Here is a 57,671-nt window from a genome sequence, read left to right on the forward strand (position 1 = left end):
GCTGGACCACTTCGACAACACCGGTTCCGGCGGCACCATGGACACCACTGCGGTGCTTGCCGAAGTGCTGCGCCAGGAACTGGACAACGTGGTGTTCTACGCCATCTGCGACCCGGAAGCCGCATTGCAAGCCGCGGCTGCGAGCGTGGGCAAGACCATTACCTTGAAGCTGGGCGGCAAGCTGCCCATGCCCGCCATCAAGCAACCCAGCGAACCGCTGGAAGTGACCGGCCGCGTCAAGCTGGTGTTTGACGGCGTGTATCTCAACCGCGGCCCGATGTACCGGGGCGTGCGTAACGACACGGGGCTTACCGTTGTCATCGACACGGGCCGCGTGGAAATCGTGGTGGTGTCGCGCCACCAGGAACCGTTCGATATCAATTGCCTGCTGTCGGCCGGCATCGACCCGCTGCAAAAGCGCTACGTGGTGTTGAAGAGCCGGGTGCATTGGCGCGCGGGCTTCTCGGCGATGGCCACCGAAGTCATCGAATGCACGGGCGTGGGCGTCACCACCTCCGACTACAGCCAGCTGGATTTCAAGCACGTGCGCCGGCCCATCTACCCGCTGGACCCGCTCTGATCTTCGGCTGAAAAGCCGGATTGTCGACAAAAAGGCCGGCGTCCTACGCCGGCCTTTCATTTTGAAATCTTCGGTAACTGCGCGCACGCTTCCCGGTAGGCGTGCCTCGGTATACTCCGGCGCGGGCCCTTACAGCCCGATGAATAACGTGTATACCGGCAGCCGCCCCTGGCGATCAGGACGCGACGGCGCAATGCGCCAGTCTGCCGGATATGACTCGATAATCAACGAAAAAAGCACAACGATGAAAAAGAGCGTAGCGATCACCCTCGGCGTGGTCATTGTGGGAGCGGGAAGCTGGATAGGCGCCACGTGGTACACCGGCAAACGGATCGAGGAAAGCTCGCAGCGCCATCTGGCCGAAGCGAACGAAAAACTGGCGAAGCTGACGCCCTTGTTCGGTTTGCGCATTGACCAGTTGAAGTACGAGCGCAGCCTCTTCTCGACCCAGGCTCGCTACGGCCTGTCGCTGATAAAGAACGACAAGAGCCTGGACGCCATGCCGGCCGGCATGATTGAGTTCGACGCCGTCATTGAACACGGCCCGTTCCCCAAGACCGCGTTGTCGCGCGGCGCCGTTGCGCCCAAGCTGGCGTACGTGCACGCCGAAATCGCCAAGACCGACAACCTGAAGGAAGTGTTCGCACTGACCAAAGACATCTCGCCGCTGATCAGCGACGCGATGGTCAGCTACAGCGGCACTACCTCGTCCACCTCCAAGATTGCGCCGGTGTCGACGACGGTGCAAAACAACACGATCGACTTCAGCGGCATGGTGATCACGGGCACGTTTGACCGCTCGCTGGAAGCCGTCACCGCGCACGGCGTGATGGACAAGCTGGCCATCGACGGCACGAAGAGCAACGACCCGGTCGTCATGGCCATCACCGGCATGACGATGGACGTCAACAGCCGCATGGGCAAGTTCGGCGTGTCGATGGGCGATTCCGACATCAAGATCAAGCGCATCGACGTCACGAAGAAGTCGGATGACATGAAGGTGTCGCTGGATAACTTCGGCTACGGCGTGAAGCTGTCCGAAGACGACAAGTCGATCAACGTGCAAGCCGCCTACCAAACGGGCGACATCACGGTAAACGACGTGCCGCTGGGTAACGGCCAGGCCGTGATCAAGCTGGCCAAGCTGGACGGCCAGGCCGTCAAGACCCTGTCCGACACGTACAACCAGCTGATGCGCCAGTACATGGCGCACACCGAAGACGAAGGTCTGAAGGACGAGCAGGTTGAAGCGATGCTGGACAGCGCCGGCAAGCTGCTGGCGGGCAACCCGTCGTTCAGCATCGACCCCTTGAGCTGGAAGACCGCCAAGGGCGAAAGCAAGCTGAACTTCACGCTGGACCTGGCCAACCCGCCTGACGTCAAGAACCTGACGCCGCAGGAAATTGCGGTCAAGGCCATCAAGCGCATCGACGCCACGCTGATCATTTCCAAGCCGATGGTGCAGGACCTGGTCACGCAGTACGCCATCAAGAAGGAAGGCATTGCCGCCGATCAGGCCGCCAAGGACGCCGACGAAACCGTGCGCCAGATGTCGGGCATGGCCGAAATGTTCAACGTGGGCAAGAACGACGGCGACAACATCGTCGGCAAGTTCACGTTCGCGGACGGCATGGGCAACCTGAACGGCAAGGAAATTCCGGCGGACGAGTTGTTCAGCGGCCTGCTGGGCGCAGCCGGCATGGGCTCGATGGACCACGACGACGAAGACGAATCCATGCCCGGCATGGGCCAGGACGAGCCGGCCGACGGCGCCACGCCTGCCCTGCCCGGCGTGATGCAGGACTTCAACCTGGACACCGTCAGCAGCCTGCTGGACGACATGGGCTACACGGTCAACAAGACCGACGGTGACCAAGGCCCCGTGCTGGTGCTGGACGCTGGCACCACCGGCGCCAGCGATCTGCGCCTGGAATTCCTGTGCAACGACTTCACCGAGAAGTGCCTGGACCTGGTGATGACCGCCACGTACAAGACCAAGAAGCCGGTGACGCTGAAGGCCATCAACAGCTGGAATCAGGAATACCGCTGGACGCGCGCCTACCTGGACGACAAGAACCAGGCCGTGCTGCAGATGGACATGAACGCAGAAGGCGGGATCGGCAAGGACAACCTGCAAATCCTGTTGAACACCTTCATCAGCATCGCTGAAGACTTCAACGACGTCGCCAAGGGCGCATCGGCCAAGTAAGCCTGCCGCGCCAGGGCCACCACCTGGCGCATCGCTCGGCCCCAAAGAAAAACCCCCATCAATTGCTGATGGGGGTTTTTTATTGCCTGAAAGCTAAAGCTAAAGCTGAAGCGCGTGCGCTTATGCGTAGGCTTCGATCGGCAGGCAGGCGCAGACCAGGTTGCGGTCGCCGTAGGCGTTGTCCACACGGCCCACCGGCGGCCAGTACTTGGCCTCGCGCAGCGACGCCACCGGGTAGGCGGCCTGCTGGCGCGGGTAGTCGTGCAGCCATTCTTCGGCCAGCAGCATCTGGGCGGTGTGCGGCGCGTTCTTCAGGACGTTGTCTTCGCGATCGCGTTCGCCACGTTCGACCTGGGCGATTTCCTCGCGGATCGAAATCATCGCGTCGATGAAGCGGTCCAGTTCGGCGACGCCTTCGGATTCCGTCGGCTCGACCATCAAGGTGCCCGCCACCGGGAAGCTCATCGTCGGCGCGTGGAAACCGTAGTCCATCAGGCGCTTGGCGATGTCTTCGGCGCTGATGCCGCTGGTTTCCTTCAACGGACGCACGTCCAGGATGCACTCGTGCGCCACACGGCCGTTACGGCCCGCGTACAGCACCGGGTAGTGGTCACGCAGGCGGGTCGCGATGTAGTTGGCGTTCAGGATGGCGACTTCGGTGGCGCGGCGCAGGCCGTCGGCGCCCATCAGCGCGATGTACACGTACGGAATCGGCAGGATGCCGGCCGAACCGAACGGCGCGGCCGAGACCGGGCCAACCTTCGCGTCGCCGGGCAGCTTGCCCTGCTCGTTCACCACGCCCGGCAGGTACGGCGCCAGGTGGGCGCGCACTGCCACGGGACCCACGCCGGGGCCGCCGCCGCCGTGCGGGATGCAGAAGGTCTTGTGCAGGTTCAGGTGCGACACGTCCGAGCCGAACTTGCCGGGCTGGGCCACGCCGACCATCGCGTTCATGTTGGCGCCGTCCAGGTAGACCTGGCCGCCCGCCTGGTGAACCAGATCGCAGATCTCGGTGACGGCTTCTTCGAACACGCCGTGCGTGGACGGGTACGTGATCATCAGCGCGGCCAGCTTGTCGCCAACCTGTTCGATCTTGGCGCGCAGGTCAGCCAGATCCACGTTGCCGTTGGAATCCGACGCCACCACCACGACGTCCATGCCGGCCAGTTGCGCCGACGCGGGGTTGGTGCCGTGCGCCGACGACGGGATCAGGCAGACGTTGCGCTGATGCTGGCCGTTGGCTTGGTGATAGCCGCGAATCGCCAGCAGGCCGGCGTATTCGCCTTGCGCGCCCGAGTTGGGTTGCAGGCTGATGTTGTCGTAGCCGGTGATTTCGCACAGCGCGGCGGACAGGCGGTCGATCAGCTCGTTGTAGCCCTGGCTTTGCGACGCGGGCGCAAACGGGTGGATCAACGCGAACTCGGGCCACGTGATCGGGATCATCTCGGCCGTGGCGTTCAGCTTCATCGTGCACGAACCCAGCGGGATCATCGTGCGGTCCAGCGCCAGGTCCTTGTCGGCCAGCTTGCGCAGGTAGCGCAGCATGTCGGTTTCGGATTGCACGCTGGAGAACACCGGGTGCTTCAGGATGGCGCTTTCGCGGGCAACCGATGCGGGGATACCGCTGGCGGCGGCGGCGTCCAGGGCGTCGATGTCGAGTTCGACATCATCACGCTCCAGGCCGGCGGCGAACACGTTGACCAGCGCTTGCAGGTCGGCGACGGTCACGGTTTCGTCCAGCGACACGGCCAGGCGCGCGCCGTCAACACGGCGCAGGTTGATGTGTTCGCACTCGGCGGCCGTCAGGATGGCCGGGGTGGCGGGGCCGGTTTCCAGCAGCAGCGTGTCGAAGAACGTGTTGTTCACAACCTTCACGCCCAGCTTCACCAGTTCGGCGCGCAGGATGGCGGTGCTGCGCTGCACGCGCTCGGCAATGCGGCGGATGCCGGCCGGGCCGTGCCACACGGCGTACATGCCCGCCATCACGGCCAGCAGCACTTGCGCCGTGCAGATGTTGGACGTGGCCTTCTCGCGGCGGATGTGCTGTTCGCGCGTTTGCAGCGCCAGACGCATCGCCGGGTTGCCTTGCGCGTCTTTCGACACGCCGACCAGACGGCCGGCCATGTTGCGCTTGAAGGCGTCCTTGCAGGCCATGAAGCCCGCGTGCGGGCCGCCAAAACCGAACGGCACGCCAAAGCGCTGGGCCGAACCGATGGCGATGTCGGCGCCCCACTCGCCCGGGGCGGCCAACAGGGCCAGCGCCAGCAGGTCGGTGGCGCACGCGACGACCGCGCCTTGCGCGTGGGCGGCTTCCGCCAGCTTGCGGTAGTCGGACACGGAACCGGTGCTGTGCGGGTATTGCAGCAGCACGCCAAAGCACTCGGGCAGGCCTTCGGCTTCGTCGCCGACGGTGATCTCGATGTCCAGGCCTTCGGCGCGCGTACGCACGACTTCGATGGTCTGCGGATGCACATGGCGCGAGATGAAGAACACCGGGCTTTGCGACTTGGCGCCACGGCGGGCCAGCGTCATGGCTTCGGCGGCGGCGGTGCTTTCGTCCAGCAGCGAGGCGTTGGAGATGTCCAGCCCGGTCAGGTCGGCGACCATGGTCTGGTAGTTCAGCAGGGCTTCAAGACGGCCCTGCGAGATTTCCGGCTGATACGGCGTGTAGGCCGTGTACCAGGCGGGATTCTCAAGAATGTTGCGCAGCACGACGTTGGGCGTCTGCGTGCCGTAGTAACCCTGGCCGATGTAATTGCGGAAGACCTTGTTGCGGCCCGCGATCTGCTTCAGCTCGGCCAGCACGTCGGTTTCGCTGCGCGAGGGCGGCAGCGCCAGCGGGGCCTGGCTGCGGATCTTCGGGGGCACGACTTCTTCGATCAGGGCGTCCAGGCTGGAGCTGCCAATGACCTTGAGCATGGCGGCCTGGTCGGCGTCAGAAGGGCCGATGTGGCGGGGAATGAAGTCGGTATGGGTGTCTAGGGCGCGCGACATGGGGGAATCTCGGGGTGGTGATGCAGGTTGCGAGGCTGGCGCGCCATACGGGCGGCGGGCCAGCCTCGAAACGGCTTAGCCGTTGGCGACAGCTTCGTAGCCGGCAGCGTCCAGCAGCTTGTCGGCATCCGCGGCGTTGACCGGCTTGATCTTGAAGATCCAGGCGGTGAAGGCCGATTCGTTGATCAGGTTGGGGTTGTTTTCCAGCTCTTCGTTGAAGGCGACGATTTCGCCAGCGACGGGTGCGTAGATGTCGGATGCGGCCTTGACCGATTCAACGACGCCGGCGGTTTCGCCCGCGTTCAACTTGGCGCCAACCTTCACGTCGCCAACGAAGACCAGATCGCCCAATTGATCCTGGGCGGTGTCGGTGATGCCGACGACGAACACGTCGCCTTCAGCTTTGACCCATTCGTGGGACGAGGTGTACTTGCGATCGGTGGGCAGACTCATGGGAACTCCTGAGGGAATGCGGGTAGATGAATGGTGTTGCGCGCCTCGCGCGGGCGGCGCGTGCCCGGACCGGGCAGGCGGCTCGCGCGAAGCTTCGAGTTTACGAGTGTTCGACGGCTTTGCCGTTACGGACGAAAGGCAGCTTGCAGACCAGGGCGGGCACCCATTTGCCGCGGATGTCGACCTCGACGGTATCGCCCGGACGCACGCCTTGCGGCAGGCGGGCAAAGCCGATCGACACGCCCAGCGTGGGCGACATGGTGCCGCTGGTGAGTTCGCCCGTGCCGGCCGGCGTGCGCACGGCCATGTGGGCGCGCATCACGCCGCGCTCTTGCAGCTTCAGGCCGATGAAGGTGGCGGGGGTGGCGAATTGTTCAAGGGCGTCGCGGCCGATGAAACGGCGCTCGGCGTTCTTCAGCGACACGGTCCAGGTCAGGCCGGCTTGATCGGGCTGGGTCAGCTCGTCCATGTCTTGGCCGTACAGGTTCATGCCGGCTTCCAGGCGCAGCGTATCGCGCGCGCCCAGGCCCGCCGGTCGCACGCCTTGCGCAACCAGGTCGCGCCACAGCTGCACGACTTCGGTCGCGGGCAAAACGATTTCAAAGCCGTCTTCGCCGGTGTAGCCGGTGCGGGCCACGAGCGTGTCGCCGTCAACGCGGGCTGCGACAAACGGGGTCAGCGCTTCGGTGGCGGCTTGCCATGCCGGGCGCGCGGCCCAGACCTTGGCGCGAGCGTTGGGGCCTTGCACGGCCACCATGGCCAGATCGCGGCGCGCGGCGATGGTGACGTCGAACTGGCCAGCCTGCTTCACGCGCTGCATCCAGGCGATGTCTTTGTCGGCCGTGCCGGCGTTGACCACCACGCGCCATTCGTCGGCGGCGAAGAAATAGATGATCAGGTCGTCGATGACGCCGCCTTGCGGGTTCAGCATGCAGCTGTACAAGGCCTTGCCAGGCACAGTCAGCTTGGACACGTCATTGGCGACCAGGCGTTGCAGGAAGGCGAAGGCGTCGGGGCCGGTGACGTCAACGTTCAGCATGTGCGACACATCGAACATGCCGGCGTCCTGGCGCACCGCGTGGTGCTCCTCGAGCTGCGAGCCGTAGGCCAAGGGCATATCCCAGCCGCCGAAATCGACCATTCGGGCGCCGGAGGCGATATGTTCTTCGGCCAGCGGGGTGCGTTTGAGGGTTGCGGACATGCGCGGAAACTCCGGGACGGCAATCTTTGCCAGGGTTACGGAATGCCGGTCGTGACAAGCGGACTGCGCCCGCACGGCTACGGCTGAATCTTCCGCCCCTCTGTCCTTTTGCCTGAGAGTTGCCCCGCGTGGCGGGTTTGCACCTTCGGCGCCTGGGCTGCGCGATATGTCCCTTGTTCGAGGGTCGGCGCCAGGTCTCTCCAGAGTACTGTTTTGCCGCATCCACACGGTGAAAAACCGGGACGGGGCAAGCATGTGCGGTATCGGTTACCTGAGCGATTCTGGGCGAATTGCGCCTTCGGCGGCGGCTGATTCGTGGAAACAGCCGCTCTCTCCCGCAAACATGCATGACAGCGGCGAAAGCATACAACGAAAGCCTTGCGCCGAAAACCGAAAAATCAAGCGCGCTACCCCAGCGCGGTATCCAGCAGCATCATCAAAACAAAGCCCAACATCAGCCCGCAGGTGGCGTAGACCTCGTGCCCCTTGCGATGGGATTCGGGAATGATTTCATGGCTGATGACAAACAACATGGCCCCCGCGGCAAAGCCCAGGCCCCATGGCAGCATGGTCGCCGAAAACCCCACGATGGCCGCCCCCAGCACGGCGCCCAGCGGTTCAACCAGCCCCGACAACATGCCCAGCGCCACGGCGAACGCGCGTTTGTAGCCGGCCGCCAGCAGCGCCACCGCCACCACCAGCCCTTCGGGAATGTCCTGAATGGCGATACCCGTGGCCAATGCGGTGCCGCGCACGGGGTCGCTACCCGCATACCCCACGCCAATCGCCAGGCCTTCGGGCAGGTTATGCAACGTGATCGCAAACACGAACAGCCAGGTGCGGCGCAGCCGGTGCGCCTCGATGCCTTCCCGGCCCTTGATGAAGTGTTCGTGCGGCAGGGTGCGGTCCATGATCAGCAGCACGCCCGCGCCCAGCAAGATGGCGGCGCCCACCGTCAGCCCCGCGCCCCACGGCCCCATGCCTTGCGTTTCGGCGGCGGCAATACCGGGGGCCACCAGCGAAAACGCGCTGGCCGCCAGCATCACGCCCGCGCCGAAGCCGAACATGCTGTCCTGGACTTTCTGCGGAATGGTGCGGGCGAAGAGAATGGGCAAGGTGCCCAGCGCGGTCGCGCCAGCGGCGACCAGCCCCCCTAACAGCGCGTCAGCCACGTGCGGCGCATGCTCGTCCAGATACACCCAGAGCTGATGCAGCGCCAGGCAGGACACCATGACGGCAAGCGTCCACACGCTGATGCTCGTGGCCGCAGGCCGCACGCGATGACGGCTGAAAGTGTTCATAGGGCCGCTACCCTCCTTCAGAGAGATAGGCTTAGCCCTTCGCGGCCGCGTAGCGGCGAGCCACTTCGGGCCAGTTCACGACATTGTAGAAAGCGCCGATGTATTCAGGACGGCGGTTCTGGTATTTCAGATAGTAGGCGTGTTCCCAGACATCCAGGCCCAAAATCGGCGTATTGCCGTGCATCAGCGGGCTGTCCTGGTTGGCGCTGCTTTCCACCACCAGCTTGCCGGCGGGCGTTACCGAGAGCCAGGCCCAGCCGCTGCCAAAGCGGGTCAGCGCCGCCTTGGTGAAGGCGTCGCGAAAGGCAGCCAGGCCGCCCAGTTCCGATTCAATCGCCGCGGCCAGCGCGCCGTCGGGCTCGCCGCCGCCTTCGGGCGACATCACCGACCAGAACAGGCTGTGGTTGGCATGGCCGCCGCCGTGGTTGCGGACCGCGCCGCGTATGGCTTCGGGCAATTGGTCCAGGCGGGCCACCAGGGCTTCGACGGGTTCGTCAGTGCTGAGGCCGGCGCCATCCAGCGCGGCGTTCAGGCTGGTCACATAGGTTTGATGATGCTTGCTGTAGTGGATCTCCATCGTCATCGCGTCAATGTGAGGCTCCAGGGCGTCATAAGCGTACGGCAGGGTCGGAAGGGTATAGGCCATGCATGTCTCCGTGGGACTCGCCCTCCCGATGGAGAGGCAATAGTCGATATCGAAAACATAAATGATATGTATTTTTATTTGATATCACAATGGGATTGTTTCAATTCGAGCCAACGGAATGCGCGATGCGCCCGGGCGCCGGGTCCATCCCGCCCGCCCCTCGCCCCCTGCTTACACCGCTTTCCCGCAGGCCACGCCCGAGGCCCAGGCCCACTGGAAGTTGTAGCCGCCCAGCCAGCCGGTCACGTCGACCGCTTCGCCGATGAAATACAGGCCGGGGGTGGTCTTGGCCTGCATGGATTTCTGGTCCAGCCCGCGCGTATCCACACCGCCGCGCATCACTTCGGCCTTCTTGTAGCCAGCGGTGCCGCTGGGCACGAGCGACCATTGATGGATGTCTTGCGCCAGTGCGCGCAGCGTTTTGTCGGGCGCATCCGCCAGACGTAATGCCGCCAGGCCGGGCTTGCCGCCCTGCTCTGCCAGATGCAGCCAGCGGTCGGCCAGCCGTTTGGGCCACAGGCCCGCCAGCACGGTATGCACCTGCTGGCGGTTACCGGATTTTGACGCCAGCAGCTCTTCGGCCAGATCGCGGCCGGGCGCCAGGTCGATCACGATGGGTTCGCCGGGCTTCCAGTAGCTGGAAATCTGCAAGATCGCCGGGCCTGACAAGCCCCGATGCGTGAACAGCAGGTCTTCCAGGAATTCTCCGCGCGTCTTGCCCTGCCCCGTGTGCAGGCCCACTTCCAGCGCCACGCCCGATAGTTCGGACATGGGCTGCCATTGCACGGGGTCAAACGTCAGGGGCACCAGCGCCGGCCGGGGTTCGACCACCTTCAGGCCGAACTGGCGCGCAATCTTCAGGCCGAAGTCGGTGGCGCCCAACTGCGGAATCGCCATGCCGCCGGTAGCCACCACCAGCTTGGCCGCGCGGATCACGCCCTGGCCGGTGCGCAGTTCAAAGCCCTGCTCGCCGTGGCCGATCTCGGCCACTGAGCAGCCCATGCGCCATTGCACATTGCCCGCGTCGCACTCGGCGCGCAGCATGTCGATGATGGATTCGCTGGAATCGTTGCAGAACAGCTGGCCGCGATGCTTCTCGTGCCAGGCGATATGGTGGCGCTTCATCAGCGCCAGAAAGTCCTGCGGCGTGTAGGCCGACAGGGCCGAGCGGCAGAAATGCGGATTGTCGGACAGGAAGTTGGCGGGTCCGGCCCCGATGTTGGTGAAGTTGCAGCGGCCACCACCGGAAATGCGGATCTTCTCCGCCAGGCGCTCGGCGTGGTCGACCAGCACCACGCGCAAGCCGCGCTGACCGGCGACCGCTGCACACATCATGCCAGCGGCGCCGGCGCCGAGTACGGCTACATCAAACATCGAAACTCCAGACCCGCCGGGCCTTATTCTTCAATCAGGCAATCAACGTAGTAGCGCTTCTCGCCATCGGGACCCGGTTCGTCGGCCAGGCCGTGAATGTAGGTTTCGAAGCCCGGGAAGCGCTCGTTGAATTCGCGCGCGAATTGCAGGTACTGCACGATGGTGCGGTTAAAGCGTTCGCCCGGAATCAGCAGCGGAATGCCCGGGGGATACGGCGTCAACAGCACGCCCGTCACGCGGCCTTCCAGCTTGTCGATGTCCACGCGTTCGACTTCGCGGTGCGCCATGCGGGCAAAGGCGTCCGACGGCTTCAGCGCCGGCACCATGTCGCTCAGGTACATCTCGGTGGTCAGGCGGGCGACGTCGCGCGCACGGTAGGCTTCGTGGATTTCCTGGCACAGATCGCGCAGGCCCATGCGCTCGTAGCGGCGATGCACGCGGCAGAAGTCCGGCAGGATGCGCCACAGCGGCTGGTTGCGGTCGTAGTCGTCCTTGAACTGCTGCAAGGCGGTCAACAGCGTGTTCCAGCGGCCCTTGGTGATGCCGATGGTGAACAGGATGAAGAACGAATACAGGCCGGTCTTTTCCACCACCACGCCGTGCTCGGTCAGGTACTTGGACACCAGCGCAGCCGGAATGCCGGTTTCGCCGAAGCTGCCCGACATGTCCAGCCCCGGGGTGATGACCGTGGCCTTGATCGGGTCCAGCATGTTGAAGCCTTCGGCCATTTCGCCGAAGCCGTGCCAGTGGTCGTTGGCTTCCAGAATCCACTCGTCGCGGTTGCCGATGCCTTCGGACACCAGACGGTTCGGGCCCCAGACCTTGAACCACCAGTCGTTCTTGCCGAATTCCGATTCCACCTTGCGCATGGCGCGGCGGAAGTCCAGCGCTTCGCGGATGCTTTCCTCGACCAGCGCGGTGCCTCCGGGCGGCTCCATCATGGCGGCGGCCACGTCGCACGACGCGATGATCGCGTACTGCGGCGAGGTCGACGTGTGCATCAGGTACGCCTCGTTGAAAACGTTGCGGTCCAGTTTGCGGGTCTCGGATTCCTGCACGATGATCTGCGAGGCCTGCGAAATACCGGCCAGCAGCTTGTGCGTGGAGTGCGTGGCAAACACCATCGCGTCCTGGCTGCGCGGGCGGTCCTGGCCAATCGCGTGCATGTCCGTGTAGAACTCGTGGAACGACGCGTGCGGCAGCCACGCTTCGTCAAAGTGCAGCGTGTCGATGTAGCTGCCGAGCTGTTCCTTGATCATTTCCACGTTGTAGATGACGCCGTCATACGTGCTTTGCGTCAGCGTCAGGATGCGCGGATTCTTGTTCACCGCTTCGCGTGCGAAGGGGTTGGCTTCGATCTTCTTGCGGATGTTGTCCGGGTGGAATTCTTCCAGCGGGATCGGGCCGATGATGCCCAGGTGGTTACGCGTGGGGCGCAGGAACACCGGGATCGCGCCCGTCATCGTAATGGCGTGCAGGATCGACTTGTGGCAGTTGCGGTCCACCACCACGACGTCGCCAGCCGCAACGTTGGCGTGCCACACCACCTTGTTCGACGTCGACGTGCCGTTGGTCACGAAGAAGCAGTGATCGGCATGGAAGATGCGCGCGGCGTTCAGTTCGGACTCGGCGATGGGGCCGGTGTGGTCCAGCAACTGGCCCAGTTCGTCCACGGCGTTGCAGACGTCGGCGCGCAGCATGTTCTCGCCGAAGAATTGGTGGAACATGCGGCCCACCGGGCTCTTCAGGAACGCCACGCCGCCCGAGTGCCCGGGGCAGTGCCAGGAATACGAACCGTCTTGCGCGTACTTGACCAGCTCGCGGAAGAACGGCGGCGGCAGCGAATCCACGTAGCTGCGGGCTTCGCGGATGATGTGGCGCGCCACGAATTCGGGGGTGTCCTCGAACATGTGGATGAAGCCGTGCAGTTCGCGCAGGATGTCGTTCGGAATGTGTTCCGACGTGCGCGTCTCACCGTACAGATAGATGGGGATATCGGCGTTGCGAAAGCGCAGCTCGCCGATGAACATGCGCAGGTTCTTGATTGCGCTGGCCACGTCCTCGGGCGAATCCACGTCGAACTCTTCATCGTCGATCGACAGGATGAAGGCGCTGGCGCGGCTTTGCTGTTGCGCGAACGAACTCAGGTCGCCATAGCTGGTCACCCCGATCACCTCGACGCCCTCGGCCTCGATTGCAGCTGACAAGGCACGAATACCCAAACCGGACGCGTTCTCCGAACGGTAGTCCTCGTCGATGATGAAAATGGGGAAGCGGAATTTCATGCAGGCGCTCCTGGGGGCAAGGCGGGATCGGACGCGGTTCGCAGCCCGAATGTACTTCTAGTAAAAATCCGCCTGATGACAGACGGCGCGAGCACCCGCCGGGAAGCGGGAATGGCGGAATTGTAGGGCTGTTTTTCTTACAGTCCTACGGGAAATCCCCAGAAGGCATGCACAGCCGTTGTCATCGCGCCAAAAGCGGGCGCTTTCAGCACAGAGACAACGGCGCCGGGGGGAGCAAACCTAGCGGATGGTGCGGGCTTCGCCGGTCTGCAAGGCGGTGGTGAACTGCTCGAAGTAGGCGGGGATGGACTCGGTGGCCCCGTCCCGGATGCGCCGCTCGATCTTGGCGATGGCGCCAAAACAGACTTCGGAGCCGGGGTCGCCACATACCAGCACAACCGGGTCTTCGTCGTCGCACACCTCGTACAAGCCGCCATGCGCGCGGCGTCCGACCTCGTACAGGTAGGCGGCGGCGCCAACGGTTTGCATGGGGGTCAGAGGCAAGGTCCCAAGGTGGGCGGCCTCTAGCGCGTCGTCCAGCGCATGGACACTGGACAGGGAGTAGTCCAGCACGGCGCCGGTTGTCCCGGCGGCATCGACAAAGTCTTGCGCAGCGTCTGCCACTCTGGCGACGAAGGCTTCCTGCACTTCGTCGAGATTGGCGTCCTGGTTTATCTTGAGGAAACCGAACATCGTTGGCTCCTTTGTGAAAACCGCAAGCGGCAATAGCCCCATTATAGGCAAGCGCCCCCCGCCTATACTGCCCAAACCGCCCAACCGTTCCGTATTCCCAACACTCTCAGACCATGCCCATACCGCTTGTCAGACGTCTGACCGCCCCGGATGCCGCGCCCCTGCGTCAATTGCGCCTGGACGCGCTGGTGGAAACACCCGAATCGTTCGGATCAAGTTACGAAGAGGAACACACGCTGACACTGGAGGACATCCGGGGGTGGATCACGCCGCTGGATGATGGCGCGATGTTTGGCGTGTTCGTCGATGACGCCCTGGCTGGCATGGTCGGCGTGGGCCGTCAGCGCAAGCTGAAGATGCGCCACAAGGCGCACGTCTGGAGCATGTATGTGGCGCCCACCCATCGCGGACGCGGGCTGGGCCGGCTGCTGATGCATGCGGCCATCGCCCATGCCCAAACCATGCGCGGCATCCGCCAGGTGCAGCTAAGCGTCACCGCCAACAACACCGCGGCCACGGCGCTGTACGCCAGCCTGGGCTTTGTCGAATATGGCCGCGAACGCGAAGCGCTGTGCGTGAACGACGCGCTCTACGACGAAACACTGATGGCGCTGGCGCTGGCCGGCAAGTAGGCGGCGGCGCGTTGATGGCGGCTGGCGCTGGCCGGCAAGTAGGCGGCGGCGCGTTGATGGCGGGTGGGGAAACTCAGACCGCTGACGACCAGCGGCGAAAACTCAGGCCGTTGCCGCCCGGCTGCGAAGACTCACGCCGCTGCCGCCCGGCTGCGGCGCGCGCCATACGCGCACACCTGGTTGCGGCCGCCGTCCTTGGCTTTGTAAAGCGCCTGGTCGGCCGCCTTGATTACCGCGTCCGGCGCGCGCAAGGCGTCGCCGCGTTCCGCCACGCCAATGCTGACCGTGACCCGCAACGGCCGTGAATTGCGTCCGCCGCGTCCGCCCCGGCGGCGCAGGCCGACCTGGTCCGCCTTGGGCCGCGCGGGTTTGTCGCGCAAGCGCATCTGATAGGCCTCGATGGCGCGCCGCACCGTTTCCAGATGCGGCATGCTTTCGGCGGCGGTCTTGCCCGGGAACACCAGCGTGAACTCTTCGCCGCCATATCGGTACGCCTGCCCGCCGCCCGGCACACGGCGCAGTTGCGACGCCACCATGCGCAGCACCTGATCGCCCACGTCGTGTCCGTGCGTGTCGTTGAACGCCTTGAAGTGATCCACGTCGGCCATCGCCAACGTGTAGACGCGGCCCATGCGTTGCAGGCGTTCGTTCAGCGCGCGCCGGCCCGGCAGGCCGGTCAGCTCGTCGCGAAACGCCATGTGGAAACCTTCGTGCGCCAGCGAGATGCACAGCGCCGTCAGCGCAGCGGCCGACATCAACGCCAGTTCAATGGGATGTTCCGCGCCACGCGGCAAGGCCCAGGCCATGCAGACAAAGCCCAGCCATTGGCCCGCCTGCTGCGGGCGCCCATAGCGCAACAGCAACAAGGTCAATGTGAGGCCCGTCACCAGCAGCGCCGCAAGCGCTTCGACGGGCACGCCCAGGCGCGCAAGCTTGCCCTGCAACGCCATGGTGCCAAACACATCGGTCAGGCCATCCTTGCCAATAAGCGCAATCGCCGCCACGCCCACCGCCATCAGCGCGATGCGCAGCACCATGTCGAGCCACATGCTGGACCGCTCGGACCAGAGCGCATTGATTGTGTACGCCAACGACCACCACGCCAGCGCGGGCCCCAAGGCCCACGGCGCTTCCCGTGCGAGCGTTGGCCAGATGGCGGTGGCGGCCAGCACGCATAGCATCAGCGCCATCGTCTGCKAGCGTTGGTACATCAGGCAGATCGCCGCGCCGATCAGCGCCATCACCCACGGCACGAACGGCACGATCAGCGTCAACGCGGGCGGCCATTCACGCCACAGCATGAGGCCGACCGCGGCGGCCACTGGCAGCGCGGGATAAAACAACAGGGGCAGCCAGGGAATATGGGGGTAACGCACGGGTCGGGGCCTTGCTCAGCTTGCAGAGATGACGTCGCCAAATCGGCAAACACATATATTCTTTTTACGGTTGCGCGTAGCGGTTTCTTTAGCCGCCTTGTTTATCCGCTTTGTTTAGCCGCTTTGTTTAGCCCACTTCTTTGGCCGCAAGCCGCACACCCCCTGGCGTGGCGCCCGTGATATGTTTTTGTCCCGTCCATAGGAATGATTCCGAAGGAAAGACCCCATGCAGCTCCTGGTCAATATCGATGTGCCCGATCTTGAACACGCCGTCGACTTTTACGCCCGCGCATTCGGCTTGACGCTGCATCGGCGGCTGGGTCCGAAGGCTGCGGAAATGCTTGGGGCAAGCGCTCCCATCTACCTGCTGGAAAAAGCCGCAGGCACGCCCGCCGCCAGCGCAACGGGCCAGACGCGCGACTACGCGCGCCACTGGACGCCCGTGCATCTGGACGTGGTGGTGGAAGACGTGGACCTTGCGGTCAGCCAGGCCGTGGCGGCGGGCGCCCGCTTGGAAGACCCGGCGTCCACACACGCCTGGGGCCGCATCGCGCACCTGAGCGACCCCTACGGCCACGGCATCTGCATCCTGCAATTCCTGGGCCGGGGCTATGACGAGCTGGCGGATAACGGCTTGCGGTTCCAAGCGGTATCCGATGCCGATTTCGATGCGCTGGCGGACTTGCGCATCGAGGCCATGCGCGACAGCCTGCAACGGCTGGGCCGCTTTGATCCTGAACGCGCCCGCTCGCGGCTACGCAGCACCTTCCGGCCCGAACACACCTGGTGGATCGAACACAGCGGAAAACGGGTGGGGTTTTATGCCCTGCGGCCAGACGGCGAGGGCTTGCGGCTGGACCATCTGTACATCACGCCCGCGGCGCAAAGCGCAGGCCTGGGCAGCCAGGTCATGCAAAGGATTCTGCAAGACGCCGACAGCCAGGGGCTGCCGGTGTCCGTCGGCGCGTTGCGGGACAGCGATTCGAACCGCTTCTACCGCCGGCACGGATTCATCCAGACCGGCGAAAGCGAATGGGACATCGACTACCTGCGCCCCGCCCCCGCGCCACAACGCTAAGGAATCAGGTACGCGGCAGCGTGACGCCGCGCTGGCCCTGATACTTGCCGCCACGATCGGCGTAAGACGTCTCGCACACTTCATCGCTTTCCAGGAACAGCATCTGCGCGCAGCCTTCGCCAGCGTAAATCTTGGCGGGCAGCGGCGTGGTGTTCGAGAATTCCAGCGTGACGTGGCCTTCCCATTCGGGTTCCAGCGGCGTCACGTTGACGATGATGCCGCAGCGCGCGTAGGTGCTTTTGCCCAGGCAGATCGTCAGGACGCTGCGCGGAATGCGGAAGTATTCAACCGTGCGGGCCAGCGCAAACGAGTTCGGCGGGATGATGCAAACATCACCCTTGAAGTCCACGAACGAGCCTTCGTCGAAATTCTTGGGGTCGACGATGGTGGAATTGATGTTCGTGAAAATCTTGAATTCGTCGGCGCAGCGCACGTCATAGCCGTAGCTGCTGGTGCCGTAGCTGACGATCCGCCCGCCATTGGCCGTGCGGACCTGCCCTGGTTCAAAGGGTTCGATCATGCCGGCTTCGGACTGGCGGCGGATCCAGCGGTCGCTTTTGATGCTCATGGTGGGAATGGTGCTAAAGGGGATGGAATGGGCCCATTTTACTCAGTTCCCCCAGAAGGTCCGGTAGACCAGCGCAATCCCGTTGACCGAACCGCCCTTCAGGTCGATCGACAGCCCGCGCGCCAGCCGGTAACTGGCGCGGCCCACGGTGTCGCTGCCCGCCAGCGCCTGCTCGACGCTTAGCGTGATGCCGTTGGCGAACGACTTGCTGGCCACCAGGAATTGCGTCGCCAACTGGCTGTCACTGTCCCGGTTTACGTCGCCCGCCACGGTGCGGTCAGGCAGGATGCTGCCCGAACTGCCCAAGGCGCCCGTGCGCACGCTGACGTCGTCCAGCCCGAACTGCTTGTAGAACGGCTGGCCGCCGCCCAGCAGCGCGGTGCCCACGGACACCAGCAGGGCGGCATCGCTGCCGCTTTCATCCGGCCCCCGTCCCAGCAGCAGCCACGACAGTTTTTCCACGTCGCTGACATCCGGATAGGACACCAGATCAATGCGCGGGCGCTGCGCCGTTCCAACCACCTTGACGCCGGCTTCAACCTGCTCACCGGTGCGCAGGGCCTCGATATCCAGAATCGGATTGTCCAGCCGGCCCTGGAAAGTCAGCGTGCCGCGACTTAAGCGCAGCTTCTGGCCATAGGCCTCGATGCCGCCGCCCCGAGTCCGCAACTGGCCCACGCCCGTCAGGCGGCCATCATTCAGCAAGATCTGGATGGAGCCAAGCAAACCCGCATCCAGGCCCATGCCGGTGATGTAGAAGCGCGGCCCCATGTCGAACTTCAGGTTCATACTGGTTTGCAGGGGCGTGGAGACGGCGGTGGGGTCCTGGCCGGCATGCACGACCTTCACGTCGTCGTCCAGCGACGGCACGCCTTGCAGGATTTCCAGGCTGAACCAGCCTGCGTCGGCCTTCAGGTCCCCCACGATTTCGATGCGCGGCATGGCGGCCTTCAGGTCGATCGTGCCGGACACCATGGCGTAGCGGTCCGAGCGCTGCAACGCCGGGAAGCGGTACAGCGTCAGCTTGATATCGCCGCCGCCATCGATGAAGTTCCACTGGCCCTTGGCTTCGGCGTACCCGCCCTTGGCCTCGGGGTTGGTGGTGATCCATTCCTTGGTGCGCCATTCGGCCGGCATCACCCGCAACGACGCCGGAAAGCGCAGGCTGTCCAGCACCAGGCGGTCGCCATCCAGACGCGCGGACAAGGTGCCGTCAATCAGGCGCACGCCGTCGTCAATGCGCACCACGCGCAGCTTGTCGCCGCGGATGGTGCCGGTGGCCGACCACTTGCCGGCCAGCGTGCCTTGGGCTTGCAGGTTGGCCTTGACGGCGCCGCCCACTTCCATCGAATCGCCTACGAACAAGCTGACCCAGGCCAGGTCGGCGATATCGGCATCCAGATTCGCGCGCAGCGGCTGGCGTTCGTCCAGCGCCATGGCGCCGTTGGCGTCCACCCGCAGCACGGCGGTGCCCGTGCCGTTGATGGTGCCCATCTTGTCGGTCGCCACGTTGAGCTTGGCGTCCAGACGGCTGGCGTTGGCGGACGTGGGCGTGGCGGTCACGTCCAGCACCAGCGCCTTTAAGCCCAGCGGAATCGGCGGGTCGCCAGGAATCCGCAGATCGCCTTCCCGGCGCGAGATGCGGGCCTTGCCGCCCAGCCGGCCGTCGAACTTCAGGTCCCACAGCAGATCCAGCGCGATCCGGCGCTGGCCGTCAGGGATGACGGCGTTCACGCGGCTCGGGCCCTTGCCCAACTTGGCGGCGGCCTCGGGGTCGACCGCGCCGATCACTTGCCGCGCCATGGCGGCGGTGATGACGAGGTTGTCGGCCTGCCCAGCGGTTTCCCAGCGCTTGCCGCCGCCACGCGACCCCTGATGCGCGAGCGTCAGGCGTTCCTTGCCGGGCAGTGTCAGGCTCAATGTGGTCTGGCCGACCTGCCATTGCCATTGGGGCGCGACGGCCGATGGCAGAAAGGCCAACGTCACCGGCCGGTCAACCGACACGGCGAACCCGGCGGTATCTGCCGTCAGCTTGGAAAAGGTGCCGCGCCAGCCCAGCAAGGCGGCATCGGGCTGGCCCGCCGGGCCTTTGCCCCACGCGCCGGTGAACGCGATATTGGCCTTGGCGGGCGCTTGCCCCAGCACGCCAGCGCGCGGGTTGGCAGGGGTGTAACCGGCGGCCAGTTCGCCCCGATGCGCGGCCACGGTACCGGTGAATTTGCCCTTCAATTCGGCGCCGCCGGGAATACCGGGCCAGAAGGCATCCAACTGCGGCGCCTGGGCGTCCACGCTCAACGCGCCATCGCGGGCGTCAATTTCGCCCTGCACCTGAACCCGGTTGCGGCCTAGCTTCAGGTCCACATCCAGACCATGAATGCGCAATCCGGCGAGCGGGTCGATGGCGGCGTCGGTGGTGGGTGCGGTTGCTGTGCCGGTTGCGGTGCTGGTTGCTGTGCCGGTTGCTGTGCCGGTTGCGGCGCTGGTTGCTGTGCCGGTTGCGGCGCTGGTTGCTGTGCCGGTTGCGGGGCTGGGTGCGGTGCCAGTTGCGGTGCTGGTTGTGGTGCTGGTCCCGGTCGAAGTCCCGGTTGCGGCCGCCACAGCCGCGGCGATATCCACCTGGGCTTTGAGTCCGCMCGTCAGCGGTTGCTTGTTCCAGCGCGTGCCTTCCTCGAACCGCAGGTCGATAGCGGCGTGCCGCAGCTGGCTCAGGTTTTCGATATCGGCCTGCACATCACCACGCACGGTCAGGACCGCGGGCGGGATGGCATCACCGAGCCAGGGCGCCAGATCCAGACGCTGGGCGCTGATGGTGCCGGCGATGCGATCACGTCCAGCGCCTTGCGCGGCGTCGGATTGCAGATCGAATTGCGCGGTCAGGGTCGACTTGTCGGGCAGTTGCGCGTTCGCCCTGGCGCTGCGCAGGACCAGCGCCGTGCGGGGCGCCAGATCCGCCACCACGTCGAGCAGCAGGCCGGAGCCCGCGCCATCCAGCTTGGCCTGAATGCCATCCATCGACCCCGCCGCGTCGGCACGCAACACAACCTGGCAAGCGGGCGCGGGGGGACCCGCCAGCTCGGACGGCGAGGCGGGCTTGGCTTGAGAAGACGGCTTGGCCTTGGGGTCGGCCTTGGGGTCGGCCTTCGGGTCGGATTTGGCGTCGGCCTTCGGGTCGGATTTGGCGTCGGCCTTGGGATCGGCTTTGTTCTTGGGATCGCTTTTGCCCTTCGCGGCGGCCCTGGGATCGGCTTTGGCTTTGGGATCGGCCTTGGCCTTGGGATCAGCCTTGGCGTCAGCGCTCTTGCCCGCCGTCGGACGCGCATCGAACACGCCGCTGAGCTTGTCAGCCTGGCACAGCGGGGAATCCGGACCCGACCCGCGCGCCGTCACATCCAGGCGCGCCGCAAACGGCCAGGGGTCGGCCAGCCCTTGCAGCTCGGCCTGGCCCGACACGTCCGCCTGCCCCACTTCGTGTCCCACGCGCAGGTTGGCGATGCGCAATTGCGCGCCTTGCTTGCCCGCCGCGAACGTGGCGCTCAGGGCGCCTAGGGTGACGGGCAAAGGCTGCCCGTCCTGATCCAGCTGGAAGTCTCCCAGCGCAATGCGGTCAACTGCGATGTCCACCGGCAGCGACGGCAGCGAGAACGGCTCGCCATCATCCTGGGCGGGAGCGGTTTCGGGCGATGAGGTCAACGCCACATGGACCGACCCTGCCGACACGTCGCGCACGTGCAGCAGGCGGTCGCCCAAGGCGCGCCAATGCACGTCCAGATGCAGGTCGGTGATGTCGATATACGTGCCGCTGACATCCAGGTTCAGCTTGCCGACGGTCACGCCGCGCAGCAACGACCCCTTCACGTCCAGCGCCTGCCCGTTCAGTTGCTGGGCGGCGGTGGTCAACAGCAGCCGCGTGCCGTTCTGCGAGCCCACCAGCCAGAAGACGAATCCGCTGGCCAGCAGCGCCAGCATCGCCAAACCGGGCAACCACCACACCAGTATCTGGCGCAGGATTTTGCGCAACACGGTCAAAACGCGATCCCCAACGAAAAGTGCAGGCGCAGGTCACGTTCGCGCTGGCCATAGGCCAGGTCCAGGAACAGCGGGCCGGCCGGCGTGCGCACGCGCGCGCCCACGCCGTAGCCCACGGCCATCGACATATCGCCGAACGATTCGGCGGCATCGCCCGCGTCCACGAAGACGCCCATGCCCCAGCGCTCATTGAAATAGTGGTCGTACTCAATACTGCCGACGACAAGCGTGGGCGCACCCACCACCGCGTTGTCGCGTTGCACGCCGATGCTTTGATACTTGTAGCCGCGAATCGACCGCGCGCCCCCGGTGCGGAAGCCGAAATCGTCAGGCACCTGCACCTTGCTGTTTGACCACACGCGGCCGACTTCGCCGCGCACGGTCAGGACATCGAGCTTGCCAATCGGCCACCACTTCTGCGCGCGCACCCGGGCGCGGGTGTAGGGTTCGCCGGTGTCCAGCGTCACGCCTACGCCGCCGCCCACCGCGATCAGGTTGCCTTCGCGCGGGTCGTACTTGTTATCCACATCGCGGCGCAGCCATTCGGCCGTTGCCGTCAACGTGGGCAGTGTGTATTCGTCGCCGCCATCAATCTTCACGTGATCCTGCGCCAGCAGCAGGCCCCAGCGGGTTTCGTATTCGACCCGGCTGTCGCCCGCGCCCTTGCGCTCTTGCAGGCGCGTCGCCCCCAAGGCGTAACGCGTGACTTCCAGCCCCTGGATATCGGAATGGTCGGCCAAGACGCCGAAGGAATCCTTGTAGCCGCGCTCGGTGGGCGGCAGCAGGAAGTCGGCATAGGCGCGCTGGCGCAGCCGGTCGACGCTGAAGCCGGTTTCCATGGTGACGGGCTGGCCGAACACGACGTTCTGGCGGTATAGCGATTCCACGCGCACGCCCGCTTCGTCGTCCACGCCCAGCGACGCCGTAAAGCGCTTGGGCGGCGCTTCGACCACTCGCACCTGCACGGGCAAGGTCACTTCGCCATCGGAATCATAGGCGGCGGGCGGCGGCGGTACCGCACCGGATACCGACGGGTCGCCGGCCGGTGTAGCCGCTGCAAGGTCTTTCGAACCCGGCGCGCGGGCGCGGTCGGAGTTCGGTTCAGCGGGCTTCTGAGGCGTCGCGCCAGGTTGCTCCAGCGACACAAAGGCGCCACGGAAAAAGGCCGTGGATTGCAGATCCTGCTGCCAGGTGTCGAGCCGGTTCTGATCGTAGGCCGCGCCCACCGAGTAGCGCACATAGCGCTGCACCAGTTTGTCGGGCACGCGCTTCAAGCCTTCCGTATTCAGCTCGCCCATGCGGACCTGCGGGCCGCTGTCGATGGTGACGCGCAAGGCGGCTGTCGCCGTGTCGGCCATCACCTCGGCTTGCGAGGACGTCATGCGCGCCAGCATGAAATCCCGCGTGGACACCTCGTCCAGCAGGTTCGCCTTGGCCTTGTTCCAATCACTATTGATGAACGGCTGGCCCGCCTTGAGCTGCCAGTCGTCGCGCAGTTTCTGTACGCGCTGCGCGTATTCGGGCCGCGTGATGCGTCCCGTGAAAGTCAGGTCGACGGACGAGACGGTCGTGCGCTTGCCGGCCACGATGCCGATATCCCAGGTTTCCCCGCCGATATCGGTGCCGGCTTCCAGCGTTACCTTGGGCGCGAAATAGCCCTGCGTGGCCAGCGCAGCCAGCGTCGCATCGCGCGCGCGCCGGCGCAGCCGGCTGATTTCACCGCCGTCTTGGTCTTCGGCAAGGCGCGCAATGGCATTCACCGCCTCGGTGATCGCCTGCAACGCGGCCGGCKGCACGCCACCGGGGTCCACGATGATTTCCGGGCGCTTGGCCAACGCCTCGCCCGACACTACGCAAAGTCCTGCCAAAAAGGCGCGGGCTGCCCACCGCATGCGTCAGGTCGGCTGCTGCACGACGATGGACGGGAATTTCCCGGCCATATCGCGCGGTAGCGCCGCGACGCCCGCTGCCAGCTTTCTTGCGATGCCGCGGTAAAGCGCGGCGGCTTCGCTGCCCGCATCCGACACCACCGTCGGCGTGCCGGCGTCCGTCTGCTCGCGAATCGCCAGCGTCAGAGGCAGGCTGCCCAGCCACGGCGTCTGATATTGCTCGGCCATGCGCTGGCCGCCGCCCTCGCCAAAGATGTGTTCGGCGTGCCCGCACTGCGAGCAGATATGGATGGCCATGTTTTCGACCACACCCAGGATCGGCACTTCCACCTTCTGGAACATGCGCAAGCCCTTGCGGGCGTCCAGCAGCGCCACGTCTTGCGGCGTGGTGACGATGACCGCGCCCACCACCGGCACTTTCTGCGCCAGCGTCAGGGCCACGTCGCCCGTGCCAGGCGGCATGTCGACGATCAGGTAATCCAGATCGCGCCAATTGGTCTGGCGCAGCAATTGTTCCAGCGCCTGCGTGACCATCGGGCCACGCCAGATTGCGGGAGAGTCGGCATCGATCAGGAAGCCGATGGAATTCGCCTGCAGGCCATGGCCCGTCAGCGGCTCCATGCTTTTGTTGTCCAGGCTTTCCGGACGACCGGAAATGCCCAGCATCGTCGGCACGCTAGGGCCATAGATATCGGCGTCCAGCACCCCTACCTTGGCGCCTTCGGCCGCCAGGGCCAGCGCCAGGTTGACGGCGGTGGTGCTCTTGCCCACGCCGCCCTTGCCGGATGCCACCGCAATAATGTTGCGCACGTTGGGCAGCGGCTTCAGCCCCTTCTGCACGGCGTGCGAGGCCACTTTCCAGGTAACGGTGACTTGCGCATCGGCCACGCCGGCTTGGGCCAGCGCGGCGGCGGCAATGCCTTGAATCTGCTCGCGGACGCTGTCCGCGGGATAACCGAGTTCCAGCGTCAGGGCCACGCGAGCGCCCGCCAGCTGAATGTCACGATCTTTTACAGAAACGCCCAGGTCCAATCCCGTGTTCGGGTCTTGCGCGGCGCGCAGCGCAGCGCGGATGTGTTCTATCGTTATACTCATGTCACTATGGTTCCGTAGGCAGCGCGGCTTCTGCGGGCCGCCATCCCCTAAAGGATAGCGGATACGCGGGAACCTTTCGCTGCGTTTTGCATCCGACCTTCATGACCAACACACTTATCCGCTTCTTCCGTGCCGTCCTATTCGCCGCCCTGGCCTTGATCGGTATGGCGATGGCGCTGGTCTTTATGCTGTCCACGGCTCTCGCCGTGGCGATCCTGTACGTGGTCGCCAAGGTGCGCGGCAAACCTTTCGGCGTTCGCGCCTATTGGAGCCAGCGCCAAGGCGCCCGCCCGGGTCCGTTCCAGACCGCCACCGCCCCCTTCGCCACGCAACCGCGTGGCGATGTGATCGACGTCGAAGCCCGCGAAATCCGCTAAGCGCGGCATTTCCGTAGCGCTTGCGCCGCCTGCGGCGCAAGCCGGCCATTGCCTGGTAAGCAGCCAGGGCTCATTGCCCCAGCCGCCCGCCGTCTTCGCCTTGGCCGTGTCCCCTTCAACCCGCCTGATTCGCAGCCCTGCGATCGGCGGGTTGTGTCGTTAGCGCAAAGCCTTCCCGGACACCCGCCCGGGCACGTCTTCGCCGTTGTCCTAAAATGGCCGGCTAATCCCTTTTCCCCTCAACCTCTGTCGACAACCATGTCTCGCACCCTTTTTGTCACCACAGCGCTGCCCTACGCCAACGGATCTTTCCACATCGGCCACATCATGGAGTACATCCAGGCTGATATCTGGGTTCGTTCGATGCGAATGGCGGGCCACACGGTGCACTTTGTGGGCGCGGACGACGCGCACGGCGCGCCGATCATGTTGAAGGCCGAAAAGGAAGGCATCACGCCGCAGGCGCTGGTCGCCCGCTACGCGGCCGAACGGCCGCAGTACCTGAACGGCTTCCATATCCGTTTTGATCACTGGCATTCCACGGATTCCGCCGAGAACGTAGCCCTGTCGCACGACATCTACCGCGCGCTGAAGGCCCAAAACCTGATCGAAACCCGCTCCATCGAGCAGTTCTACGATCCGGTCAAGGGCATGTTCCTGGCCGACCGCTACATCAAGGGCGAATGCCCGAAGTGCCACGCGAAAGATCAATACGGCGATTCCTGCGAAGTCTGCGGCGCGGTCTACGCGCCCACCGAGCTCATCAACCCGTACTCGGCGCTGACCGGCGCCACCCCGGTGCTGAAGTCGTCTGACCACTTTTTCTTCAAGCTGTCCGACCCGCGCTGCGTGGAATTCCTGCAGCAATGGACGACGGGTTCCAACGCCAACGGCGGCAAGCACTTGCAGCCCGAAATGCTGGCCAAGACCCGCGAATGGCTGGGCGCCGAAGACGGCGAAGCCAAACTCGGCGACTGGGACATCTCGCGCGACGCGCCCTACTTCGGCATCGAAATTCCCGATGCGCCGGGCAAGTACTTCTACGTGTGGCTGGACGCGCCCGTGGGCTACCTGGCGTCGCTGAAGTCGTACTGCGAGGTCAAGGGCCTGGATTTCGACGCCCTGCTTGACCCCAACGGCACCACCGAACAAGTGCACTTCATTGGCAAGGACATCGTGTACTTCCACGCGCTGTTCTGGCCCGCCATGCTGAAGTTCGCAGGCCGCAAGACGCCGGACGCCGTAAACGTGCACGGTTTCATCACCGTCAGCGGTGAAAAGATGTCCAAGAGCCGCGGCACCGGCATTTCGCCGCTGCGCTACCTGGAAATCGGCATGAACGCCGAATGGATGCGCTATTACATCGCCGCCAAGCTGAACGCCCGGGTCGAAGACATGGACTTCAACCCCGAAGACTTCATCGCCCGCGTCAACAGCGACCTGGTCGGCAAGTACGTCAACATCGCCAGCCGCGCCGCCAGCTTCATCACGAAGCACTTCGACGGCGTGCTGGGCTATTCCGGCGACACCGCCGCGCTGTCGGCGGAATATGCCGAGCAGGCCGAATCCATCCGCGCCGCCTTCGAGGCCCGCGAATACAACCGCGCCATCCGCGAAATCATGGCCTACGCCGACCGCATCAACCAGGCGTTCGACACGGCCCAACCGTGGGTGCTGGCCAAGGGCCTCGCTACCGCAGACGACGCGCAAAAGGCCGCGCTGCAAGACATCTGCTCGCGTTCGCTGGCGGGCTTCAAGGCGCTGTCCGTGATGCTGGCCCCCGTGCTGCCGTCGCTGGCCGAGCGCGTCGCGCTGGAACTCTTCGGCGCGCAAGCCCCGTTCACCTGGGCCGACGCCGCCGTGCTGCCGCAGCGCGTGGCGCCGTTCAAGCACCTGATGCAACGCGTCGAACCGCAAATGCTGGAAGACCTGTTCGAACCGCCCGCCGCCCCCGTGGTGGTGCCTGGCGGCGAACCGGTGGCCGAGACGATCTCTATCGACGACTTCGCCCGCGTCGACCTGCGCATTGCGCAGATCGTCAACTGCGAACACGTCGAAGGCTCGACCAAGCTGCTGCGCTTGACGCTGGATGTGGGCGAAGGCCGCCATCGCAACGTGTTCTCGGGCATCAAGTCGGCCTACCAGCCGGAAGACCTGATCGGCAAGCTGACCGTCATGGTCGCCAACCTGGCCCCGCGCAAGATGAAGTTCGGCGTGTCCGAAGGCATGGTGCTGGCCGCCAGCCACGCGGATGAAGCCGTCGACGCCGGCATCTACGTGCTGGAACCGTTCCCCGGCGCCAAGCCTGGCATGCGCGTGCGCTAATCGCGTACGCCAAGCAGAACGCAAAGAGCCCGCCAATTCACATTGGCGGGCTCTTTTTCTTGCATGGCTGGAATTACGTTTTGCTAGGCGCCAACCCCGGGTCCAGCGAGTGGCGTTCGTCGAAGACGAAGCACTTGCCTTCGTAGCCCGGGCCGCCCGTTTCCTCGAAGTACTTGAGGATGCCGCCATCCAGTTGGTACACGTTCGGGATGCCGGCTTCGTTCATGTAGATGGCGGCTTTCTCGCAGCGGATGCCGCCGGTGCAGAAGCTGACGATGGTCTTGCCTTCGAGTTCGGCGCGGTGCGCCTGCACGGCGGCGGGGAATTGCGTGAAGCGGTCAATACGCCAATCGATGGCGTTCTTGAAGGTGCCTTCGTCCACTTCGAACGCGTTGCGGGTGTCCAGCATGACGACGGGGCGTCCGGCGTCGTCCACGCCCTGCTCCAGCCAGCGCGCGACCGTTCGGGCGTCCACGCCCGGCGCGCGGCCCGCTTCGGGGCGGATGGTGGGGTGGTCCATGCGGATGATTTCGCGCTTGATCTTGACGAGCAATTTGCGAAACGGCACGCCTTCGCTTTGGCTGAATTTGACTTCCAGATCGGCGAAACGCGGATCGGCGCGCAGCGCCTGCAAGAAGGTGTCGATGCTCGCGGCCGAGCCGGCCAGGAACAGATTGATGCCTTCTTCGGCCAGCAGGATGGTGCCCTTGAGCGCGCCGTCGCCGGCAAGCGCCAGCAGGCGGGCGCGCAGCTCGGGCAGGGAGTCCAGCGAAACGAATTTGTAGGCGGCGATATTGACGACGGAAGTCATGGCAAAGCAAGAAAATGCGGACGGCGAAGCCCGTAATAGTAATCGCTGGGCGGGCCGCCCCGCCCAGCGCCCGCCTTGATCCTGCTCAACGCGAGACGATTTCCTGCTCGATCACGGCGTCCAGCACCCAGCGCACGGTCGAGGCGCCGGCGGGCGGGTACGGGTCGGCGGCTTCGACCACGCGCAGCCGGTAGCGGATGCCCGGCTGGAAATTGAAGCCGGTGATGTCGCCGTACCAGAGCTGCCACGGTTGCGAGGCGCTGTCGCGCACCTGGTAGCACATGGCGCGGCCGGCGCCAGCGTTGCACGGCACGCGCTCGGCGTTCACGTAGACCAGCTTCGTCGGACCGGCGCTGCCGCCTGCCACGGGGTCGGCGCGGCGGCCGAAGTCCAGCGTGTCGCCCGAGCTCAGCACCCACGTCATGCGCTGCGGGTTGTTGGTGTTGTCCACCGACGTGGCGGTGATGCGGGTCAGGCCGGCCAGGAAGTCCTGCTCCAGCTGCATGTTCTGTGGGGCGCAGGCCATCATCGTGGCTACCGGGTTCGCCCGCACGATCAGCTGGCCATTGGCGACCGTATAGGGCGCGTTGTACTGGTTGCAGCCGGCAAAGCCGGACATGCGGGGCGCGCCCTGGTCATGGACAAAGCTGGCCGTCAACGGCCGGGAATCTGTGGACGGATGCGGGATGGTGCGCAGGCCGCCGCCCGGCAGGGTCCAGCGGGCCAGATCCCAGCTGGTCTGCGCCAGGATGTCGGACGCCGAGGCCGGCTGGAAGCGGGGGTCCTGCCCATCCGCCGCACGCGGGGGTGACGAGGCGCAGGCGGCCAGGCCAACCGACAACACGCAAGGCGCCAGCCAGCGCAGCAAGGCGGAATGGGACGTCCTGGAATCTCCAGGGGCGTATAGGGAGTGTTTACGAGGCATACGGGGCGGGGCTGACAGGGCTTAGGGCTGATGGGCCTGGGCCTTATGGGGCTCACAGGCCTTAGCGCATTTGGGCTTATAGGGCTTACGGCGTTCGACCGGCTTTACGGGGTCGGAGGGTCCTGACGGCGCTCAAACTCCAGCACATCGCCACCGCGCAGATTAAAGGTCAGATGCCGCGGGGCGCCGCCACTATCCAACGTGAACGTGTCGATGGTGGTCAGGCCGCGCAGGTAGTCGGCTTCCAGCTTGGCGCGTTCCGGCGAGGGGCAGGCCATGCGGGTCGTGGCCGGGGCATCGATGAACAACTTGCCGCTTTGCAGCTTGTACGTGCCCATGTAACGGTTGCAGCCCGAAAAGCCGTTGGCGCGGTACTCCTTGCCTTGCGCCAGAAAGGTCAGGCGCACCGGTTCACCGTTGTCGCCATGCGGAATATCGCGCAGCGCACCGCCTTTTTGCGTCCAGCGCACCAGCTCCCAGCTGGTCTGCGCCAGGGAATCCTTGCTGCTTGCGGCATTGGCCGCCGCGGCGCCTTCCGGGCGCGCCCCCCCGGTGGACCCCGCGCAGCCCGCCAGCGCGACGGTCAGAAGGCTCAGGCAAAGCAGCCGGCAACGCGAAGACATATGGGTAAGCATGGTTGAGACTCCTTTGAATTTCACACCCCCGACTGTAACCGGGGCCGGGCCAGAACGTCCCGCGTTCTCCCCCCTACAGCCGTATCCAAAAGCAGCAATTCCCATTCCGGCGCTAACGCAGATGATGCAGGGTGCTGAATCGAATGCCGCATAGCGGCCCCCGGCACCCGCGCGCAGAATCAGTGCAGACCACGCATCCGGCCGGCCCTGGCAGCACAGGGATAGAAGCTGATCACAGCAACATTGCAGGCGCAGGTGTCCGGCCCAAGAGGCCAAAACGATAAGACTACCGGGAGACACGGCGATGGGCTTTTTGAGAACCTTACTTGCGCTATCAGTGGTGCTGGACCACCTGGGCGGCGGCTATGCCGACCACCTGGTCGGCGGCCGGCTGGCGGTACAGCTGTTTTATGTCATTTCCGGATTTTTGATTTCCTATGTGCTGACGGCAACAGACACGTATCAGGGCGCCACCGGCAAGTTCTACGCCAATCGCTTCCTGCGCCTGTTCCCCATCTATCTGGCGGTGGCCGCCATGACGCTCGTCGCACACGTCGTCTCCGGCGGCGCGTTCTTCCGCTTCTACGACGCCCTGCCCTTTTCCGCTGACCTGTTCCTGGTGCTGTCGAACTTGTTCATCTTCGGCCAGGACTGGCTGATGTTCTTCGGCATCGAGCATTCGGCCCTGTCCTTCACCGGCAGCTTCGCGCATAGCGAGGTGCCGCTGTATCAAGGGCTGCTGGTGCCACAGGCATGGACACTGGGCGTTGAGATGAGCTTCTATCTGGTCGCGCCCTTTGTGCTGGGCTCGCCGCGCCGCCTGCTAGCGTTGCTGGCCGCATCACTGGCGTTACGCGCCGTGCTGATTGTGACCGGCATCGGCCTCTCCGACCCCTGGACCTACCGCTTTTTCCCAACAGAACTGGCGCTGTTCCTGATTGGCTCGCTGTCCCACCAGGTGCTGCTACCCCGCTGCAAAGCGTGGATGCGCCGCTTCAACCGGCTGCCGGAAGTGGGCACCGCCGTGCTCGTTGCTTACTGCATGATTCATTTCTCGATTGGCCTGAACCCGACGGTGCGCGACGGCATCGCCGTCCTGCTGTTCGCGGCGCTGCTGCCGCTGGCGTTCCTGTTTCAGTCGCGCCATCGGCTGGACAAGGCGATCGGTGAATTGAGCTATCCGATTTATATCTGCCATTCGCTGGTGATCATGTTCTTCAGCTGGCTGCTCAACGACGTTGAAATGCACCAGCCCATGTTGTTCTCGGCGCTGGTGATTGCGGGCTGTATCGGATTCTCGGCATTGCTGAATGGCTTGATTGCGGACCCGGTGGAACGCTTGCGCAGCCGTTTGCGCAATCGCGGGAAACAGGCCGCCGACGTGCTTGCCCCGGTGCCGGACGCACAGCGGCGTCCGCCAAGCGCGGCCCAACCTATCGGGACTATTCGCCGCGCGCCCTGAGACTATTCGCCGCGCGCCTTGATGTAGGCCGCCAACACCAGCTCGATCTGCCGCTTTTCCTGCGAGCTCAAGCGCGCGTAGGTCGCGTACGACACGGACTCGAAAGGCCAGGCGGGCTGGGGCGCACATTCCCCGGCGTGAGCGGGCGGCGGCTCGGCATAACCGGAATTCAGCATCGGCCCCTCACCGGTGCTCAACCACATCGGGCTGACGCGCAGCGCGCGGGTCAGCTTGATGAGAGCATCGCTTGAGGGTTGCAGGCGTTGCCCGCTTTCGTAGTTGCCGATGGCGCTTTGCGACAGATTGCTTGCGACTGCCAAGTCCTTTTGAGTCCATCCCTGAAGCATTCTTGCGTTGCGCAGACGATGGCTAAACGTGTCCAATCGATCAACCTGAGACATTAATATGAATTTATTTATTTGATTAAAACATCTCAATACTGGCGGCAAATAAACGGATTACACCCCAATTTCCGGGCTAATCCATCCATCGCAATATTTGCCTGCTTGTCCGCCGGCTTGCGCGCCGCGAGCGCGTGCATCGCCATCGGCAGCATCCCGAAAAAATCCAAGCCTGACATTGACTTACCTCAGCACACCTGCAAAAGCCCCGGCACTGCGGGCATGCATATGCCTGCGCATCATCGGCGCAAAGCCGCAGGGAGTTTATGGGTATTTCGAGATAGAAAATAGAAAATAATGTATCGGTAATACATAATAATTTTCCGTCGCAAAGGCAAAAACAAACACTGTTTCATGCGCTTTCCCAGCGCGCTGACTGGATGCGAAGTTACCATCAGAAACTACAGAAACGTATCTTCACAAAAAAACACGCCCGTGTTTAAATGAAACACGGGCGTGACTTCCAGGCAGGATCGGGTCACCAGCGGCCAACGGCCCATGCATCGGAACGGCAATCGTCCGGACCTCTCGCCTCCATACCAACAACACCGCCAGACGGTCTCGTCATGGCGCGGCGCGATAAAGAGGGGCATGCCGGGACTGCTGACGCCGCGCGCTTCCCTCTCAGGCGCCGCCCTATGCCGCGCCACCTCATTGGAAGCATCAATGAATAACACGCTGGATGTCATTTTCCTCGGAGTCGACGACGCCAGGCATGCCCGGCTMGTGGACGCCCTGTCTCACCTGGGCTTCTGCGTCCGCCGCTGCCTGGATCTGGTAGACGTGTACGACCGTTACTCCCGCCGCCCCAGCCCGCTGGTCGTGCTGGAGGCTCCCCTTTCAGACATACACAACGCCGCCGTACGCCTGCGCGCCGTGGACCGCGGGCTGGGCATCGTCGCAATCGCTGCATTCGCCGACGCCGAAAGCCGAATCCGCACGCTGCTGTGCGGGGCGGATGCCTGCCTGCCGCCAGACGTCACGGGCCTGGAGTTGGCCGCGGTGCTTCAAGCGCTGGTGCGCCGCGCGGTGGGCATGGATGGGATGGACGCGGCCGCCGACGCGCACGCCGAAGAGCCCGCTCAGGAAACCTGGCGGTTGGCCAACAAGGGCTGGACGCTGATCAGCCCCACGGGCCGCACGCTGGGCCTGACGACGGGCGAACGCGATTTCATTTCCCGCTTGGTGACGGCGCCAGACCGCAAGGTCAGCCGCGACGCCTTCTATGCCGATGGCGCAGACGACGCCGACAGCGGCATCACGCGGCGCCGCTTCGTGGATGTGATGATCAGCCGCTTGCGCCGCAAGGCCGCCGCCAATCAGATGACGTTGCCGATCCGCGCGGTGCATGGCTGGGGCTATATGTTCGCCGCGGACATCACGCTGGATCTGGACTATCGGGAGATGGGGGAAGACAGCCGGCTGGACGCGCTGGAAGATTGGCGCCGCGAAACCGCGGATGCCGGCGCGGCGGACTGAAGCGGCCGCGCCACGATGCGGACATGCGCATCGTATAGGCGAAAAAAACGCGGCGCTGCCCCCGAGAGGTAAGACGCCGCGCTAAAACAACACGTGAACCCGGAGTCATCAGCCGGCACTGATGCCTTCTACCTGGATCACGCGATTCCAACATTCGTGCCTCATACTGCTCACGCACGGTCCAACCGTGAACTTGTGCAGGGTCTCTAGTCCCCATACAAGCTGCAACGTGATCAACGCCCGGGCGTCACACCATCCAATGAAGACTGGTTGGCTTACCGCCCGTATCAGCGGTTTTCCGTTTGGATAGCCGCGTGATGAAGGAAGTTTAGGACTTGCCGCGCGATTCCAGTAATTCTTTGTTGATAGCCTTCTATACCTATTTGGCATAGCAAAGCCCGTCGCGCAACGTCCTAAAATACGGACAAAAGGACACGCTCCCACACCGATGCCGACCACAACCCACACCCTCAAACAGCGCCTGCGCAAAGCGCTATCGCTGTTTCCGCCGAACTGGTGCCTGGCGATTCTTGTTGCGCTGGATGGCTATGCGTTCATGCACCCGGTGCTGCGCGAAGTGCGCGCGCGCGAATACTCATTTTGGCTGGCGCTGGATAACTGGCATGAAGTGATGCGCGTGGTGGGCCTGCTGGAAATTCCGCGCCTGGTGCTCGGCGTCGGCCTGCAAGTCATTGCCATCGGCCTGATCCTGAAGGCGCGCATCGCATGGGCGTTCTCGCTGGTGCTGCTGATCGGCATCGGCACGTTCGCGATTATGGGCGACGCCGGGCGCGCGGGGCTGGGCATCTACACGCTGGTGCTGGTGATTGCGCTGATCGCGTATTGGCGCCGCTTTGACCGCGCAAGCGTTACCGCAGGCTCGCTGTTCGCGCTGGTCAGTGTGTTGTCGCTGCTGATCTACGCCATCTTCGGCACGCTCTACCTGGGCAACGAATTCAATCCGCCCGTGCTGGACGCAGGCACTGCGCTCTACTTTTCCATCGTGTCGATGTCCACCGTGGGGTATGGCGACATCACGCCGCACAGCACCACCGCCAGGCTGTTCACCGCGTCGATTATCATCCTTGGCATTACGGTGTTCGCCACCTCCATCAGCGCCATCGCCGGGCCGGTGATCGGCGGCAATCTGAAACGGCTGGTCAAAGGCAGGCTCTCTACCGCCATGAGAAAAAACCACATCATCATCGCAGGCGCCACGCCGCTGGCGCTCAGCGTCTACAACGGGCTGCGCCAACGCAGCGAGGAAGTGACCGTCATCGTGCCTGTCGGCACGCCGCACGAATACCCCGCCGCCACCGACCTGATCGAAGGCGACCCCTCCAGCGTGGAAATCCTGCGCAATGCGGGAGTGACGCGCGCGCGCTATGTGCTGGCGCTGCGCGATGACGATGCCGAAAATGCGTTCATCGTGCTGGCGGCCAAAGAAGCCACGGGCGAAGGCGGCGCGAAGACGGTGGCGCTGGTCAACACCAGCAAGCATCTGGAGAAGATCCGGCGCGTGCATCCGGACATGGTGTTCTCGGTGCAATTGCTGGGCGCTGAACTGCTGACGCGCGCCATCAATGGCGAACCGATGGACAGCCAGGCCATCACGGATCTGTTCTTCGCCAAGTCGGCGACGCCGCCCGTGACGCCGTCTTGAGCCACGTCGGGGCGGCTCGTCACGCCGCGTTAGGGGCGCCCGTGACCGGGCGCTGCGCCGCGGCGGCGACAGCCCCTGGCGGCGAATGCCCGACATACCACCGCACGAAATCCGCGGACGGCATGGGCCGCGCAAACAGATACCCCTGAATGAACGCCACGCCGCGCGCCGTCAGGTAATCAAACTGCACTTGCGTTTCGACGCCTTCCGCCACCACCGCCAGATTCAACCGATGCGACAACGTGATGATCACGTCTAGCACCGGCGCGTCTTCGCCCGACGGCAAGATGGCCTGCACGAAGCCCTTGTCGATCTTCAGGTAATCCACCGGAAACTTCTGCAAATACGATAGCGAGCAATGGCCCGTGCCGAAATCGTCGATCGCCACGCGCACGCCGTCGGCGCGCAGCGCATCAATATTGCGGCGCGCCTGGCCGTTATCCGCAATCAGGCTGCGTTCGGTGATTTCCAGCACGACCAGCGGTTGGCGCGCAGCGATATTCGCGCGAAACGCCTGAATGTCGGACACGAGCGTCGTGCCCGACAGATGCTCGGGCGCGATGTTCACGCCAATGTGAAAGTCGGGTGGCGTAGCCCACGTTTGCATATCACGTTCGATCAGCCGCAACAGATGCTGGGTCAGCGGAATGATCATGCCCTCGGCCTCGGCCGCCGCGATGAAGATGTCGGGCCGCACGAAACCCACGCCGGGCCGATTCCAGCGCATCAGCGCTTCAGCCCCTTCGCACTGCCCGGTCAGTTGCCCATACACCGGCTGGTAGTAGACCTGGAACTCGTTGGCGCGCATGGCGCTGCGCAGCTGCTCTTTGAATGACAGGCGATTGACCTGCAAACGGTAAGCGGCAAACGCCAGCCCGGCGCCTATCAGCAGCGCAACGGGCAGATAGCTCAGCAAGAGCTGCTGCCACGCGGTCACCAAGCCTTCGGCCGGGGCGCGGACATTGATGGTCAACGCCACGCGCCCGTTGTTCCGCGTGACTTCGTCGTAGATGAGTTCGGCGCCCTTGCTTGACGCCTTCCAGGACTCACTGCGGATGGGCGCCCCCTTGCCTACGATCAGCTCCAGCCCGTAGTCGCCCAGCGAGGCAACGGCATTGAGCAGGTCCAGGATGTACCGGCCGTCCAGCGCCACGGCGCCGCTATAGCCCGGGGCACCCGGCTTGCCCAGCAGAATCGCGGGGCGCTCAGGCGCCAGGGGCGTTCCCGCCACTGAGAACAACCAGCGGTCGGGCGTGGCGTCGATGGGCCAATTGCGGAAATCACCCACGGAGAAATCCACGGTCCCGAGCACCGACGAACAATAGATGTGATCACTGTTGGCGAGAATCAGGGCGCGGAAATACGGGTTCAGCGCGCTCCAGCGTTGCAGCAAAGGCAGCACTTCCGCGCAAGGCTTCGGCGTCAGCTCGGCCACCCGGTCCAGCACAGACCACGCTTGCGAAAGAATGGTCTCAACCTGAACACGAACGATTTGCGCGGCCGCTTCGGCTTCGTTGCGCCGTTCGTTCTTGGCATGCACCCAAGACCAGGCCACGCACAACACAATCGGGAGCAGCAAGGCAAATGCCACTGGCAAATACCGCCAGGACGGCACACGAACCGTCATTCCTGATGTCGTCAAAGCCGCCTCGCTGGAAATTCAGTCTATGTGCAAAACCATCCTGAAAAGGATAGGACACCAAGCGCGGCGCAGCGTCAAGAAGCGATTACACAGCGCCCTGCCTGCCGTGTCGCGGGTTCACGTCGCGGGTTCATGCCGCAGATTCAAGCCGCGGATTCCAGCAAGCGCTGGATCAACGCAATATGCGCCCGTCTGCGGGCCGGCAGGTTGAACTGTTCTTCGGGACCCATCAGCGCCGACATGACCAGCGTATGCACGATGGGCGACAGCAGCAGCCAGGGATGTTCCACCGCCAGGCACCTGCCGCACAGGCCACGCTTGCGCGCCCGCGCCAGCACCTGCGCAATATCAGACTGATACGCATCAGCGGTTTCGCGCCGCCAACGAGAGGCCAGGTGCGGCACTCGCCCGCTTTCCGCCAGCAGCAGGCGCATCGTGCCGGCCATGGCGGGGTCGCTCAAAGACGCGTACAGGTGGTTCACGATGCGCTCGGCCAGATGGCGCGGGGACGACGCCCCATCCACCACCGCGTCCACGTCCAGCCGGGCCGGATTCAGATGGCGCGTGAGCAACGCCTCGAAGACGTCTTCCTTACTGGCGAAATGCGCGTACAGCCCCCCTTTGGACAGGCCGGCGCGCACGGCGATGTCTTCCATCCTGGCGCCGGCATAGCCCGCTCGTGAAAATTCCTGCAATGCCGCGTCAAGGATCTGCCCGACGCGCACGGCAGGAGGCAGACGACGGCGTTGCATGCTCATAGCGAATTCCCCTGCAAGTCCCGGACATTAAAAACCGACCGGTCAGTCGTTAACTTGACCCGCGTCAAGGAACGCTGCGCGCACCCTGGGCACAATGAATGCATGACCCTGGCATCGGGTCCGTCCGAAAGCCTGGCCACAAGCCGCGCCGCCCCGGACGCACCCGGCGCCCTCGCGCTGGAGACCCTTGCATGACTCGCCGTCCGTATCCGGCCAAGACCCTGAGCGCCCTGCGCGCCGCCCCCGCCGCCTTGTGCGTGCTGCTGGCAGGCTGCGTGTCCATGGCGCCAACCTACACCCGCCCTGCTCTGCCCGTGCCCGCCGCTTACACACCGGCCACGGCGTCCGATGCTGCACCGCAAGCCACGCAGGATGCGGCGTCCCAAGCCATCCCTAATGCGCCTTCCAACGCGGCACCAGATGCCAACGCCGAAGCCGCCGCCCACATCGCCTGGCAGACCTATTTTTCCGACCCCGTCCTGCACGGCCTGATCGACAGCGCACTGGCGAACAACCGCGACCTGCGCACCGCCTTGCTGCGTGTTGAAGAAGCCCGCGCGCTGTACGGCATTCAACGCGCAGATCAATTCCCCACCCTCGGCGTGCAGGCCGAGGGCACGCGCAGCCGCGTGCCGGGGGACCTGACCCTGACCGGCCAACCGCAGATCAGCAGCCAGTATCAAGCCGGCGTGGGCATGGCCACCTGGGAGCTGGATTTCTGGGGCCGCGTGCGGAGTCTGAAAGACGCCGCATTGCAAAACTACCTGGCGTCCGACGCCGCGGCGCAAGCCGCCACGCTCAGCCTCATCACGCAAGTGGCCGACAGCTACCTGACGCTGCGCGAACTGGATGAACGGCTCGCGCTCACGCGCGAAACCATCGCCTCGCGCGCGGAGTCGCTGCGCATCTTCCGCCGCCGTTTTGAAGTGGGCGCGATATCAAAACTTGACCTGACCCAAGTCGAGACCTTGTGGCAGCAAGCGCGCGCATTGGGCGCCGACCTGGAACAGACCCGCGCCGCGCAGGCCCACGCGCTGGAACTGCTGGTGGGCGCACCGTTGAATCTGCCCGCGCACATCACGCAGCTGGACGACAACGCCGTCATGCGCGACCTGCCCGCCGGGCTGCCGTCGGACCTGCTGGTCAGCCGCCCCGACATCGTCGCCGCCGAACATCAATTGCAAGCCGCCAACGCCAACATCGGCGCCGCGCGCGCCGCCTTCTTGCCCAGCATCACGCTGACCGGCGCATTCGGCACCGCCAGCGCCGAGCTGGATGGCTTGTTTTCGGGCGGCAGCCGCGCCTGGAACTTCGCGCCCAGCATCAGCCTGCCGATCTTCGACGCCGGCCGCCGCCAGTCCACACTGGATCTGACCGAGGTGCGGCGCGACCAAGCCATCGCCACCTACGAGAAGAGCATCCAGAGCGCGTTTCGCGACGTGTCCGACGCCTTGACGGCGCGCCACTGGCTGGCCGAACAAGTGGAGGTGCTGCGCGCCACCGTCGCCGCGCAAAGCGAACGCGCGCGGCTGGCGCAGCTGCGCTATGAGCACGGCGCGTCACCGTATCTGGAAGTGCTGGACGCGCAGCGCGACCTGCTCGCCGCGCAGCAGACGCTGGTGCAGCGGCGCCGCGCGCTGTTGTCCAGCCGGGTCGGCCTGTACGCCGCGCTGGGCGGCGGCACCCACGCCGCGGGATTCACCGCCGCCGCCCCTTCCACCGAATAATCCAGGAACCCGTCATGCCTCTGCCCACCCGAAAGCTGATTCCCGTGTTGATAGTTCTGGCGGTCGCGGCCGCGGGGTACGCCGGCTGGCGGCTGCTGGCCGACACCGGGCCGGGAGAAGGCTTCATCAGCGGTAACGGCCGCATCGAAGCCACCGAAATCGACGTCGCCACCAAATTGGCCGGCCGCGTGAGCGATGTGCTGGTGATCGAAGGCGACTTCGTCAAAGCCGGCCAACCGCTTGCGCGCATGCAGATCGACACGCTGAATGCGCAGCGCGAAGAAGCGCGCGCCCAGCATCAGCAAGCGATCAACAGCGCGGCCAGCGCCGCGGCGCAAGTCGCGCAGCGTGAAAGTGACAAGCTGGCCGCCGAAGCCGTCGTTGTGCAACGCGACAGCGAAGCTGACGCCGCGCGCCGCCGCCTGGCGCGCTCGGAAACGCTGTCCAAGGAAGGCGCGTCGTCTATCCAGGAGCTGGACGATGACCGCGCCCGCGTGCGCAGCGCGCAGGCCGCCGCCCAAGCCGCCCGCGCCCAAGTGCGGGCAGCTGCGGCCGCGATCGACGCCGCGCGCGCCGCGCAGGTGGGCGCGCAATCGGCCATCGCCGCTGCGCAAGCCACCATCGCCCGCATCGACGCCGACATCACCGACAGCGAGCTGCGCGCCCCGCGCGACGGCCGCGTGCAGTACCGCGTTGCACAACCCGGTGAAGTGCTGGGGGCTGGCGGCAAAGTGCTGAACATGGTCGACCTGTCCGATGTCTACATGACGTTCTTCCTGCCCGAGCAAGCCGCCGGCCGCGTGGCGCTGGGCCAAGACGTGCGCATCATTCTGGACGCCGCGCCGCAATATGTGATTCCGGCCAAGGTGTCGTTCGTGGCCAGCACGGCGCAGTTCACGCCCAAGACGGTGGAAACCGCCAGCGAACGGCAAAAGCTGATGTTCCGCGTCAAGGCGCAGATCAGCCCCGCGCTGCTGCAACAACATTTGACGCAGGTGAAGACGGGCCTGCCGGGCGTCGCGTGGCTGAAGCTGGATGCCGACGCCGCCTGGCCCGGCAATCTTGAAGTCCGGGTGCCCTGATGGATGCCCCTGGCGCCGCCCCTGTCGTTCGGCTATCCGATGTGCGCCTGCGCTACGGCAGCACCGTGGCGCTGGACGGCATCACGCTGGATATTCCACCCGGCCGCATGGTGGGCCTGATCGGCCCCGACGGTGTGGGCAAGTCCAGCTTGCTGGCGTTGGTGGCGGGCGCACGCGCGGTGCAGGAAGGCCGCGTCGAAGCCCTGGGCGGCGACATGGCCACCCCCCGGCACCGCGACGACGTCTGCCCGCGCATCGCCTACATGCCGCAAGGCCTGGGCAAAAACCTATACCCCACGCTGTCGGTGGAAGAGAACCTGCAATTTTTCGGCCGCCTGTTCGGCCACGACGAGGCCGAGCGCCGCCGCCGCATCGACAGCCTGACGCGCAGCACCGGCATGTCTGCCTTTCTGTCGCGCCCCGCCGGCAAGTTATCGGGTGGCATGAAGCAGAAGCTGGGCCTGTGCTGCGCGCTGATCCACGACCCTGACCTGCTGATCCTGGATGAACCGACCACCGGCGTCGACCCGCTGGCGCGCGCGCAATTCTGGGACTTGATCAACGAGATCCGCCGCGAACGTCCGGGCATGAGCGTGATTGTCGCCACCGCCTATATGGACGAAGCGCAGCGCTTTGATTGGCTCATCGCCATGGACGACGGCCGCGTGCTGGCCACCGGCACGCCCGCTGACCTTACGCAGCGCACCGGCGCGGATTCTCTGGAAGCGGCCTTCATCGCACTGCTGCCCGAAGCGAAACGCCGGGGCCACAAGCCGGTGGAAATCGTGCCGCTGGCGTTGGACGACAACGCTGAAATCGCCATCGAGGCGCGCGATCTGACCATGCGCTTTGGCGACTTCGTGGCGGTAGACCACGTGAACTTCCGCATCCGCCGTGGCGAGATCTTCGGCTTTCTGGGATCGAACGGCTGCGGCAAATCCACCACCATGAAAATGCTGACGGGCCTGCTGCCCGCCAGCGAAGGCCAGGCCTGGCTGTTCGGCCAGGAGGTTGATCCGCGCAACATTGATACCCGCCGCCGCGTGGGTTATATGTCGCAAGCGTTTTCGCTGTATGGCGAGCTGACCGTGCGCCAGAACCTGGTGCTGCATGCCCGGCTGTTCCATGTGCCCGAAGCCGATATCCCCGCGCGCGTGGACGATATGGTCGCGCGATTCGAATTGGGCGATGTGCTGGACACCTTGCCGGAAAGCCTGCCCATGGGCGTGCGCCAGCGCTTATCGCTGGCGGTGGCCATGGTGCATAAACCCGAGCTGCTGATCCTGGACGAGCCGACTTCTGGCGTGGACCCCGTTGCGCGCGATGCGTTCTGGCGCTTGCTGATTGCGCTGGCCCGGCAAGACAAGGTCACGATTTTCATCTCGACGCACTTCATGAACGAAGCGCAACGCTGCGACCGGATGTCGTTGATGCATGCGGGCAAGGTGCTGGTCAGCGCATCGCCTGCCGAGATCACGCGCATGCGCGGCGCGAAGACGCTGGAAGAAGCGTTCATTGCGTATCTGATCGACGCGGGGGCCGGCACGGCGGCAAGCGCCGCACCAGAAGACGCCGCCCCGGCCCCGCAGCCAGAACCGCCGCCCGCTCCCCGCCACGGTTTCAGCCTGCAACGCGCACTCAGCTACATGTGGCGCGAAACGCTGGAACTGCGCCGCGACCCGGTGCGCGCCACCTTGGCGCTGGCGGGGTCGCTGCTGCTGATGTTCGTGATGGGTTACGGCATCAGCCTGGATGTGGAAGACTTGCGCTACGCCGTCATGGACCGCGACCAGACGAGCCTTAGCCACAACTACAGCCTGAATCTTTCCGGCTCGCGGTACTTCATCGAACAGCCGCCTATCTCGGACTACAACGAGATGGACGCGCGCATGCGCAGCGGCGAGCTATCGCTGGCGATCGAGATTCCGCAGGGCTTTGCGCGCGACGTGCAGCGCGGCAAAGCCGTACAGATCGGCGTGTGGATCGACGGCGCCATGCCGCAGCGCGCGGAAACCATACGCGGCTATGTGCAGGGCATGCATCAAGGCTGGCTGATGCAGCAGGCGCGCGAACGGCTGGGCGCCAGCGCGCAACAAGCCGTCAGCATCGAAACGCGCTTTCGCTATAACCCCGACGTGCGCAGCCTGCCCGCCATGGTGCCGGCCGTGATTCCGCTGTTGCTGCTGATGATGCCCGCCATGCTGACCGCACTTGCCGTCGTGCGCGAAAAGGAACTGGGTTCCATCATCAACCTGTACGTCACGCCGGTGACGCGGCTGGAATTCCTGCTGGGCAAACAGGCGCCGTATGTTGCGCTGGCCATGTTGAATTTTCTGTTGATGACCTTGCTGGCCGTGACGCTGTTCGGCGTGCCCATCACCGGAAGCTTTATGACGCTGCTGGCGGCCGCGCTGATCTATAACGTGGTGGCCACCGCCATCGGCCTGCTGGCGTCCACCTTCACACGCAGCCAGATCGCGGCGCTGTTCTTCACGATGATCGGCACGCTGGTGCCCGCGGTGCAATTCGCGGGGCTGTTGAACCCGGTGTCGTCACTGGAAGGCGGCGGGCGGCTGATCGGGCAGATCTATCCCGCCACGCACATGCTGACGATCAGCCGTGGCGTATTCAGCAAGGCACTGGGGTTTACGGATCTGCAGGCCTCGTTCTGGCCGCTGCTGGCCGCAATACCGATCATTCTGGGCGCGTCGGTGCTGCTGCTGAAAAAGCAGGAGACCTGAATGCGACATCTGGCCAACATCTACCGCCTGGGCGTCAAAGAACTATGGAGTCTGGCGCGCGACCCGATGATGCTGATCCTGATCGGCGTGTCGTTCACGCTGATGATCTACACCGCGGCCACCGCCGTACCGGAAACGCTGCACAACGCCCCCATCGCGGTGGTGGACGAAGATGCTTCGCCTTTATCGGCGCGCATCACGTCGGCGTTTTATCCGCCGCATTTCACGCCGCCGGAAACCATCACATCGGCGCAGGCGGACGCCGGCATGGACGCGGGCCGCTATACGTTTTCGGTCAACATACCGCCCAACTTCCAACGCGACGTGTTGGCTGGCCGGCCCGCCGAAATCCAGCTGAACGTGGACGCCACCCGCATGAGCCAGGCGTTCACCGGCAGCAGCTATATCCAGCAGATCGTCACCGACGAGATCAATGAATTCGTCAATCGCTACCGCGCGCCCACGACGCTGCCCGTAGAGCTGGCCGTGCGTATGCGGTTTAACCCCAACCTGACGCAGGCCTGGTTTGGCGCGATGATGGAGATCATCAACAACGTCACGATGTTGTCCATCATATTGACCGGCGCCGCGCTGATCCGCGAGCGGGAACACGGCACCATCGAACACCTTTTGGTCATGCCCGTGACGCCCACAGAAATCATGGTGGCGAAGGTGTGGTCCATGGGGCTGGTGGTTTTGGTGTCGGCTGGGCTATCGTTGACGTTCGTCGTGCGTGGCTTGTTGCAGGTGCCGATCGAAGGGTCGGTGGCGCTGTTCCTGGTGGGCGCTGCGTTGCACTTGTTCGCGACCACGTCCATGGGCATCTTCATGGCCACGCTTGCACGCAGCATGCCGCAGTTTGGAATGCTGCTCGTGCTGGTGCTGCTGCCACTGCAAATGCTGTCGGGCGGCACCACCCCGCGCGAGAGCATGCCGGACTTCGTGCAGAACATCATGTTGGCCGCACCCACGACCCACTTCGTGGAACTGGGCCAGGCCATTCTCTATCGCGGCGCGGGATTCAGCGTCGTATGGCAACCCTTCCTGGCGCTGACGCTGATTGGCGCCGTTCTATTCGCGTTCTCTCTGGCGCGTTTTCGCAAGACCCTGAGCCAGATGGCTTGAGGGACTGATTCGTTTCCCCTTACCACTTCTTAAAAGGACGGATGATGAATAAGACTACTGCCCCCGCACCCCAAGGCATCGCCGGCGCCAACGCCGCCTATTGCCAACGGCTGGCCAAACTTGCGCAAGAGAGCCAGCAACGCTGGATGGAACTGGGCCGACGCCTGGCCGACGACCACACCACGCAATACCTGTCAACGCTGGGCCCGCTGGCTCATGGCGGTGACTGGCAACAGATTGCGCCCGCGCTGGGCGAAGTGACGCGCAAGCGATGGCAAAGCCAGCTGGAAGCCAGCCAGGCGATCACGCACGCCGCGCTTGAGGAACAAGCCGCATTGGCGGCCGGCTTCGGCGAAGCCATGAGCAGCTGGTTCAAAACCGCCACGGGCGCCGGCATGGCCGTTGGCGCGTCGCCACTGACACAGATGTGGTCGACGATGTCCAACCAGATGGCCGCGGCATGCTCGGCCATGCGCGACGCCAGCCAGCCGGGAGGCCATCATGACGGCTAAGCGCACGGCGCTCGTGACCGGCGGCGTTGGCTTGGGGCGGGCCATTGCGCAGGCGCTGCACGATGCCGGCCACGACGTGATCGTGACCTACCACGCCAGCGAGGCCAATACCCGCGCGTGGGTGGAACAAGAAGCGGCCAAGGGGCGCCGCTTCGCCATCTATCAGGTGGATGTGGGCGACTACGCGTCGTGCCAGGCATTGATGGGCCGCCTGGAACGCGACGGCCGCCAGATCGATATCCTGATCAACAACGCGGGCATCACGCGCGATGTCCGGCTGCGCAAAATGAGCTTCGAAAACTGGACCGAAGTCATGCACAGCAATCTGGATTCGATGTTCAACATGACGCAGCCGTTGTGCGGCGCCATGGCCGACCGCGGCTGGGGCCGCATCGTGAACATCTCGTCCGTGAATGGCAGCAAGGGCGCGTTCGGGCAAACCAACTACGCCGCATCGAAAGCCGGCATACACGGCTTCACGAAGTCGCTGGCGCTGGAGCTGGCCAGCAGAGGCGTCACCGTCAACACCGTGTCGCCCGGTTATCTGGACACGCGCATGGTGCAGGCGGTACCCGAGGAGGTATTGAAGGAAAAGATTCTGCCGCAGATTCCCGTGGGCCGGCTGGGCCAGCCCGAGGAAGTTGCGGCGCTGGTCGCATTCATTTGCAGCGACGCCGCCGGCTTCATGACCGGCAGCAATGTGGCCATGAACGGCGGCCAGCATATGTACTGATCTCTACTCCTCGGGGCCCTTGCCCCCTGCAAGATCTTGCCCACCGCGCCTGCCCACGAACCCGTCGGCAGGCGCGGCTGTTTCAGCGGCGGCAAAAAGGTGCAACTCGGCAGGAAAGGTGCAACCCGCCCCATCAAAACGACGTTTGAAACAGCAAGTAACGGGTTAACCCCATATTGTTGTGACGCGAGCCGCCTCGGCGGCAATGCGATGGACAAGGCGCAGTGCGACGCGCGCGTGCGCACCTTGTGCCAGCACTACCCCGTGCTGCAACGCAAACTGAATGCGCCGGCAGCGTCCTTGTCCGGCGGTGAACGTCAGATTCTGGCGCTGGCGCACGCGCTGATGCCATCGCCCGGCTTGTTGCTGCTGGATGAACCTTCGGCCGGGCTGTCGCCCAAGACGCTGGGCGAAGTGTTCGAAGCCATTCAACGCATCCGCGCCAAGGAAAACGTGACGATTCTGATGGTGGAGCAAAACGCCATGGAAGCGCTGCGGATTTCGGATCGTGCGTATGTGCTGTCGATGGGCACGGTCGCCATCACGGGTGACGCGCACGCGCTGATGCATGACGAGCAGGTGCGCGAGCTGTATCTGGGCGGCCGCGCGGCGTAGGCGCTTGCCTGCTGGCGATGTGTGCTTGCCTGCCGGCGATGTGTGCTTGCCTGCCGGCGATGTGTGCTTGCCTGCCAGCGATGTGTGCTTGCCTGCCAGCGATGTGTGCTTGCCTGCCAGCGATGTGTGCTTGCCTGCCAGCGATGTGTGCTTGCCTGCCAGCGATGTGTGCTTGCCTGCCGGGCGTATCGGCCCGGCAGGCGTTCAGCCGTCTTGGCGCATGCGGTGCATGGCGACCAGGTTTTTCTTCGTTTCAAGGATGTGTTCTTCCACCAAGCGCGCAGCCAACGCGCCGTCCTGCTGCCTACAGGCTTCCAGGATGCGGTAGTGGTCCGATTGCGGGCCTTCCTTGCCGGTCGCCTGCGACATCATCTCGTGCGTGTAGCGGTCGGTGTTCAGGCCGTATTCCTCGATCAGCCGGCGCAAGCGCGTGTTGTTCGCGGGCGCGCACAAGGCAAGGTGAAAACGGCGGTTCAGCTCGGCCCATTGCGATACCGAATCGGCCTCGTCGTAGGCTTTCAGAATGGCTTCCAGCGCGTCGAGATCGGCCCGCGCCATGTTCGGCACGGCTGCGCGCACCGCGTAACCTTCAAGCGCGATGCGGATGTCGAGCAGCTCGCAGATCTGGTCCACGTCCATGCGGATGACCACCGCGCCCCGGTTCAGGTGATACGCCACCAAGCCTTCCGTTTCCAGCTGGCGCAGCGCTTCGCGCACGGGAATGCGGCTGGCCTGAAAGCGCGTGGCCAAGGCGTCTTGCTTGAGCGGCGTGCCAGCGGGCAAGGCACCCGTCAGGATTTCGTAGCGCAACTGGTCGCGGATGCGGTGCGGCAAGGCCTGGGCTTTACTGGACGTGCCCTTCGTTTTGGTAATGCTCATGACTATCGGGGTATCTCTGCGGCGAAGGACAGCGGCCTGCGGCAAACGTCGGGGGTTCCAACGGCGGGCTCCCATCGTAGCCGAATGGCCCGTCCTCGGGAACCGGGCGCAGGCGTATCCCCGCTTATGGCCACTTTTCCTCTGTCTGCGCCTATCTGTGCTGTTTTTTCAGATCAAATGCGGCGCGGGCCAAAATCAGATAGCACAGCGTCCTGCCCTGTCACTGCCAGGAATTCAGGGTCGTTCCCTATCAACTGATCCGCTTTTTTAACGGCTTTCTGAATCTGTACTACAACGCGCGCCGGAACTACTGTCGCAGGGGTAGGACACTTGTTCATCAGGAAGACCGTTATGCATGGCGACGCGCTATTGCTTGCCCGAATTCAATTCGGTTTCACCATTTCTTTTCACATCATTTTTCCCGCGATCACCATTGGGCTGGCCAGCTATCTGGCCGTGCTGGAAGGCCTGTGGCTGCGCACGCGCAAAACCGTGTATCGCGACCTCTATCACTTCTGGACGAAGATATTCGCCGTCAACTTCGGCATGGGCGTCGTGTCCGGCCTGGTGATGGCGTACCAGTTCGGCACCAACTGGAGCTTCTTTTCCGATTTCGCCGGCAGCGTGACCGGGCCGTTATTGGCCTATGAAGTGCTGACCGCCTTCTTTCTGGAAGCCGGCTTCCTGGGCGTGATGCTGTTTGGCTGGTCGCGCGTGGGGCCGGGCCTGCACTTCTTTTCCACCATCATGGTGGCGCTGGGCACGCTGGTGTCAGCCACCTGGATTCTGGCGTCCAACAGCTGGATGCAGACGCCAGCCGGCTACGAAATCCTGGACGGCCGCGTCGTGCCCACCGACTGGCTGGCCGTGATCTTCAACCCGTCGTTCCCGTACCGGCTGGCGCACATGGGCATCGCTGCTTTTCTGGCGACCGCGCTGCTGGTGGGCGCGTCCGGCGCGTGGCATCTGCTGCGCGGTGACCGCAGCCCCGCCGTGAAGAAGATGTTTGCGATGGCCATGGGCATGCTGCTGCTGGTGGCGCCGCTGCAAGCGGTGGTGGGCGATTTCCACGGCTTGAACACGCTGAAGCACCAGCCCGCGAAGATCGCCGCCATCGAAGGCCATTGGGAAAACGAGCCGGGTGCGGGGGTGCCGCTGACGCTCTTTGGCATCCCCGACATGGAGCGCGAAGCAACGCGCTTTGCGCTGAACGTGCCGCGCTTGGGCAGCCTGATCCTGACGCACAGCTGGGATGGGCAGTTCCCCGGGCTGAAGTCGTATCCGCCCGAAGACCGCCCCAACGCGACCGTCGTGTTCTGGTCGTTCCGCATCATGGCGGGGCTGGGCATGCTGATGATTCTGCTGGCGGGCTGGGCGCTGTGGGCGCGGTGGCGCGGGCGGCTGTATGACTCGCGCGCGCTGCAACGCTTTGCGCTGTGGATGGGGCCGTCGGGCGTCATCGCGATGCTGGCCGGCTGGTACGTGACGGAGATTGGCCGCCAGCCCTGGATCGTCTACGGCGTGATGCGCACGGCCGATGCCGCCACGCCGCATGGCGTGGGTGAACTGACGCTGACGCTCGCGCTCTTCGTGGTGGTGTACCTGCTGGTGTTTGGCGCCGGCGTGTCGTACATGCTGCGCCTGATCCGCATGGGGCCGGCTCCCGCGCCGGGGCATGCGCCCTTGTCCGGCGGCCCCGGCGAGCCGCGCCAGCCGTCGCGCCCGCTGTCCGCGGCGTCCACCCTGGCCGGCATCGAGCCGGCGCCCCGCACGCATACCGGAGTCTGACGCCATGGGCATCGACCTTGCATTGATATGGGCCGTCATCATCCTGTTCGGCGTGATGATGTACGTGATCATGGATGGCTTTGATCTAGGCATCGGCATCCTGTTTCCGCTGATCCGCGACCGCGACGAACGCGACGTCATGGTCAACACCGTCGCCCCCGTGTGGGACGGCAACGAGACCTGGCTGGTGCTGGGCGGCGCGGGCCTGATGGCGGCGTTCCCCTTGGCGTACTCCGTCATCCTGAGCGCGCTGCACCTGCCGCTGGTCTTCATGCTGCTGGGGCTGATCTTTCGCGGCGTGGCGTTCGAATTCCGCTTCAAGGCAGACGAACACCACCGCCCGCTGTGGGACCGCGCGTTTGTGTTCGGCTCTGTCTGCGCAACCTTCTTCCAGGGCGTGACCTTGGGCGCGTACATCGAAGGCATTCCCGTTGTTGGCCGCGCCTACGCGGGCGGGGCCTGGGATTGGATCAGCCCGTTCTCGATGTTCACGGGCCTGGGGCTGGTCGTGGGTTATGCGCTGCTGGGCTGCACATGGCTGATCATGAAGACCGAAGGCCGGCTGCACCGCCACATGTGCCGCATCGCGCAGCCGTTGACGCTGGCGCTGCTCGCCGTCATCGCGGTGCTTAGCGCCTGGACGCCGCTTGCGCAGCCGCACATCGCGCAGCGCTGGTTCAGCTTGCCGAACATGTTCTGGTTCATCCCGGTGCCGGTGCTGGTGGCCGCGGCCGGTTTTGATTTGATCCGCCGCGTGCGCGGCATGCCGTCCGCCGGCCCGTTCCTGTTGTCGCTGGCGCTGGTGTTCCTGGCGTACAGCGGCCTGGGCATCAGCATCTGGCCCGCCATCATTCCGCCAGACATCTCTATCTGGACGGCAGCTGCGCCAACGCAAAGCCTGGGCTTCGCATTGGTGGGAGCCTTGCTGATCATTCCGATTATCCTGATGTACACCGCCTGGTCGTACTACGTGTTCCGCGGCAAGGTCCGCGTTGGCGAGGAGTTTCACTGATGGCCCGCATGTCTGCTTCCGCATCCCCCAACCCCACCGCGCTGCCCTCGTGGCGCAGCCGCCTGCTGTGGCTGGCCATGATCTGGGCGGCCAGCGTCGCCGCGCTGGGGGCAGCCGCCTATGCGCTGCGCCTGGTCATGCGCGCCATCGGCATGTCGGCCTGAGCGCCCTTGTCTTCACCACACGGAACCGCCATGAAGCGCTATGAACGCTTGACCGAAGACATCACAGCATCGATCCGATCGGGCCTGCTGCAAGTGGGCGACCGCCTGCCCTCGGTGCGGCAAACCAGCACCAGCCGCGGGGTCAGCCCGTCCACGGTGTTCAAGGCCTATTACCTGCTGGAAGCGCGCGGCCTGATCCGCGCGCGGGACCGCTCCGGCTACTACGTGCTGCGCGCGCCGCACACGGCGCTGCCCGAGCTGGATGCCGTGTCCAGCGCCAGCGCGGGCCGCCATCCGGTGGACGTCAGCGACAACGTGCTGCAAGTGCTCAACGCCACCTTGCGGCGCGACATGACGCCGTTTGGCTCCGCCTTTCCCAGCCCGTCGCTGCTGCCCTACGGGCGGCTGGCCAAGTTCATGGCGTCCACCGTGCAACGGCTGGACCCGTGGGGCTCCATCGACGACTTGAGCCCCGGCGACGCCGCCCTGCGCCGCGCCATCGCGTTGCGCTATCTGGCCGACGGCCTGTCGGTGCCGGTGGACGACATCATCATCACCAACGGCGCGCTGGATGCGCTGAACCTGTGCCTGACCGCCGTCACGCAACCGGGCGACGCCGTGATCGTGGAATCCCCCACGTTCTACGCCGCGCTGCAATCGTTGGAACGCAACCAGCTGCACGCCATCGAAGTGGCGACCCATCCGCGCGAAGGCATCGACCTGCAAGCGCTGGAACAGGCCATCCTGCAACACCGCCCGCGCGCCTGCTGGCTGATGACCACGTTTCAGAATCCGCTGGGCAGTTTGATGCCCGACGCCAAGAAAGACGCGTTGGTCAAGCTGCTGACGCGGCACGGCGTGGCGCTGATTGAAGACGACGTATACGGCGAGCTCTATTTCGGCGACACGCGCCCGCGCCCGGCCAAGGCGTTCGACAAGGAAGGCATCGTGATGCACTGCTCGTCGTTCTCGAAGACGCTTGCGCCCGGTTACCGGGTGGGCTGGGTGGCGGCTGGGCGCTACACGCGGCAGATCATGCGCAACAAGCTCACCACCAGCCTTGCGACTGCCGCGCCCACACAAGCCGCCATCGCGGCATATCTGGAAAAAGGCGGCTTTGACCGCCACCTGCGCCAGTTCCGGCAAGCGTTGGCGGTACAGCAAGGCGAGCTGCTGCAAGCCGTGGCGCGCCACTTCCCCAAAGGCACACGCGCCACGCGGCCGGCGGGCGGCTACTTCGTGTGGGTGGAATTGCCGGCGCACATCGACACCCTGAAGCTGCACCGCGCCGCGCTCGACCACGGCATCAGCATTGCGCCGGGGCCGCTGTTTTCGTCGTCAGGCGCATTCGCGAATTACCTGCGCCTGAACCACGGGCATCCGTGGAACGACGACATGGAACAAGGGATGGCGACGCTGGGCAAGCTGATGGCGAACGGGTAGCGCCAATTGTCTTGGGCGGCGATCCACGTTATAAATGAGTGTTATTCCCATTAACACTCACGCCGCCCGTCCATGGATTCCCCCGCGTACAAGAATGTCCACCGGCTCTACGCGGAACATCATCTCTGGCTGTTCGGCTGGCTGAACCGGCGCGTCAACAACCACGCCGATGCCGCCGACCTGACGCAGGATACGTTCTGCCGTGTTCTCACCGCGCACAGCCCAACGCCCATCGCAGAACCCCGCGCCTATCTGCTGACGCTGGCCCGCCGCCTGACGATTGATCTGTGGCGCGCCCGAGACGTCGAAGCGCGCTACCTCGAAGCGCTGGCGCACGAGCAGGAACCCGTGGCCGCCTCGCCTGAAACTCTGGCCATGCTGAAGCAGGCGGTCATGGAGATCGACGCCGTGCTCGATGGCCTGCCTGTGCCAGTCAAACACGCGTTTCTACTGAACCGGCTGGACGGCATGACCCACCCGGCGATTGCGGCGGCGCTGGGCCTGTCACTGGCCACAGTCGAGCGGCACGTGAAGCGCGCCTTTCTGCATTGCCTTGCCGCGCGCCGCGCAGCGGATGCGGCATGAAAGCCACCCGCACCAACGCCGCTCACATCAATGCCGCTCAAACTAATGCCGCTCAAACCAACACCGCTCAGCTCAACGAGCCGCTGACGGAACGCGCGGTGGACTGGATCGTGCTGCTCACTTCCGGCCAGGCCTCGGAGCGCGACCGGCTGCGCTTTGAACACTGGCTCGGCAGCCATCCCGACCACGCCCGCGCCTGGGCGGAAGTCGACGGCCTGATGCAGCAGCCGCTGTCCCGCTTACGCGGCGCGTCAAGCGACGCTCCCGGCCCCGCGCGTGCCGCCCGCGCGGCCTTGTTGCAACCCAGCGGACTGGACCGCCGCCGCCTCCTCAAGCTGGCCATGTTGCTTTCCGGCGTGGGAATCGGCGCGCTGGTCACCGATCGCTATGTCCCGCTTGCTGGCCTGTCGTCTGCGTATTCCACGCACACAGGCGAACGCCACACCTACACGCTGGAAGACGGCACGCTGCTGACGCTGAATGCCCGCTCCGCCGCCGACGTCCGGTTCGACGACAGGCAACGCACTATCCTGTTGCGCCAAGGCGGCCTGTATGCCGAGACTCGTGCAGACAGCCGGCCCTTCGTGGTGCGGACACGTTTTGGCGACGTCACCACGGATGCATCGCGTCTGAGCGTTGATCAGTTCAACGCGTATGCCGTCGCGTGCGCCATCGAAAATTCGTTGAACCTGCAGCCGGAACACGGCCAGGGCTTGGCCTTGCCCCAGAACGGGTCCGCGGCGTTCGACCGGGAACACGCGTGGACGCGCGGCGACGCGGCGCTTGCCAGTTGGCGTACCGGCATCCTGAGCGTGCGCGACACGCGGCTGGACGAAGTCGTGGAACGCCTGCGCGCCTATCAGCCCGGCCTGATTCGCGTATCGCCCCAAGCGGCAGCGCTCCGCGTGTTTGGCGTCTTTCCCTTGGACGACCCCGGCCGCACGCTGATCGCCTTGAGCGAAACGCTGCCAATCCGCGTGCGCCGCTACAGCCCCTGGCTGACGATCGTGGACACGGCATAGAAAACAATTCGCCGGCGATGAGGGGATTTGAGCGCCGTGGCCGTCATGACTAATGACGCAACCAAAAATCCTCACCTTCGCCGGACCTTTGCCACCATGAATTTCCCGCTGACCCGCGGCGCCGCGCTTGTCGCCGCCGCATTGCTATCGCAGACCGCCTACGCCCAGGACGCCCCCGCCGCTCCCACCGCAGCGCAAAGCGTCCTGTCCTACGACCTGCCCGCCGCCTCGCTGGCGGACACGCTGAGCCGGATCTCGCTGCAAAGCGGCCGCACCATTTCAGCCAGCGCCGAGCTGGTCTCAGGCAAGCAAGCCGCGCCGGTACGCGGCGCGCTGAGCCCCGACGCGGCGGCGCGGCAGGCCCTGGCAGGAACGGGGCTGGAATTGCTCATCACGCGCAACGGCGTCATGACCGTGCGCCCCATACCGGCGGCCAGCGGCGTAACGTCGCTTGAACCCGTGCTCGTGACGGGCGCCAGCATAATCACGCCCAGCGAAGGCACGGGTTCCTACACCGTGCCGGAATCCTCATCGGCCACGCGCATGCGGCTGTCGATGCGGGAAACGCCGCAGTCTGTCAGCGTCATCACGCGCCAGCAAATGGATGACCAGGGCATCGTGAGCGTGGCGGGCGCGCTGGAACAAACCCCCGGCATCGTCGTCAACCAGGACAACTCCGAGGGCTACAGCTTCTTCTCACGCGGCTTCCAGCTTGAGAACTTCCAGTTCGACGGCCTGCCCAGCCTGTCGAGCGATGGCGGCAATGTCCGCGACAACTTCAGCATCACCAACTCGGTGATCTATGACCGCATCGAAGTGCTCAAGGGCGCGACTGGCCTGGTCAATGGCGCCGGCTATCCATCGGGAGTCGTCAACTTCATCCGCAAGCGGCCCACCCAGGAATTTCAGGGCAGCCTGAGCGCGGGCGCCGGGTCCTGGGACCGCTACCGCAGCGAAGTGGATCTGGGCGGCCCCTTGACGCAAGACGGCAAGATTCGCGGCCGCGTCGTCGGCGCCACCGAGACTCACGGCAGCTTCATGGACTATGCACGCGGCAAGGAGAACATTGCTTACGGCATCATCGAAGCCGACCTGTCACCCCGCACGACCGCATCCTTTGGCGTCGACACCCAGCAGAACCGCAACCAAGCCACCACCAACACGCATTTGCCTTCGCTGTATTCGGACGGCTCGCAGGTCACGTTTTCGCGGTCGACCAACCCCGCCGACAAATGGGCCTGGCGCAACCAGGACACGACACGCCTGTTCGCCGACATCCAGCACACGCTGGACAACGGCTGGAACTTCAAACTGGCCGCCGCGCACCGCAACTACCAATCGCGCGAGCTGATCTCAGGCATGGGCAGCAGCACCGTGGATGTGGTGGACCACCGCATCAGCCACGGGTTCTATCCGGGCGGCGCCAGCCGGTTCAACACCGACTCGCGCGAGAACAGCATCGACATTCAGGCCTCTGGCCCGTACACGCTGTTCGGCCGCCAGCACGACTTGGTGGTCGGTTACAACGCCGCGCGCACGCACGCGCAGTCCAACCGCAAAGACGGCGACACCGACTTGTGGATCGATGACGCTTTCCATTGGAACAACGACGCCACCGAGCCATCATCCTACGAGTGGTGGCTGACGCAAGACATGCTGGTCAACCAGAAGATCCTGTACGCCGCGACCGTGCTGCATCCCACGGATCGGCTGTCATTCATCCTGGGCGGCCGGATGACGAACTACTCGTGGAGCCAGAACATCAACTACGCCAACGGCCGCCATCGTGCCTATTCCACGGACGTGCGCAACAAGCTCATCCCCTACGCCGGCGTGACCTACGACGTCGACACGCACCACACCGTGTACGCAAGCTACACGGACGTGTTCAAGCCACAGGCCTATAACTTCGACGCTAACAACCGCCAACTGGACCCGCTGACCGGCAAGAGCTTCGAATTCGGCGCCAAGGGCGAATACCTGGATGGCCGCCTGAACGCCAGCATTGCTCTGTTCCAGCTCAAGCAGGACAACGTCGCCGAGCTGGACGCAAGCGGCGCGACAACGCCAGACGGCGGCACCGCTTACGTGGCGATTCCTGGCGTGACCACGCGCGGCGTCGAACTGGAAATGTCGGGCGAAGTGCTCCCGGGCTGGCAATTGCATGCCGGCTACACCTACAGCCGTTCACGCGATCGCGAAGGCCGCCGCGTCAGCAGCACGCAGCCGCAACAGCTGTTCAAGCTGGCCACCACCTACCGCTTGCCGGGCGACTGGAACCGGCTGACCGTAGGCGGCAACCTGCACTGGCAAGGCAATATCTTCTTCACGCAAGAAGTCGATGCGCGCAACTATCGATTCACGCAGGACAGTTACGCGGTATTTGGCTTGATGGCGGGATACGACTTCAACAAGGATTTGCGCCTGACGGTCAACCTGAACAACGTGTTCGACAAACACTATTACTCGGGCATGGGCAACTACAACTCGGTCTACTACGGCGCGCCGCGTAACGTGTTCGCACAGCTGCGGTACAAGTTCTAAACCCAGGTCAGCGTGGACCGGAGGGGGCCGCAGCCCGCGCCGCCTCGACCTCGCGCATCAGGCTGGCCGCATCCGGCCGCAGCGGCAACACCAGCTTGCCTGCGCGGTCGATGGCGCCCCACTCGCCGCCCGTCATAAAGCTGTGTTCGCCGTCGGGCGTGAACGCCTTGCGGCAGCCTTCGCACACCACAGCCAGGCCGGTGCTGTAGCGGTCGACCCATTCGTATGGGGTGGCCAGCACGCGGTTGAGCTGCGTGTCGTAATAGGCCATGCCGCCCGACCAGGGGCCGCGCGTCAAGCCGTCTTCGAAGTCGTCGGCCATGTTGTCGTAGGTGACGACGGCGGCCGACTTGCCGTCGGGCCGCACCCAATACCAGGACCGGTTCGTAAAGACCGGCGACAAGCCATCGGCGTTGAAATCCATCTGGCCCAACAGGCCGGGGCGGAACACCAGCGTGTCGCCATCCACGCGCGCGCAGTGTTCGGCGGCATTCAACATTCCGCCTTCGTCTTTTTCCGCAATCATGCAGTTCAGGTCGAAGGCGGCGGCGGCATCCGCCGACGTCACAGTCAGCAGGGAAAACAGCAGGGTCGTCAACATGGCGGGCATCCTAGCATGCGCATGCGCACGGCCGGGCTACGCGCCATGTTGACGGAAACGGCTGTCGAAGCCCGCGTCAGTTCGCCGTCGCGCCCGAGTCCTTCACGGCTTTCGCCCAGGCCGCGATCTCGGCCTGGATGAACGTGCCGAACGCGGCCGTGTTCAGGTTGGAGGCGGCTGCGCCCTCTTCCATCAGGCGCTGTTTCACCGCGGGCGCCGCCAGCGCGCCGCTCAATGCAGCGTTCAACTTATTGACCACTTCAGGCGGCGTGCCGGCCGGCGCTACAACACCGTGCCACGACACAGCCTGAAAGCCGGGCAGCCCGGATTCGGCCATCGTCGGCACATCGGGCATGGCGGGGGAACGCTCGGGGGACGTCACCGCCAGCGCGCGCAAGGTGCCCGCCTTCACGTGCGGCAACACGCCAGGAATGGTCGTGAACATGAAGTCGATCTGGCCGCCGATCAAGTCGGTAATGGCGGGGCTGCCGCCCTTGTACGGCACGTGCGTGAATTGCAGCTTGGCCGCGCTCTTGAACATCTCGCCGGCCAGATGGCCCGGCGTGCCGGCGCCGGCCGAACCCATGTTCGTCTTGTCGCCTTGACCGCGGATGTACGTGATGAGTTCCTGCACGTTTGCGGCCTTGACGTTGGGGCCGATCACCAACACATTCGGCACCGTCGCCAGCAACGTGACCGGCGTGAAGTCTTTCACCGCGTCGTACGAAATGCGCGAGTACAGCGACGGGTTGATGCCGTGCGTGCTGGCCGTGGCCAGCAGCAGCGTGTAGCCGTCCGGCGCGGACGAGGCCACTTGCTTGGCGGCAATGGTGCCGTTGGCGCCGCCCTTGTTGTCGATGACGATGGTCTGGCCCAGCGTCTTGGCGGCTTCCGCCGCCACCGTGCGCGCCAGGATGTCAGACGTGCCGCCGGCGGAGTGCGGCACCACCAGCGTGATGGGCTTGGAAGGAAAGGATTGCGCGTGCGCCACCGGCAGGGCCGGCAGCAGACAGGCGGCCAGCGCAACGCGCGCGGGCAGTCGGGTAAGGAACATTGTTGTCTCCAGGGTTGTGATGAGTGCGGCGTCTTCACAGGACGCCGTCATTCCCGCGAGGGGTGGGGCCGTTCAGTCAGACCCCAGTTGCAGCTTGTTGGGCTGGCGCTTTTCAATCGACCACTTGAGCAGCGCCGCCGAGCGGTAAATACCGTGCGCGAACTTGCCGTAAGGCAGCGTCAGGAACAGCGCCATCACTACGCCCAGGTGTATCGCCAGCAACAGCGCCATGGCGCTGCCATCCCGGCCAGCCAGCAAGGCCAGGCCCGTGGCGCTGGTCAAGAACAGCAGCAGGATGAAGCCGCGGTCCATGGGCTTTTGCGCGGCGTCGCCTTGCTGCGGGTGGCGCTTGATGTTCAGCCACAGCAGGCCGGCCGGCCCGATCAACAGGCCGATGCCGCCCGCCGTGCCCAGCAATACCGGCGCGCTGAAGAACGGATACGGTGCCTGCTGGCCCAGCAGATAGTGATACCCCGTGGCCACGCAGGTGGCGGCAAAACACAGCATGAAGCCGTAGAACGTGAAGTGATGAAAGCGCCGGCGCCACAAGGTGAAGGCGTCGTCCGCGTTGTTGCACCCCTTGCCGTGGCCGCCGTCCAGGTAGCGCAGCCGTAGCGCGTCGTGCGCCGCTTCGGCCACCGCCGCGCCGGATGCCGCCCCCGGGCTGACGTTGCGCCAGAAGCGCGTAACGCCCACGCCCAACGCCAGCATCGAAAAGCCGAACACCACGCCGAACATCAGCGCCAGCGTGTTGTGCGGGAACACCGCGTAGAAATTGCCGGCCATGGGCTCGTGAAAAAGCCCCCCCGCCATCAGCACAGCCAGCACCAGGAACAGCGCCAGGCCGCCTGCGGTAGCCAGCGACAAGGCCAGGCCGTTGCGCTTGTACAGCGTGCCCAGCGCGGCGGGCCAGGCGTAGTCGGTGTAGGTCTGCATGCGGACCTTGGCCATGGCCTGCGGCACGTTCACCGCAAACTCGTGCGGTGGCGCGTACTGGCAGGCGTGCAGACAGGCGCCGCAGTTGTGGCACAGGTTGGCCAGGTAGTTCAGATCGGCCTTGCCGAATTCCAGGCGGCGCGTCATGGCGGGAAACACCGCACAGAAGCCTTCGCAGTAGCGGCAGGCATTGCAAATCTGCATGACGCGCGCCACTTCGGTTTCATCGC

The 57,671-nt window shown here is 64.8% G+C and carries 47 protein-coding genes and 2 riboswitches (2 of these 49 cut by a window edge); of the genes, 23 read left to right on the forward strand and 24 right to left on the reverse strand.

The window, feature by feature from the left end; all coding sequences use genetic code 11:
- Together AC1DB0_RS24210 and AC1DB0_RS24215 are read left to right on the forward strand one after the other, a co-directional pair.
- Positions 1-580, forward strand: partial view of a M81 family metallopeptidase gene (locus tag AC1DB0_RS24210; RefSeq protein WP_476758113.1) — the 3' portion only. 896 nt of this gene lie to the left of the window's left edge; 580 of the gene's 1,476 nt are visible here — the last part of the coding sequence; its start codon lies off the left edge, out of view; its stop codon occupies positions 578-580.
- A 244-nt stretch (positions 581-824) separates the two neighbouring features.
- Positions 825-2,789 carry a DUF945 family protein gene (locus AC1DB0_RS24215; protein ID WP_476758114.1) on the forward strand — a complete coding sequence of 655 codons (1,965 nt, stop codon included), beginning with the start codon at positions 825-827 and terminating at the stop codon, positions 2,787-2,789.
- A gap of 120 nt (positions 2,790-2,909) precedes the next feature.
- On the opposite strand, the gene gcvP is transcribed toward AC1DB0_RS24215, so the two are convergent.
- The 8 genes from gcvP to AC1DB0_RS24255 all read right to left on the reverse strand — a co-directional run bounded on the left by gcvP (position 2,910) and on the right by AC1DB0_RS24255 (position 13,736).
- Positions 2,910-5,783, reverse strand: a complete 2,874-nt coding sequence (gene gcvP / locus AC1DB0_RS24220) for an aminomethyl-transferring glycine dehydrogenase (protein WP_175170931.1) — start codon at positions 5,781-5,783, stop codon at positions 2,910-2,912.
- A gap of 75 nt (positions 5,784-5,858) precedes the next feature.
- On the reverse strand, positions 5,859-6,236 hold the full coding sequence (gene gcvH / locus AC1DB0_RS24225; RefSeq protein ID WP_054423192.1) for a glycine cleavage system protein GcvH: 378 nt from the start codon (positions 6,234-6,236) through the stop codon (positions 5,859-5,861).
- Positions 6,237-6,336: 100 nt separating this feature from the next.
- The gene (gcvT, locus tag AC1DB0_RS24230) at positions 6,337-7,437 is read right to left on the reverse strand and encodes a glycine cleavage system aminomethyltransferase GcvT (RefSeq protein WP_175170932.1); all 1,101 of its coding nucleotides are present in this window, start codon (positions 7,435-7,437) and stop codon (positions 6,337-6,339) included.
- 90 nt (positions 7,438-7,527) lie between these two features.
- Positions 7,528-7,651: riboswitch (glycine riboswitch) on the reverse strand.
- Between the two features lie 34 nt (positions 7,652-7,685).
- A riboswitch (glycine riboswitch) is annotated at positions 7,686-7,785 on the reverse strand.
- Positions 7,786-7,844: 59 nt separating this feature from the next.
- Complete coding sequence (locus AC1DB0_RS24235; protein ID WP_342066222.1) at positions 7,845-8,738, reverse strand: ZIP family metal transporter; 894 nt, start codon at positions 8,736-8,738, stop codon at positions 7,845-7,847.
- 31 nt (positions 8,739-8,769) lie between these two features.
- Complete coding sequence (locus tag AC1DB0_RS24240) at positions 8,770-9,384, reverse strand: superoxide dismutase (protein WP_391565615.1); 615 nt, start codon at positions 9,382-9,384, stop codon at positions 8,770-8,772.
- Between the two features lie 171 nt (positions 9,385-9,555).
- On the reverse strand, positions 9,556-10,758 hold the full coding sequence (locus AC1DB0_RS24245) for a BaiN/RdsA family NAD(P)/FAD-dependent oxidoreductase (RefSeq protein WP_054423196.1): 1,203 nt from the start codon (positions 10,756-10,758) through the stop codon (positions 9,556-9,558).
- A gap of 23 nt (positions 10,759-10,781) precedes the next feature.
- Positions 10,782-13,043, reverse strand: a complete 2,262-nt coding sequence (locus tag AC1DB0_RS24250) for an arginine/lysine/ornithine decarboxylase (RefSeq protein WP_054423197.1) — start codon at positions 13,041-13,043, stop codon at positions 10,782-10,784.
- A gap of 240 nt (positions 13,044-13,283) precedes the next feature.
- Complete coding sequence (locus AC1DB0_RS24255) at positions 13,284-13,736, reverse strand: hypothetical protein (RefSeq protein ID WP_054423198.1); 453 nt, start codon at positions 13,734-13,736, stop codon at positions 13,284-13,286.
- A gap of 113 nt (positions 13,737-13,849) precedes the next feature.
- Between AC1DB0_RS24255 and AC1DB0_RS24260 the strand changes: the two genes are divergently transcribed.
- Entirely contained in the window at positions 13,850-14,368 is a 519-nt protein-coding gene (locus AC1DB0_RS24260; RefSeq protein WP_346551554.1) for a GNAT family N-acetyltransferase, read from the forward strand.
- A 131-nt stretch (positions 14,369-14,499) separates the two neighbouring features.
- Here AC1DB0_RS24260 and AC1DB0_RS24265 read toward each other — a convergent pair whose 3' ends face one another.
- Positions 14,500-15,744: a GGDEF domain-containing protein gene (locus AC1DB0_RS24265; protein ID WP_476758757.1), complete on the reverse strand. Its 1,245-nt coding sequence runs from the start codon at positions 15,742-15,744 to the stop codon at positions 14,500-14,502.
- 226 nt (positions 15,745-15,970) lie between these two features.
- Here AC1DB0_RS24265 and AC1DB0_RS24270 point away from each other — a divergent pair, with 226 nt between their 5' ends.
- Entirely contained in the window at positions 15,971-16,822 is an 852-nt protein-coding gene (locus AC1DB0_RS24270; RefSeq protein ID WP_476758115.1) for a GNAT family N-acetyltransferase, read from the forward strand.
- A 4-nt stretch (positions 16,823-16,826) separates the two neighbouring features.
- Here AC1DB0_RS24270 and dcd read toward each other — a convergent pair whose 3' ends face one another.
- The 4 genes from dcd to apbC are packed head-to-tail and all read right to left on the reverse strand — an operon-like array spanning position 16,827 to position 24,400.
- Positions 16,827-17,390, reverse strand: a complete 564-nt coding sequence (dcd, locus tag AC1DB0_RS24275) for a dCTP deaminase (protein ID WP_054423202.1) — start codon at positions 17,388-17,390, stop codon at positions 16,827-16,829.
- A 42-nt stretch (positions 17,391-17,432) separates the two neighbouring features.
- The gene (locus tag AC1DB0_RS24280; protein WP_476758758.1) at positions 17,433-21,416 is read right to left on the reverse strand and encodes a translocation/assembly module TamB domain-containing protein; all 3,984 of its coding nucleotides are present in this window, start codon (positions 21,414-21,416) and stop codon (positions 17,433-17,435) included.
- Complete coding sequence (locus AC1DB0_RS24285; RefSeq protein WP_476758759.1) at positions 21,413-23,308, reverse strand: autotransporter assembly complex protein TamA; 1,896 nt, start codon at positions 23,306-23,308, stop codon at positions 21,413-21,415. Before AC1DB0_RS24285 ends, AC1DB0_RS24280 begins: the two co-directional genes overlap by 4 nt.
- A 3-nt stretch (positions 23,309-23,311) precedes the next feature.
- Positions 23,312-24,400 carry an iron-sulfur cluster carrier protein ApbC gene (gene apbC / locus AC1DB0_RS24290; RefSeq protein WP_054423205.1) on the reverse strand — a complete coding sequence of 363 codons (1,089 nt, stop codon included), beginning with the start codon at positions 24,398-24,400 and terminating at the stop codon, positions 23,312-23,314.
- A gap of 101 nt (positions 24,401-24,501) precedes the next feature.
- On the opposite strand from apbC, the gene AC1DB0_RS24295 reads away from it, so the two are divergent.
- Both AC1DB0_RS24295 and metG read left to right on the forward strand, forming a co-directional pair.
- Complete coding sequence (locus AC1DB0_RS24295) at positions 24,502-24,777, forward strand: hypothetical protein (protein ID WP_054423363.1); 276 nt, start codon at positions 24,502-24,504, stop codon at positions 24,775-24,777.
- A gap of 258 nt (positions 24,778-25,035) precedes the next feature.
- Positions 25,036-27,102 carry a methionine--tRNA ligase gene (metG, locus tag AC1DB0_RS24300; RefSeq protein ID WP_447982638.1) on the forward strand — a complete coding sequence of 689 codons (2,067 nt, stop codon included), beginning with the start codon at positions 25,036-25,038 and terminating at the stop codon, positions 27,100-27,102.
- A 73-nt stretch (positions 27,103-27,175) separates the two neighbouring features.
- Here the strand turns inward: metG and AC1DB0_RS24305 are convergent, their stop codons facing one another.
- The 3 genes from AC1DB0_RS24305 to AC1DB0_RS24315 form a co-directional block, all read right to left on the reverse strand.
- Positions 27,176-27,913 (reverse strand): sulfurtransferase, encoded by a 738-nt coding sequence (locus AC1DB0_RS24305; RefSeq protein ID WP_476758117.1) that lies wholly within the window; start codon positions 27,911-27,913, stop codon positions 27,176-27,178.
- 85 nt (positions 27,914-27,998) lie between these two features.
- Positions 27,999-28,838 (reverse strand): META and DUF4377 domain-containing protein, encoded by an 840-nt coding sequence (locus tag AC1DB0_RS24310; protein WP_342066212.1) that lies wholly within the window; start codon positions 28,836-28,838, stop codon positions 27,999-28,001.
- Positions 28,839-28,942: 104 nt separating this feature from the next.
- A complete protein-coding gene (locus tag AC1DB0_RS24315) occupies positions 28,943-29,473 on the reverse strand; it encodes an META domain-containing protein (RefSeq protein ID WP_156336546.1) in 531 nt (176 codons plus the stop codon).
- A gap of 304 nt (positions 29,474-29,777) precedes the next feature.
- On the opposite strand from AC1DB0_RS24315, the gene AC1DB0_RS24320 reads away from it, so the two are divergent.
- Positions 29,778-30,935, forward strand: a complete 1,158-nt coding sequence (locus tag AC1DB0_RS24320) for an acyltransferase family protein (RefSeq protein ID WP_054423210.1) — start codon at positions 29,778-29,780, stop codon at positions 30,933-30,935.
- 2 nt (positions 30,936-30,937) lie between these two features.
- On the opposite strand, the gene AC1DB0_RS24325 is transcribed toward AC1DB0_RS24320, so the two are convergent.
- Both AC1DB0_RS24325 and AC1DB0_RS24330 read right to left on the reverse strand, forming a co-directional pair.
- Entirely contained in the window at positions 30,938-31,336 is a 399-nt protein-coding gene (locus AC1DB0_RS24325) for a helix-turn-helix domain-containing protein (RefSeq protein ID WP_175170942.1), read from the reverse strand.
- Positions 31,337-31,368: 32 nt separating this feature from the next.
- Positions 31,369-31,515, reverse strand: a complete 147-nt coding sequence (locus tag AC1DB0_RS24330; RefSeq protein ID WP_346551565.1) for a hypothetical protein — start codon at positions 31,513-31,515, stop codon at positions 31,369-31,371.
- Positions 31,516-32,002: 487 nt separating this feature from the next.
- On the opposite strand from AC1DB0_RS24330, the gene AC1DB0_RS24335 reads away from it, so the two are divergent.
- Both AC1DB0_RS24335 and kch read left to right on the forward strand, forming a co-directional pair.
- Positions 32,003-32,815 carry a response regulator transcription factor gene (locus AC1DB0_RS24335; RefSeq protein WP_476758118.1) on the forward strand — a complete coding sequence of 271 codons (813 nt, stop codon included), beginning with the start codon at positions 32,003-32,005 and terminating at the stop codon, positions 32,813-32,815.
- A gap of 448 nt (positions 32,816-33,263) precedes the next feature.
- A complete protein-coding gene (gene kch / locus AC1DB0_RS24340) occupies positions 33,264-34,478 on the forward strand; it encodes a voltage-gated potassium channel protein (RefSeq protein ID WP_054423212.1) in 1,215 nt (404 codons plus the stop codon).
- A gap of 19 nt (positions 34,479-34,497) precedes the next feature.
- Here kch and AC1DB0_RS24345 read toward each other — a convergent pair whose 3' ends face one another.
- On the reverse strand, positions 34,498-36,057 hold the full coding sequence (locus tag AC1DB0_RS24345) for an EAL domain-containing protein (RefSeq protein ID WP_476758119.1): 1,560 nt from the start codon (positions 36,055-36,057) through the stop codon (positions 34,498-34,500).
- Positions 36,058-36,263: 206 nt separating this feature from the next.
- A complete protein-coding gene (locus AC1DB0_RS24350) occupies positions 36,264-36,878 on the reverse strand; it encodes a TetR/AcrR family transcriptional regulator (RefSeq protein ID WP_476758120.1) in 615 nt (204 codons plus the stop codon).
- 191 nt (positions 36,879-37,069) lie between these two features.
- Here AC1DB0_RS24350 and AC1DB0_RS24355 point away from each other — a divergent pair, with 191 nt between their 5' ends.
- The 7 genes from AC1DB0_RS24355 (at position 37,070) to AC1DB0_RS24385 (ending at position 45,413) form a co-directional block, all read left to right on the forward strand.
- Entirely contained in the window at positions 37,070-38,605 is a 1,536-nt protein-coding gene (locus tag AC1DB0_RS24355) for an efflux transporter outer membrane subunit (RefSeq protein WP_476758121.1), read from the forward strand.
- Positions 38,606-38,619: 14 nt separating this feature from the next.
- On the forward strand, positions 38,620-39,687 hold the full coding sequence (locus tag AC1DB0_RS24360) for an HlyD family secretion protein (RefSeq protein WP_441371622.1): 1,068 nt from the start codon (positions 38,620-38,622) through the stop codon (positions 39,685-39,687).
- Positions 39,687-42,428, forward strand: a complete 2,742-nt coding sequence (gene rbbA, locus AC1DB0_RS24365) for a ribosome-associated ATPase/putative transporter RbbA (RefSeq protein ID WP_476758122.1) — start codon at positions 39,687-39,689, stop codon at positions 42,426-42,428. The genes AC1DB0_RS24360 and rbbA overlap by 1 nt, the downstream gene beginning before the upstream one ends.
- A complete protein-coding gene (locus AC1DB0_RS24370; protein WP_054423218.1) occupies positions 42,429-43,553 on the forward strand; it encodes an ABC transporter permease in 1,125 nt (374 codons plus the stop codon).
- A 44-nt stretch (positions 43,554-43,597) separates the two neighbouring features.
- Positions 43,598-44,065 carry a hypothetical protein gene (locus AC1DB0_RS24375; protein WP_338060059.1) on the forward strand — a complete coding sequence of 156 codons (468 nt, stop codon included), beginning with the start codon at positions 43,598-43,600 and terminating at the stop codon, positions 44,063-44,065.
- Complete coding sequence (gene phbB / locus AC1DB0_RS24380; protein WP_346551580.1) at positions 44,055-44,798, forward strand: acetoacetyl-CoA reductase; 744 nt, start codon at positions 44,055-44,057, stop codon at positions 44,796-44,798. The genes AC1DB0_RS24375 and phbB overlap by 11 nt, the downstream gene beginning before the upstream one ends.
- Positions 44,799-44,897: 99 nt before the next feature.
- Complete coding sequence (locus AC1DB0_RS24385) at positions 44,898-45,413, forward strand: ATP-binding cassette domain-containing protein (protein ID WP_476758123.1); 516 nt, start codon at positions 44,898-44,900, stop codon at positions 45,411-45,413.
- A gap of 204 nt (positions 45,414-45,617) precedes the next feature.
- Here the strand turns inward: AC1DB0_RS24385 and AC1DB0_RS24390 are convergent, their stop codons facing one another.
- Positions 45,618-46,292, reverse strand: a complete 675-nt coding sequence (locus AC1DB0_RS24390; protein WP_054423221.1) for a GntR family transcriptional regulator — start codon at positions 46,290-46,292, stop codon at positions 45,618-45,620.
- A gap of 351 nt (positions 46,293-46,643) precedes the next feature.
- Between AC1DB0_RS24390 and AC1DB0_RS24395 the strand changes: the two genes are divergently transcribed.
- The 7 genes from AC1DB0_RS24395 (at position 46,644) to AC1DB0_RS24425 (ending at position 54,850) form a co-directional block, all read left to right on the forward strand.
- Positions 46,644-48,080 (forward strand): cytochrome ubiquinol oxidase subunit I, encoded by a 1,437-nt coding sequence (locus tag AC1DB0_RS24395; protein WP_441371699.1) that lies wholly within the window; start codon positions 46,644-46,646, stop codon positions 48,078-48,080.
- A gap of 4 nt (positions 48,081-48,084) precedes the next feature.
- Positions 48,085-49,092, forward strand: coding sequence for a cytochrome d ubiquinol oxidase subunit II (cydB, locus tag AC1DB0_RS24400; RefSeq protein WP_476758124.1), 1,008 nt, complete (start codon positions 48,085-48,087; stop codon positions 49,090-49,092).
- An 8-nt stretch (positions 49,093-49,100) separates the two neighbouring features.
- Positions 49,101-49,256, forward strand: a complete 156-nt coding sequence (locus AC1DB0_RS24405; protein WP_082387086.1) for a DUF2474 family protein — start codon at positions 49,101-49,103, stop codon at positions 49,254-49,256.
- A gap of 30 nt (positions 49,257-49,286) precedes the next feature.
- Positions 49,287-50,699, forward strand: coding sequence for an aminotransferase-like domain-containing protein (locus AC1DB0_RS24410; protein WP_342066197.1), 1,413 nt, complete (start codon positions 49,287-49,289; stop codon positions 50,697-50,699).
- Positions 50,700-50,771: 72 nt separating this feature from the next.
- Positions 50,772-51,284, forward strand: coding sequence for a sigma-70 family RNA polymerase sigma factor (locus AC1DB0_RS24415; RefSeq protein ID WP_175170952.1), 513 nt, complete (start codon positions 50,772-50,774; stop codon positions 51,282-51,284).
- On the forward strand, positions 51,281-52,306 hold the full coding sequence (locus AC1DB0_RS24420) for a DUF4880 domain-containing protein (protein WP_476758125.1): 1,026 nt from the start codon (positions 51,281-51,283) through the stop codon (positions 52,304-52,306). The genes AC1DB0_RS24415 and AC1DB0_RS24420 overlap by 4 nt, the downstream gene beginning before the upstream one ends.
- A gap of 96 nt (positions 52,307-52,402) precedes the next feature.
- Complete coding sequence (locus AC1DB0_RS24425; RefSeq protein ID WP_476758126.1) at positions 52,403-54,850, forward strand: TonB-dependent siderophore receptor; 2,448 nt, start codon at positions 52,403-52,405, stop codon at positions 54,848-54,850.
- Positions 54,851-54,857: 7 nt separating this feature from the next.
- Here the strand turns inward: AC1DB0_RS24425 and AC1DB0_RS24430 are convergent, their stop codons facing one another.
- The 3 genes from AC1DB0_RS24430 to tcuB all read right to left on the reverse strand — a co-directional run.
- On the reverse strand, positions 54,858-55,451 hold the full coding sequence (locus tag AC1DB0_RS24430; RefSeq protein ID WP_447578774.1) for a hypothetical protein: 594 nt from the start codon (positions 55,449-55,451) through the stop codon (positions 54,858-54,860).
- Between the two features lie 76 nt (positions 55,452-55,527).
- The gene (locus AC1DB0_RS24435) at positions 55,528-56,505 is read right to left on the reverse strand and encodes a Bug family tripartite tricarboxylate transporter substrate binding protein (protein ID WP_447982649.1); all 978 of its coding nucleotides are present in this window, start codon (positions 56,503-56,505) and stop codon (positions 55,528-55,530) included.
- A gap of 72 nt (positions 56,506-56,577) precedes the next feature.
- Positions 56,578-57,671: the 3' portion of a tricarballylate utilization 4Fe-4S protein TcuB gene (tcuB, locus tag AC1DB0_RS24440; protein WP_476758127.1), read on the reverse strand. 160 nt of this gene lie beyond the right edge of the window; only the last 1,094 of its 1,254 coding nucleotides appear in the window; its start codon lies beyond the right edge, outside the window; its stop codon occupies positions 56,578-56,580.

Source organism: Achromobacter sp. 10T422 (assembly GCF_056394065.1).

Bases quoted from the DNA above. Each gene is read 5' to 3' on its own strand.
- AC1DB0_RS24215 (WP_476758114.1), top strand. From the start codon at position 825: ATGAAAAAGAGCGTAGCGATCACCCTCGGCGTGGTCATTGTGGGAGCG.
- gcvP (WP_175170931.1), bottom strand. From the start codon at position 5,783: ATGTCGCGCGCCCTAGACACCCATACCGACTTCATTCCCCGCCACATC.
- gcvH (WP_054423192.1), bottom strand. From the start codon at position 6,236: ATGAGTCTGCCCACCGATCGCAAGTACACCTCGTCCCACGAATGGGTC.
- gcvT (WP_175170932.1), bottom strand. From the start codon at position 7,437: ATGTCCGCAACCCTCAAACGCACCCCGCTGGCCGAAGAACATATCGCC.
- AC1DB0_RS24235 (WP_342066222.1), bottom strand. From the start codon at position 8,738: ATGAACACTTTCAGCCGTCATCGCGTGCGGCCTGCGGCCACGAGCATC.
- AC1DB0_RS24240 (WP_391565615.1), bottom strand. From the start codon at position 9,384: ATGGCCTATACCCTTCCGACCCTGCCGTACGCTTATGACGCCCTGGAG.
- AC1DB0_RS24245 (WP_054423196.1), bottom strand. From the start codon at position 10,758: ATGTTTGATGTAGCCGTACTCGGCGCCGGCGCCGCTGGCATGATGTGT.
- AC1DB0_RS24250 (WP_054423197.1), bottom strand. From the start codon at position 13,043: ATGAAATTCCGCTTCCCCATTTTCATCATCGACGAGGACTACCGTTCG.
- AC1DB0_RS24255 (WP_054423198.1), bottom strand. From the start codon at position 13,736: ATGTTCGGTTTCCTCAAGATAAACCAGGACGCCAATCTCGACGAAGTG.
- AC1DB0_RS24260 (WP_346551554.1), top strand. From the start codon at position 13,850: ATGCCCATACCGCTTGTCAGACGTCTGACCGCCCCGGATGCCGCGCCC.
- AC1DB0_RS24270 (WP_476758115.1), top strand. From the start codon at position 15,971: ATGCAGCTCCTGGTCAATATCGATGTGCCCGATCTTGAACACGCCGTC.
- dcd (WP_054423202.1), bottom strand. From the start codon at position 17,390: ATGAGCATCAAAAGCGACCGCTGGATCCGCCGCCAGTCCGAAGCCGGC.
- apbC (WP_054423205.1), bottom strand. From the start codon at position 24,400: ATGAGTATAACGATAGAACACATCCGCGCTGCGCTGCGCGCCGCGCAA.
- AC1DB0_RS24295 (WP_054423363.1), top strand. From the start codon at position 24,502: ATGACCAACACACTTATCCGCTTCTTCCGTGCCGTCCTATTCGCCGCC.
- metG (WP_447982638.1), top strand. From the start codon at position 25,036: ATGTCTCGCACCCTTTTTGTCACCACAGCGCTGCCCTACGCCAACGGA.
- AC1DB0_RS24305 (WP_476758117.1), bottom strand. From the start codon at position 27,913: ATGACTTCCGTCGTCAATATCGCCGCCTACAAATTCGTTTCGCTGGAC.
- AC1DB0_RS24310 (WP_342066212.1), bottom strand. From the start codon at position 28,838: ATGCCTCGTAAACACTCCCTATACGCCCCTGGAGATTCCAGGACGTCC.
- AC1DB0_RS24315 (WP_156336546.1), bottom strand. From the start codon at position 29,473: ATGCTTACCCATATGTCTTCGCGTTGCCGGCTGCTTTGCCTGAGCCTT.
- AC1DB0_RS24320 (WP_054423210.1), top strand. From the start codon at position 29,778: ATGGGCTTTTTGAGAACCTTACTTGCGCTATCAGTGGTGCTGGACCAC.
- AC1DB0_RS24325 (WP_175170942.1), bottom strand. From the start codon at position 31,336: ATGTCTCAGGTTGATCGATTGGACACGTTTAGCCATCGTCTGCGCAAC.
- AC1DB0_RS24330 (WP_346551565.1), bottom strand. From the start codon at position 31,515: ATGTCAGGCTTGGATTTTTTCGGGATGCTGCCGATGGCGATGCACGCG.
- kch (WP_054423212.1), top strand. From the start codon at position 33,264: ATGCCGACCACAACCCACACCCTCAAACAGCGCCTGCGCAAAGCGCTA.
- AC1DB0_RS24350 (WP_476758120.1), bottom strand. From the start codon at position 36,878: ATGAGCATGCAACGCCGTCGTCTGCCTCCTGCCGTGCGCGTCGGGCAG.
- AC1DB0_RS24355 (WP_476758121.1), top strand. From the start codon at position 37,070: ATGACTCGCCGTCCGTATCCGGCCAAGACCCTGAGCGCCCTGCGCGCC.
- AC1DB0_RS24360 (WP_441371622.1), top strand. From the start codon at position 38,620: ATGCCTCTGCCCACCCGAAAGCTGATTCCCGTGTTGATAGTTCTGGCG.
- rbbA (WP_476758122.1), top strand. From the start codon at position 39,687: ATGGATGCCCCTGGCGCCGCCCCTGTCGTTCGGCTATCCGATGTGCGC.
- AC1DB0_RS24370 (WP_054423218.1), top strand. From the start codon at position 42,429: ATGCGACATCTGGCCAACATCTACCGCCTGGGCGTCAAAGAACTATGG.
- AC1DB0_RS24375 (WP_338060059.1), top strand. From the start codon at position 43,598: ATGAATAAGACTACTGCCCCCGCACCCCAAGGCATCGCCGGCGCCAAC.
- phbB (WP_346551580.1), top strand. From the start codon at position 44,055: ATGACGGCTAAGCGCACGGCGCTCGTGACCGGCGGCGTTGGCTTGGGG.
- AC1DB0_RS24390 (WP_054423221.1), bottom strand. From the start codon at position 46,292: ATGAGCATTACCAAAACGAAGGGCACGTCCAGTAAAGCCCAGGCCTTG.
- AC1DB0_RS24395 (WP_441371699.1), top strand. From the start codon at position 46,644: ATGCATGGCGACGCGCTATTGCTTGCCCGAATTCAATTCGGTTTCACC.
- cydB (WP_476758124.1), top strand. From the start codon at position 48,085: ATGGGCATCGACCTTGCATTGATATGGGCCGTCATCATCCTGTTCGGC.
- AC1DB0_RS24405 (WP_082387086.1), top strand. From the start codon at position 49,101: ATGTCTGCTTCCGCATCCCCCAACCCCACCGCGCTGCCCTCGTGGCGC.
- AC1DB0_RS24410 (WP_342066197.1), top strand. From the start codon at position 49,287: ATGAAGCGCTATGAACGCTTGACCGAAGACATCACAGCATCGATCCGA.
- AC1DB0_RS24415 (WP_175170952.1), top strand. From the start codon at position 50,772: ATGGATTCCCCCGCGTACAAGAATGTCCACCGGCTCTACGCGGAACAT.
- AC1DB0_RS24420 (WP_476758125.1), top strand. From the start codon at position 51,281: ATGAAAGCCACCCGCACCAACGCCGCTCACATCAATGCCGCTCAAACT.
- AC1DB0_RS24425 (WP_476758126.1), top strand. From the start codon at position 52,403: ATGAATTTCCCGCTGACCCGCGGCGCCGCGCTTGTCGCCGCCGCATTG.
- AC1DB0_RS24430 (WP_447578774.1), bottom strand. From the start codon at position 55,451: ATGTTGACGACCCTGCTGTTTTCCCTGCTGACTGTGACGTCGGCGGAT.
- AC1DB0_RS24435 (WP_447982649.1), bottom strand. From the start codon at position 56,505: ATGTTCCTTACCCGACTGCCCGCGCGCGTTGCGCTGGCCGCCTGTCTG.